Below are 57671 nucleotides of genomic sequence, written 5' to 3'. Positions count from 1 at the left end.
ACTTGCGCTTACCACCAGCGTGAGCTCACAGTTGCTATCAAGAGAGCAAGACACATCGCTCTGCTTCCTTACATCAGCGACTAATCATAAAATTCAAGGGAGGCATTATGCCTCCCTTTTTGCATATTCATATGTAACGCTCCTTACGGCATCGGCAAAGGAGCGGTCAAACGGGGTTACCGGTCGATATTCTGAACAGCAAGCTCCTCATCTCTGCGGAAGAGAAGAGAGATGCACCATACTGCTGAGATAGCTACAAGTATGAAAACTGCACGGCTTATGACACTGTCAGCACCGCCGAAAAGCCATGCTACAATGTCAAATTCAAAAATACCGACTAATCCCCAGTTTATTCCTCCGATAATCAGAAGAATAAGAGCAAGTTTGTCCCACATATTGAGAACACCTCTTTATTCGGGATTTTAAACCACTGACGGCGGATAAATACCGCTCTTCACTGGTACAAATGTATTATCGCCGCAAAATTCAGGATTATTCATTTTTAAGGAGAAAAATTATGTTTCTGTATAATATGTCACTTTTATCCTTTGATAAAAAAACATGGATAATGATAGCCGTGATCGCTGCCGCAGTGCTTCTGCTCATTCTTTATGTATCCGTACACTTCAGCAAAGGCAAGCGCAAGGGCAGAGCTGCCGAGCGCAAGGTAGGAAAATATCTGAAAAAACTGGGCAAAAAGGACAAGATAAGGATAATCAACAACGCTTATCTCCCTCTTTACAACAAAGCCTGTGAAGTCGATCACCTTGTTTTCGGACGTTTCGGCGTACTCGTTGTCGAAACAAAGGGTATCTCAGGCACTGTAACAGGCAGCGGCAAAAATCTGACTCATAACATAGGCAGCAAGACTCATAAATTCTACAACCCACAGCTCCAGAACAAGACACACATGGATAACGTTATCCACCACCTGAAAAAGGGCGGTTTCGAGAAAACTCCCGTAAACGGCGCGGTAGTATTCTCCGCAAAGGATATTGATTTCCCGTCAGAAATAGGCATGGACTTAAAGGGACTTGAAAAGTTCTACAATTCACTTCCTGATGCAGGCTGCAATCAGGATATACTCTACCACTACTTTGAAAAAATGCAGGTACGAAACCCATTCAAGAAGATGTGGATAAGAACACGCAAAAAGAACGACTGATAATAAAGCCGTTAGCCGTTAGCCCTTAGCTATTAAGCCAATGTGTCGCCTTCGGCGAATAATATAAATAATGTGAGCGTTAGCAAACTCTTTCGGCTAACGACTAATGGCTCATTACCGTATTATCTTCCCTATTTCAATTACCGGAAAAAAGGAGTTTATTATGAAATTCAAAGGTTTTATCGCACTGGCATCAGCTGCGCTGATAGCCTTTCCCTCTGCATTATGCACCGACATCAGAACAAAAACATCTGCTGTAAACATAAACTCAGTTACATTCACAAACTTTGACAGCCGCATAAACGGCGGCGAGCCCATACGCGGTGTGGACATATCCTCTGTCATTTCTCTTGAAGAAGCAGGCGTTAAATTCTTCGACGATAACGGAAAAGAGAAGGATATATTCAAAACACTTGCCGACCACGGTGTAAACTATATCAGAGTAAGGATATGGAACGAGCCTAACGACGGCAACGGTCACACTTACGGAGGCGGTCACTCCGACCTTGAAACAGCGGCTAAAATAGGCAAACGTGCCGCACAGTACGGCATGAAGCTCCTTGTCGATATCCATTATTCCGACTTCTGGGCAGACCCTGCAAAGCAGACCCGCCCCAAATACTGGCAGCCCCACAGCCATGAGAAGCTCAAGACCGAGATATACAACTGGACATCATGGGTAGTGAAGTATCTCACCGAAAACGGCAGTGACATCGGCATGGTACAGGTCGGCAACGAGACAGAGTGCTTCTTCTGCGATGAAAAGGATATGTACAAGATATGCGACCTGTTTTCAAGCGGTGAAAAGGCTATACGTGATTTTGACAAGAACATCCTTATCGCCCATCACTTCGCAAACGCAGGAAACGGTCACTTTGGCTGGTACGCTCAGGTAATGAACGAATGCAACCTTGATTATGATATATTCGCCTGCTCATATTATTCATACTGGCACGGCTCACTGGATAATCTGCGTAAGACTCTCACCGATATCGGCAACAAGTACAACAAGTACGTAATGGTAGTCGAGACAGCCTATCCTTACACCGATCAGGACGGAGACAGCTTCGGAAACACCGTAAGCTCAGGCTTAACAGGTGTAGACCTAAGATACCCCATATCCGTTGAAGGACAGGCAAAGGCTCTTACCGATGTATTCCAGACTGTTGCCAACTGCAACGGCCACGGAATCGGCGTATTCTACTGGGAGCCTGCATGGCTTGGAGTTCCCGATATCTCCCGTCAGCAGCAGCAACAGCTCTGGGACAAATACGGCACAGGCTGGGCAACATACTACGCAAAAGAATACAACAAGGACGTGACTGAATCAGGCGGTTCTTCCTTTGATAATCAGGCACTTTTCGATTTTCACGGCAAGCCTCTGGAGTCCCTTGACGTATTCCTCAACATCTACCCACAGAATAAGCCCGCAGTGACAACAACAACAACAACTACTACTACCACTACAACTACGACAACAACATCGACTACTACCACCACAACTACTACAGAGCCTGTACAGACAAAGGATATCATACTGGGCGATATCAACAACGACGAAGTTATCGACGTATATGACGTTGTGGCACTGAGAAAGGCGATCGTTGCAGGAAATAAGTCCGCAGAGCTTGACCTCAACGGCGATAATGAGGTGGGCGTTGCAGACCTTGTGAAGCTACAGCGTTATATCTTAGGATATGCCGACAGTGATCTCACATACAAGACAATTATCGTAAAATAATGGCAAAGCCGCTGCAATTGCAGCGGCTTTTTTTACCCTATTATAATAAGTAGGGGGCGGATAACCCCCCCGAAAAATGATCGTAACAATACACAAAAACAGCTGTCACGATTTGTACAAAACATAAAACTCAAAAAACATTTTTTCAATATTCAATGGTTTTGCATTGAAAAAGTACTGATTTCAGCCCTCTTACAAAAGCTGATTTTTATCCAAGGATAATATCCGCGATATCCTCAGGCTTTTCTGCGATAAATTCCGCACCCTCTGCTTCAAGCTCAGCGCGTCCGCGAAATCCCCAGACACAGCCTATACAGGGGATCCCTGCATTCTTTGCGGTGCGAACATCAACATTGCTGTCACCTATCATGTATACCTCGTTCTCCTCATCGGGAAGAACTGAAAATATCTCGATAAGTATGGCACTGTCGGGCTTTACGGGACGATATTCAACTCCGCCCAGCACCTTCACGAAATCAATATCGGGAAGAAGCTCCCATACTATCTCTCTTGCCACGTCCTCAGGCTTATTCGTAGCCACAGCAAGTATGACTCCGCTGCTCTGGAGCTTCTCCATAGTCTCTTTCATGCCGTCATACAGCCTTGTCTTATCAAGATAATGCTGAGAATAGTACTCACCGAAAAGCTTATGCAGCTCCCCAGCCTTATCCTTTTTTTCCTCGGGAAGCGCACGTTCACAGAGCTTCTTCGCACCGTTCCCAACCATTTTCTTATACGCCTTGTAGTCATGTGCAGAGCAGCCAAGCTTTTCAAGACCGTGATTTACCGCGTCGCCCAGGTCGTAAATAGTATCGGCAATAGTGCCGTCAAGATCAAACACAGCCGTTTTCATACGTTTATTCCCCTATCAGTCCGCGTATCTCATCGGGAGTAAACACGTACTCCTTACCGCAGAAATGACAGCTTACAGAGGTATCCTTTCCCTCGTCCGCAATTGACTTCAGCTCGTCCTTTCCGATACTGATGAGAACTTTTTCTGTGCGCTCACGGCTGCAATCACATTTATAAACAGGTGACGCAGTATCGAGCACATTAGGCTCAAGTCCGTCAAGAAGCATATTTGCTATCTCCTCGGGAGTTATGCCATCGTCCAGCATCTGTGAAATTGGGCGCATATTCGCCACATTCTTCTCAATTGTATCAATACACTTCTCATCTGCAAAAGGCAGGAGCTGAACAAGGAAACCGCCTGCTGCCTTTACAGTAAGGTCGGGATTTACAAGCACACCAAGACTGCAAACAGTAGGTATCTGCTCGCTTGTAGCGTAATAGCTTGCGATATCCTCGGCTATCTCTCCCGAAACAAGGGGGATAACGCCCACATACGGCTCTTTCAGCCCCATATCCTTGACTACGGACAGAGTACCGTCCCTGCCAACTGCGCCGCCTACGTCAAGCTTTCCCTGCGCATTGAGCGGAAGCTCCACAACAGGATTATTCACGCAGCTCTTTACGTTTCCCCAGCTGTCAGCAACTGCGACCAGCTGTCCCGAAGGACCGCCGCCGTCCACACGGAGAGTAACGCTGTCGTTATCGCCTTTTAGCATATAGCCCATAAGGGAAGCTGCTATTGAAAGTCTGCCAAGACCTGCCGTGATAACAGCCGATGTCTTGTGTATGCGTTCTATCTCCGAAACTATATCCTTAGCATCAAGTACCTCTGCGAAAGCCGAACCGTCAGCAGAGATAGCTCTGTATAAATTTCCCATTTTACTTATCCTTTCAATATTTCTGACCGCTTCTGATACATCTTGCGGCATAGACTATACGCTGTGAAGTCTCACAGGGCGGTTCAAGGGTATCATCGCCGTACTTTGCCAGCACTTCAAACCCGCACTCTTTAAGCAGAGCCTCGATATCCTCTTCACTGTAAGCCTTTTCCGAGAAGCCGTCGGAGCTTCGTGAATAAAGCCCGTTCTCCTCGCGCTCGAAGAATTCAAGCTCCATTTTAACTTCAAGGGTATCGGGGACAAGGGTATTCTCCCACACGCAGTAAACGTGTTCCGTCTCATATGTAAAGGTATTGTTTGCCAGTATCTCGCGGTGTTTGTAGGGAGTATTCACATCGAATATGAAAAGTCCGTCCTGCTCCGAGAAGAAAGCCACATTCTCGAACACCTTTTTCACATCGCCGATACTTGCAAGGTGATTGATACTGTCAAGGGCGCATATGGTAATATCCACAGTCCCGAACATATCAAGCTTACGCATATCCTGACATAGATACTGTATATTCAGTCCGCTGTCGAACTTCTTATCAAGAGCTATGCCCAGCATCTCATCGGAGTTATCAACTCCGATAACATCGTACCCCAGACCTGCCATTACCTCGGAGATACTTCCCGTACCGCAGGCAAGATCAAGGAGGATATTCTCCTTTGTGGTCTTGAACTTCTGAATTATGCCGTGGAAAAACTCACCTCGGTGTTTATAGTCTATATTTGCCGTAAGCTCGTCATAGTAACGTGCAAACGCACTGTATCCGCTCATATTTAATCACTCTTCCGTTTTGATTACAGCAAAGGACTGCACCATATAAGGTACAGTCCATGAAAGCATTTTCCTTTGCGCAAAGGCTTATTCGCCCTGCGACTGATCGCCTGTATTTCCGCCTACGAGATTTCCGTTTTCATCGCGTGTCTCTCTGAATGTCTCGGCACCGCTATTATCATAACCCACATATTCTATGAGGATAGTATCTCCTGCCTTGTACTTATGAGTATAGCTTCTCAGTGAGAGCTGATTTTGCTCGTTCCAGTAATAAGCCTTTTCCTCATATTCGATATCGTCTTTTTTCTCAACGGTAATAAGCAGATCCTCAGCGGCATTTCTTGCAAACTCCAGATGTATGCTGTTAAGCTCTGCCCACGCCTGATAGTTGCCGCTTTCCGGGTCATAGTGGTAATACTTACCTGTTTTGTTAAGGTCATCTGGCTTTTCAATTATGAAGATATCAGGATAACCGTCAAAGTCATAATCGTTCTTTATAACAAAATCATTTATGGTCTTTGAAGAGTCCTTCTCTATAGCCTTCTGTATCTCGGCAGTATCTGCACTCAGCACCTGATATGAACGTGCTTGTCCGTCATTGTATTGTCTTGATACATCTATTTTGTTAGGTGTGCTGTTAGAATATCCGAATGAGATAGAGCTGCAATCCTTAGGATCGAATTTCGGAGACTGTGTAGCAGGCTGAGTTGTTGCAGGAGCTGCTGTAGTTGTTGTTTTCTTGGTATTATTGCTCTTCGGAGCAACAGGTACAGCTCTTGTAGTTCCGTAAACTCCGCCGCTGCCGCCGTTTGCACGGGTAACAGCAGACTTCTTTGAACCTGCACTTGTAGTAGTCGTAGTGCCTGATACCTTATTTCCTGCCTTATCTGTAGTAGTTCCCGAAACGATATCGTCATCGGCTTCTGTATCTGTAGTTGAGATATCCTTTGTAGTTCCCTCAACAGTACCCGAAACAATATTTATAGGACGGTCTGTATCCTTTACCTCGCTTACCTTGCCGCAGCCCGTAAGGAGAGCCAGTGCAAGAACAGGTAAGATATATTTCTTCATAATGTCACCTCATAATACCTTTCTTTCAAAAAGCCTTAGTATACTGTAAATTGAAATAGGAAAGGAAAAATGTAGCCGTTAGCCATTAGGCATTAGCCGAAAGAGTTCGCTTACGCTCACATTATTTTAATTATTCGCCGAAGGCGACACATTTGCTAATAGCTAAAGCCTAAAAGCTAAAGGCTGAGATAATACTTCCCTAATTCAATCATTATTTTCTTTCTATCCTGCATCAACGCAGAAAAGGGGCGGAGAAAACCGCCCCTCTGTATTACTTGTTTGCTGCGTCCTTAGCCTTGCAGCACTTCTTATACTTCTTGCCGCTTCCGCAGGGGCACGGATCGTTATCGCCTATTTTCTTTACACGAACAGGCTCATCACTAAAGCTTCCGTCGCCTGCACCTGCATTAGGAGCATCAGGCTTAGCTACTTGCTCACGCTCGGGAGCTTCGTTCTTCTGGAGCTTTACTGTAAGGAGCATACGGATAGTATCCTCACGGATAGACTCTACCATAGCATCGAACATCTCGAAGCCTTCGTAACGATACTCGATAACAGGGTTCTTCTGACCGTATGAACGGAGACCGATACCCTTCTTGAGCTCTTCCATATCATCGATATGAGCCATCCACTTTGTATCAACTACCTTCAGGAGGATAACACGTTCGAGCTCACGCATGATCTCTGCGCCGTATTCCTCTTCCTTAGCCTGATAGATCTCTCCTGCCTTAGTGCTGAGAGCATTAACGATATCTTCCTTGGATACATCTTCGATCTCGCCTTCCTCGAAAGTAAGATCCTCAGGACCGATGAGCCAGCCAAGGAAGTGATCCTTGAGTCCGACAATATTCCAGTCGTCCTTTACCTCGTCATCAACAAGGTATGTATCAACAGTAGACTTGATAAGATCTTCCATCATCTTGAGAATGCTCTCGTGGAGATCCTCACCGTCAAGAACCTGTGATCTCTGCTTGTAGATGATCTCACGCTGAGTATTCATAACGTCGTCGTAGTTGAGGACGTTCTTTCTTACGCTGAAGTTCTGTCCCTCGACCTTCTTCTGTGAGGACTCGATAATTCTTGTGAGCATCTTGCTCTCGATAGGAGTATTCTCGTCAACGTTAAGAGTTCTCATCATATTTTCAAGACGGTCACCTGCGAAGATACGCATGAGGTCGTCCTCAACAGAGAGGAAGAAGCAGCTTTCGCCCTCGTCGCCCTGACGGCCCGAACGTCCGCGGAGCTGGTTGTCGATACGTCTTGATTCGTGTCTTTCTGTACCGAGGATATAGAGACCGCCTGCTTCCTTAACAGCAACAGCCTTCTCCTTAACCTCAGCATTGTACTTATCATAAAGCTCACGGTAGAGCTTTCTTGCTTCGATAACTTCCTGATTATCAGTATCAGCAAAGCCGATAGCCTCTGTGATGATCTCCTCAGGTATCTCGCGCTTTCTCAGTTCAGCTCTTGCAAGGAATTCAGCATTACCGCCGAGCATGATATCGGTACCACGTCCAGCCATGTTGGTAGCGATGGTAACTGCACCGTACTTACCTGCCTGAGCAACGATCTCAGCTTCCTTAGCGTGCTGCTTAGCGTTGAGTACCTCGTGCTTTACGCCCTTTCTCTTGAGCATAGCAGAGAGGAGCTCTGACTTCTCGATAGAAACAGTACCAACGAGGATAGGCTGTCCTTTATCGTGACATTCGATGATCTTCTCGATGATAGCAGCATATTTGCCCTTTTCAGTAGTATAAACAAGGTCGTTGTAATCTATACGGATAACAGGCTTGTTTGTAGGTATAGCGATAACATCGAGCTTGTAGATCTCCTTGAACTCGTCCTCTTCTGTCATAGCAGTACCTGTCATACCTGACAGCTTTGTGTAAAGACGGAAGAAGTTCTGGAAAGTGATAGTAGCAAGAGTCTTTGACTCGCTCTTGATCTTAACGCCTTCCTTAGCCTCGATAGCCTGGTGGAGACCGTCGTTGAAACGACGTCCCATCATAAGACGGCCTGTGAACTCATCAACGATGATGATCTCGCCGTCCTTGACAACGTAGTCTATATCGTTCTTCATAACACCGTTAGCCTTGATAGCCTGATTGATGTGGTGAAGAAGTGTCATATTCTCTGAATCCATAAGGTTCTCGATTCTGAATGCCTGCTCAGCCTTCTTAACACCGCGCTGTGTGATAGTAGCTGTCTTAGCCTTTTCGTCGATGATATAGTCAGCAGTATCATTGATAGACTCCTGATCTACCTTATCGTCCATTTCAACAACAGTAGTTGAAGTAAGTGTCTTTGCAAAGCGGTCAACAATAGCATAGAGATCAGTGGACTTATCACCGCGTCCCGAAATGATAAGAGGAGTACGTGCCTCGTCGATGAGGATAGAGTCGACCTCGTCCACGATAGCAAAGTTAGGAGCACGCTGAACACGCTCTTCCTTGTGAGTTACCATGTTATCACGGAGATAGTCGAAACCGAGCTCGTTATTTGTAGCATAGGTTACATCGCAGTTATATGCAGCACGACGCTGATCGTTGTTGAGACCGTGAAGGATACAGCCTACTGTAAGTCCCAGCCAGCGGAGTACCTTACCCATTTCCTCAGCCTGAGTCTTTGCAAGGTAATCGTTAACGGTAACGACATGAACGCCGAGACCTGAAAGCGCATTGAGGTATGAAGCAACACAGGCAACGAGAGTTTTACCTTCACCTGTCTTCATTTCAGCGATACGTCCCTGGTGAAGAACGATAGCACCGATGATCTGAACAGGATAAGGCTTTTTCTCAAGAACACGCCATGCAGCTTCTCTTACAGTAGCAAGAGCCTCGGGGAGTATATCATCGAGAGTTTCGCCGTCCTCAAGTCTTTCCTTAAATTCGGCTGTTTTAGCCTTGAGCTCTGCATCTGAGAGCTCCTGATACTCTTCATCCAGTTCAAGAACTTTATTTTTAATAGGTTCGATACGCTTTAATTCACGGTTGGAATAAGCGTTCGCGCCAAAAACGTTTTTGAATAAACCCATTTTTGTTTTCCGCCTTTACATTATAATAGTGTAGGTCTTGATAGTATAAATACACATAATATATTTTACAACAAATGGCTCTGTTTGTCAATACCCACGTAGCATTTGGTTAACAACGTCTGATTTCGGCAGATTTTCGGCATTTATCCCATCTTCTCCACTTCCGAACAGCAGGAATTGAACATATCCCCCAATTCGTTAATGGCCTGTATAAAAACAAATATCCCTAAAATAAGGACTATCAGCAGGATCATCAATACGATCTTAAAGATACGTATGCCTTTATTATCTTTGCCGGGGCTCGTTTCAGAGGTATCTTTAAAAGCTAAAAATACCCATATACCAATCACCGCTAAAGTTACTGCCCCAATATAAATGATCTCCATATTCCACCTCTGCTTATCCGTGCTTCTGAGTTTCGTGCAGCGCATCAACAAAGGGATCGAACAACACAAACATTGCATCTGCAATAAAACTCCAAACCATATAACCGACTAAAAAGAGCGAAGCAATAATAAGTCCTATAATGATAAATGCTTTTATTTCACTCCTGAATTCTTCCTTTAATCTGCTTTTTTCGTCAGTTTCTTCATTTTCGCTGATTTTGTCATCATAGCCATTACCTGACAAAGCAATAATTCCTATTATCGAAATAATTATGATAAGCAAAAACAATAACATTTTCCATACCTCCTGTCTTACATATAAACCAAATCAGTGCCTTCTGCTTACAAATGGCTTACATGAGTCAAGGTCTGATATGAAGAACTTTCCGATGATGTAGTATATAAATATAACACCTGCCGCAATGATGATGAAAAGCACAGCTCTTTTCAGCCTTTCATGGTCAATATTCAGGCTTTCCAGCACAAATGCGATAAATACAAACACAACAACAACTGCCACGGTTATCAAAAATGCAACAAACATAAATATATCCTTTCCTTAACCTATTCTTCCGACACCCTCGGCTGTTTCGCAGCCAAGATCAAAGCACTGACCGAATGCTTCAGCCATTGCCCGAAGTGCCAGATATATACTGCCCAAAGCCAAAGCAATAACTATCAGCATTATTGCTCCCACCAATTTAGCTTTCTGAGTTTTATCATCGCTGTAATCAACAGCCAGACGTATTCCAAGTATCATCAGAATTAACGCAAAAAACATGATCATATAAAAGCTCCTTTCACTTTGACCTAATTTTACTGTCACAGACAGAAATACCAGCCATGCACCAATAATAATTGCCGCTATACCTATCAGGATTATCGCTCCCACCAATTCAGCCTTATTATTTTTATCATTTGAGTAATCAGCAGCCAGCCATATTCCAACTATCAATAAAATTATCACGAATAATGCGGTCATAAATATTCTCCTTTCGCATTACCCTATTTTTCCAATGCCTACAATACAATCATCACAGGATTTAAGCCAGCCAAACACTATACACCCCAGTATCAGCAAAAACACACTGCCTATTATCCACCCTATCCGCAGCAGGTCCCAAAAACTGAACCATGCGCAGTACTCTTTATCCACAGGTAAATTATACTAACACAAATTATCAGCGAAACAGCAAATATGACCTTTCCTTTGATCTTTTTCTTCGGATCTTCCGAATACCAGCCCCAGTCTATGCCAAATATCAGCATTATCATACCGCCTAAAAAGATCATTACCGTAAACATATCAATACAATTATCCATATCTTTTCCTTTCTCATCTTAAACCATGCTCATATGAGCTCCCTGTGTGATTATAATACCATTTTGTCAACACTTCCACAAGATATCGTTTGTCACTATCTCAGTGACATTTGTCATTTGTTATTGCAAATATACTGTAAAATGTGGTATAATAATGTTTGAATCTGGGAAGTATTATCATCCAGCCCTTGCACTTAGCCATTAGCCTTTAGGCATTAGCTATTAGCCAATGCGTCTCCTTCGGCGAATAATTTAAATATCATGAGCGTAAGCGAACACTTTCGGCTAAGGGCTCATGGCTAACGGCTTTATTACGCAGTAATTATCTTCCCTATTTCAATTTACAGTAATGATACGGTGATCAATATGCTTATGATATCAATGACAAATACCGAAAAAAAACAGCTCCACGGCTACGCTCACAAAATGCTGAGAGAAGCCCTGAAGCTCAGAAATATAAACTACACCGAAGATACTCCCATAACCAAAAACAAAATGGGCAAGCCCTCCCTTGCAGAGCGTCCCGATATACATTACAACCTTTCCCACGCAGAGGGCATCGCCGCTTGTATGATATCAGACTATGAGTGCGGAATTGACTGCGAAAAGGTCAGGGACTTCCGTCCGAATGTGGTAAAACGGGTATTTTCAGAGAATGAGAAAGCAATGTTCGAGAATACTCCCGACAGCGAAAAGGCTCTGCTCTTTTTCAAGCTATGGACTCTCAAGGAAGCCTATGTAAAGGCTATCGGCATCGGTATCTCCTACCCTATGAACGAAGTTGAATTCAGCTTTTTGGGAACTGATATAGTCACAAACATCGAAAACTGCCGTTTCAGACAGTATATCATCGGCGAAAAACGATTTGTAGTATCCGTATGCGAAATAATAAAACAAAATTAACGCTAAGCCATGTCATTTCGGCAGGATTTCTGTGGAAAATGTCGTTTTCAAACTGTCTCAGATGTGCAAAATCCATAAAATAAAGAGTGAAATTCGGTCAAATCGGGAAAAATTCCTTTATACCCTTGCATTGCCGCCGATTTTAGGTTATAATAGTAGTAAGCTTCTTGTTTGATCCATTCGCGTTTCACCAGAAGTATTCCACAAATCGGGAGGCTGATACTATGTTCGATAAAACCATGACGTTCTCAGTTAATGAAGACAGGGAAGCAGAGCTGAAAAAAAATCTCACTATTATCTACGACGCTCTCACTCAAAAGGGATATAATCCTGTCAATCAGATAGTAGGCTATATCCTTTCAGAGGATCCTACATACATCACAACATACAACAATGCAAGAAGCCTTATTCGTCACATCGACCGTGACGAGCTTTTACAGGTGCTTGTAAGATCATATCTGAATGCATAATTAATCAGTGATTAGTTAAGGGACGACCTATGGTCGTCCCTGTTGTTTTATATGTGCAAAAAGGCGGATCAATGATCCGCCTTTTTCATTCTGCTTTTTCCGATTTGTCTGCTTTATCTGCTTTTTTACCGCCGTATGGCTCAAAGCATATGTTAAGGTCAACATTGCCCTCGATACCGGGAACATTTCCCGAATTCGAGTACTGCCAGATCTTAAAGTCATAGTAATAGGACGGCTTGTCACTGTATTCTGCAAGCCAGAAGTCGTAGTCCTTGACTCTCGGTATATCAAGCTTGTGCATTGCTGTTGTCTTGTTCTGGTATACCATAGGAGTATATCCCGAATCCTTTATTCTTTCGCAGAACGATACGCAGCAATCCGCAAGTGCTTCCACGCTCACATCGTCTGTACGTGCAGCATCTCCCGATACAAGCTCCCAGTCATAAACTACAGGGTATGTGATATCATAACCGCTGAGTGCATCTATGATAGCATCAGCCTCATCAACTGCTTCATCTGCTGTAGTTGCCTGCGAGTAGAAATACGCTCCGACCTTTATGCCCTGTGCAAGAGCTCCCTCGATATTGTTTCTGAACTGTTCATCATATGTAACAACACCGCCGCCGTATGTACGATAGCCAACACGTATTATGGCAAAGTCGATACCAGCCTGCTTTACCTGCTCCCAGTCGATCTCGCCCTGGAATTCCGAAACATCTATGCCGTTTTCGGAATTAACTTCGCCGTTTTCCGTATAATAAGCATATCCGTTCCTCATAGAAATATTATTGACATCGACAGTACTTGCAGGAACATCTGCATAAACAGGTACGAATACTTCTCCAAGCGAGCTGTCATGCATAAGCAGCTTCTTGCCGTCAAGCTGGTAAAAAGTCTCTTCCTTCTCAATTACCGCTCTTCTGCGCACATCAGTTCCTTTTGATTTGGAATTTGCAGCAACTGCATCATCTCTGCCGCGTATAAACGCTATCCATATCAGCGCGATCGTTAGTATAAGTATAATTACCGCTTCAAGTATAGCAATGCTCTTGAAACGTATCCTTCTTCTGGGTTCTGACATTGTTTCCTCCATTTTTATGTTCGTTTTTTGTCTGTAAGTATATAATATCATATTTTTCTCTGTTTGTAAACATTATTTCACTCTTAAAAAATAACAGTTTTGTCATATAACGTTTTTTCACAGAATTTTCAGCAACTGTCTGTTGACAAAAATGCTTTTTTAGTATAAAATCAAAACAAGATAAATTATTTTTACCATATCATTATCAATAAGGAGGATATTATGGATTACACTTACAAAACAAATATGGTCTGTTCACAGGAAATAAGCTTTCACATAGAAGGCGATGTTATCACCAATATATCGTTCGTGGGCGGCTGCAACGGAAACCTAAAGGCTATCTCAAAAATACTTGACGGCTGGACCGTTGAACAGATAGAGGCTAAGCTCAAAGGTAATACCTGCGGCAGGAGACCTACTTCCTGCGCAGATCAGCTCTGTCTCGCTGTCCGCGAAGCATATGAAAAGCAGAAAAACGCATAAGCTCAAAACCTGATAGTATCAGTAAAGCTGCTTCTCATACCGAATGATATCGTTTTGATATATGTACTATCGTTCAGAACAATAAAAATGTAACAACAACGGGAGCTAAAAAAGCTCCCGTTGTTTTATTTCTTCTGATCCAGATAATCATTTATCCCCGAAAAAAGCGTAAATGCCACCTTTGAACGGTACTCCTCCGTATTCAGAAGCGAAGCCTCATCGGGATTGGACAAAAAGCCGCATTCCGCCATAACTGTAGGATTATTGCTGTAATAACAGAGAAAAAGCTCCTTTCCGCACAGCTTTATCTCCCTGTCATTATCAGGCTGCAAAAACTCCCTGAACTTCCCTTGCAAAGCCCTTGCAAGGGCTTCGCTGGTACTGTTGCTGCCCGAGTAAAACATCTGTGCTCCGCTGTATTTCGGATCTGTGAACTGATTCTGATGTATTGATATACACACAGCATTATCGCTCTCGTTGAATATGGCAAGTCTGTTATCCATATCCGAGCTTTTCTGCGCTGCTATACCCTCCACTCCTTCGTTGTGTATCGATCTGTCAGTGTCTCTTGTTACCCTGACCTCAAATCCGTTTACTTCAAGCAAATCCCTAAGCTTCAACAATATATCGAGGTTTATCCCTTTCTCAGGAACTCCTTCGGCAGAGGTACAGCCGCCGTCTATTCCGCCATGTGGTGGATATGTCTTAACTACAGTCATAAGATCTATCCGCTAAGCAGCTTCGATTTTCCAAAATAACAGCATACCTCTACAGCTTCCAGTGTATATGTATTTCTCGCGCGCCGCTCTCGCAGGTCTCCCCTATCTCGATATATTCGATGAACTCGTCAGCAATAATACGGTCAAGCTTATCGAAGTGGGTAAACTGCCCAATCAGAGCCTTCTGCACCTCGGCATTTTCCTGACGTTTTCGGCAGTCCGCTATCTGTTGCCCGAGCTCTGCTATCTGCTCCGTGAGATCATTCTCCTCATCGCTTAGGCTCTGTCTGAACACAGAGTAGTCCCCGTCTGACAGCATTCCGTCAAGCTTGTCCTTGTACATTTTCAAAAGGCGATCATTAGCTGTTTTCTGCCTTGCTTCAAGTGTACAGAGCCTGCGTTCAAGCTCCCTTAGCTGCTCGGAGTGGATATCCGTGAGCTGTATCTCATCAGCTTGGCAGAACTGCTCAACGACAGCGTTAAGTTCAACGAGAATATGCCTTTCAAGGACAAGACCGCTGATACTTGATCTGTTGGGACAGTTCATTGCACCTGTCTTGTAAGTTGCGCATTGCAGTCCGTAGTACTTTATAGTCTTAGCCTTGTTATAATAAATATTACGCTTCATAGGTCGTCCGCAGCAAGCACATCTGACCTTTCCTGACAGCGGAGAGAGCTCCTGCGAACACTTTTCTGCTCTAACATTGCCGTTAATACGTTCCTGTGTACGTGACCATGTTTCAGTGTCTATTATAGCCTCGTGTGCATCGGGAATACGGACCCATTCAGACTGCTCCACTTTCTTTCGCTTCTTGTTTTTGTAGCTGATGTGGTGGGACTTTCCTTGCACAAGCGTACCCGTGTACATTTCATTACGCAAGATCCTTGCAACAGTAGACTGCGTCCAAAGTCCCTTGGCATTACTCGTATCGGCATTGAGATTAACATACTTTGAACCCTTCTGACGCTTGTACTCTGACGGACTTACGATGCCGTCGGCGTTCAGCCGCTGAACTATTCTGCGGTAGCCCTCACCGCTGACGTACATATCGAATATAAGCCGCACAACAGGTGCAGTTTCTTCGTCTATAACAAGATGATGTTTTTCTTTTGGGTCAATAGTATAGCCATATGGAGCAAAAGAGCCTATGAACTGTCCCTGCTCACGTTTATATGCGAGAGTACGCCGAATTTTCGAGGAAATATCCTTTACGTACATCTCGTTGTAGGCACTGGTGAACAGCCGCATTGTGGAATAGCTTTCGCTGTCTGTATCTGCATTGTCGGCGACTCCGATGAAGCGTATCCCCCACTCTAAAAACCTGTCGTTGATAAACTGCTCGATAACCACTGTATCGCGTGAGAAGCGGGACTGGTCTTTGCACAGAACAATGTCGATTTTTCCGTTCTCGCAGTCCCTGAGCATACGGTTGAACTCGGGACGGGTGCGGTCAATGCCGCTGCAGCCGTCGTCAACGTAGATGTCAAAGATCTCCCAATCACGCTCGTGACAGTAGTCACGGAGCATTGCCTTTTGATTTTGTATGCTTGCGCTTGAGCCGTTCTTCGCTTTGTCCTTGTCTTCTATGGACAATCGGCAATATATAGCCACTTTAGGCGTTGACCTCACCTCCTTCAATGTGCTGCACTTATTATCAGCAAGCTTTACTGAGCTGACGATTTATAAGCTTTTCGATCTTTTCAGTGACAGCTTTCCGCAAGTGTTCAACATTTGGTGATTTATAGCTGTTTTTAATATATATTCTCTCCTTCATGGTACTCCCCCTTTCCTTGAATTATATGCGGTCAGACAACGCTATATTACCGCTTGATCTGTGTCTGCGTTTATCGTAAACATAATTGCAGAACAATTAATATCAATGGAACAGCAGTTGGCTACGTACCGCCTTTTTTAGCAAAAAATGATTTGACATTTCAGAATAAAAATGATAGCATGAAAAGAGGATATGTTATTTCTGAATTTGATTTGTTTTTCAGTGAGGAGGAATTATTATGCATAAATCGTTTGCCAGAACAGCGGCTGTCCTGACAGCTGGATTTTGTCTGTTGGGTACAGTAAATCTGCCGTCGGTCATATCTTCATCAAATGTATACGCAGCTGATTATTTCGAGGACGGAGATATAGACGGCTATCATTATGAGGTATGGCGGCAGAACGGCACCGGAGAACTCAATTACGAAAACACTGAAAATAACGGCTATTCTGTCAGCTGGAGCAATATCGAGAACTCTTTTGTAATGAAAGGTGAAGCCTTTGAAAGAAAAGAGATATTTGCATCCCAGCTTAAGGAATACAATGTGACATATGATGCAGATATCGACTATATGGGGCAGAACAATTACTGCGGCATTTATGGCTGTATGGATGAGCCTGATAAATATTTCTATATCATAGACAGCTGGGGAAGCTGGCGTCCCCGGGGAAATGATGACAAAGATTATGGCTCATTTGAATCAAATGGCATTACATATGACATTTACAGGAGCGTCATAGCTCAGATAGCCTGCTTTAGCGATAATAACTCGCCTAAGTATATTTACTATAGCGTTGCAAGGGAAAATCAAGCCGAAAAGATAGACGGTACCTGCAATATCAAAAATACTGTCAATGTTGCTGACCATTTTAAAGCATGGTCCGAAGCAGGCTTTGAGCTTGGATATATATATAATATTGGATTCGACTCCGAAGGCTACCGAAGCAGCGGCAGCGTCAAACTGAACTCGCTCGACATCACAAAGGAGATCACTCCTGAGTTGAATTACGGACCTGTTTTTGCATATAAAAAGCATGAACCTGGTGAACCTGACGAAGAAGGAAGAACAGTATATACCGACTTTGAAACCGATAATGACAAGTTCGGTACACTCAGCGAAGAATGTCAGGCTTCATACAGTGATGAACGTTCTGTCAGCGGCGAGCGTTCAGTGCTCATATCAGCTGAGGGCGATAACAAACGTACATTTATGTACGAGATAGATCCGTATGACTTCAGAAGCAGTGATCTTGTAAGTGGAATAAAGCTGTTCCAGAATTCGGACAAGGCTGTAACCTTTGATTTTGAGGTCATGTTCGAGAACAATACCAGAGGCATTTTTTTCGCTGACAAATACAGCAGGACCGTTCCCGCAGGACGCTGGGTATCTGTAGAGCCGTTCCATTTTTCAGTATCCGCTGATTGCTTCACAAAAGCCTATCTCACCGTAACAGCTAACGAAGCTGTGGATTTCTACGCAGATAATCTCTATATCTGCGAAGCGGATAAATATAATGAGATGATAAATCCATCAGATGATCGTGTACGCGGAGATATCAACCATGATAATTCAGTTGATATGTTCGATATTATCGCATTGAGAAAAGAACTCATTGATGCAAGTGATTTTTCCATTGACGCTGTTCACGATGTCAACGGAGACTGCAAGCTCAATATAAGTGATCTGGTACTTCTTACACGTTTCGTTCTCGGTCAGGCAAAGTCTATCCCCGAACCTGAGATCGGTACGGAATTATACCTTGGAAGTTTTAATAAAGAAGTTAACGGTACAACTCATATAGTAAGTGCTTACGGAGGCAATTCCAAATCTGTAAAAACGGCTCTCCGTGAAAACGGTACATTTATGGCAGAATGGGAAAATGTCAGAAATTATGAGGCATCATCTTCAAGGGTGCTTCACGGCTATGACGAGCTGAGCGTAAAATATTCGGGAAAAGCAGTAACTGATGATCAGGTATTTAAAAACGACAGCAGTTACCATGATATTACTGTTACACTGACTGCAGGATTCATAAAAGACGGCAAAACTTTCAATGTGTTTGTTGTAGACGGTGCAGATGAAAAAGATAGGCTCAGGTGGTTATCGGGAGCTGACGATATGGAGCGCGTGACTATTGGCGGAACAGAGTATTACGTTGATAAGGAAACTGAGGGAAATGACATATTTGAACCTGTGTACTGGCTCTATCCCACAGAAAATATCATTGAATGCGGCGTACCATGCAGCTTTGAAAGAGAAATTGACTTTTCAGAGATACTGAAGTATTATGGTATGGAAAATGCCAAACCAAGCGAAATAAAATTTGAATTAAGTGCTGACAATACATCGGGACATATTGATATCGAGGAATTATCATTCTTTGACAAGACCAAAACAGAATAAAAATAACGCTCGCGTATTCGCGAGCGTTTTCTTTTGCCGCTGCATATCTATTTAAAAAATGTATGCGAACTTCTTCGGCTAATAGCTTACGGCTAACAGCTAATGGCTGCATTGCAAAATTTTCATATACCGATTTTTACAAAAACTTGACTATTTTTTCATAAACATATATAATAGTTATACAATGCATATTTATAAGGGAGGGTTTAAAATGCATAATAAAACACAAAAATTTATCTCGGGCATCTTGTCACTGGCAATGTTAGCAGCATCAACATCTGCTTATATTGCTCCCATGTCTGCTTCGGCGGTGCAGGTACTTGGAGAAACTTCGTTTGAAAACAAGTCGCTTCCATGGCACATCTGTTCATCAAATCCCGCAAAGCAAGCCTTTAATATCGAGGACGGGACGTTCCATATCCAGATCCGTGTCCCCGAAGGTTCAGAACATGAAAAGTGGGATCTTCAGTTCAGACACAGAGGTCTCAATTTCAAAAAAGGTCATGAGTACAAAGTCAGCTTTAAAGTCAAAAGCAAAAGAGATAAAATGGAGCTTTGCTCGTTCATCGGTACTTTAAACGACCTTGAAGAATACTTCGTGCTTGACGGTCAATCATCGGATATGCATATGGGACCTCATATGGATGGTCGGTGGCCGGCAAAGGCGTTGGAACTCACAACCGAATGGCAGACCATTGAGGGAATATTCAAACCTACCGAAGATATTGAAGGATGTCAGTGGACATTTCAGTATGCAAAAGGTACTAAGTATCAGGGTAATGCTAAGGCTGGTGATGAAATATGGTTCGATGATATGTCTATCGAATGCCTTACCTGTGATGAAGATCCCATTTCTGCTACCTGCGGCTGGACAGGAGACAGTAATTTGGGCTTAACTATACCCAAAAACGATGTACGCCTTAATCAGCTCGGATATTACACAACAGCTGATAAAAAAGCTACATATGTTACCGAAAAGGATAAAGAAGCTGTTGATTTCAAGCTGGTCGACAAGGACGGAAATACTGTATATACAGGCAAGAGCGAGCCAGCAGGATATGATGAGATGGCAGGAGAATACTGCCATATAGTTGATTTCTCGAAGTTCGATACTCCCGGTGTATATACCATAGTTATGGACGATGAAAAGGACGGCAATAAACACATCAGTCATGAGTTCAGCATAGGTGATGATATCTATAAAAACGTACTCAGAAACGCGCTTAATTATTACTATCAGAAACGCTCGGGTTCTGATGTTGAAGCGAAGTATGTGACATCTGGTGACAAAAATAAGATCGCCCATAAAGATTTTATAAACACTGACTTAGCCTATGTTCAGCCGATATGGTATGATGAATATTTTGGTCGTGATTTTGATATTGATATAAATAAAAAAGTCTCTCTGGACGTTTCGGGCGGTTGGTACGATCCCGAAAACCATTGCAAGAGTATTTCAAGCGGCGGTAATGCTGTATGGCTTCTCCAGAATATGTACGAAAGGTCAAAGAAAAACGGGACCGACGGCAAATGGGCTGACGGCAAGACTATGACTATTCCAAGCGAATACAGTATATCAAACGGAACTGTAAACTGTACTGATACTCCTGATATTCTTGACGAGGCCAGATATGAACTTGAATTCATGTTCAGAATGATAGTTGACTCTGAAAAGGACAGCATATGGGGCGAAGAATATGAGGATTTTGTTTACGACAGGGTAAGGAACCTCTGGAGTGAGCCTGTACCGTATGCTCCCCTTGATTACATCGGCGAAAAAATGTCGCCGCGTCTAATCTGTCCGCCTACATACAGTGCTACATTCAATATGATAGCCTGCGCAGCACAGGCAGCCCGTCTGTGGAATGGCATTGATGATGACTTTGCACAGGAATGTCTTGACCATGCAAAGAGATCATGGGAAGCTGTCATAAAATATAAAGCTGATTTTGAATACAAAGAAGGTATATTTAGTGACTCTGCATGGGAGACAGATGTTCATTTTGTTCCGTTTTCTTCATATCATGATACTGATTCATATAATTCCGATGTTGAAGATGATGCTTACTGGGCAGCCTGTGAGCTGTTTGCAACTACAGGTGACGAAACATACTATGATTATCTGAAGGAGTTCAAGAGCAAGGAAATTACAAATGATGCTATGCAGTGTTATGCTTTTGGTTTCCCGACTTATCTTCCTATGCTCGAATCCTACGGAGTATTCTCTTCATTTGACCGAAACAATAAGATTGGCTGCGGAACCCTGTCTCTTTATCTCAGCGATAAGACAACAGATGCTGACAAGGAAACAATAAAGAAAAACCTTACAACTACTGCAAATAAATATCTTGATCTTGAAAGCGATACGAAAACCAATGGCATGGGTGTTCCGTATGAGAAGATGCATTGGTATGATCCATTAGTCCATCCGTCTGATTCATATGGCTACGGTCTTGGCTCTAACAGTACAATTACAAATAATGCTCTGATAATGGCTTATGCTTACGATGCAACAGCCGACAAAAAGTACCTGAACGGAGCTTTGCAGGCTTTGGATTATATTTTCGGAAGAAACGGTCTTGGTATATCATATGTTACAGGAAGCGGTTCATATTATACTCAAAATCCTGTGGACGAATACTGGGGATATGAGATCGACAAGAACTTCCCCAAAGCTCCTGACGGAATAATGGCAGGCGGACCTTATACATGGGTGCCTGATATGTATGTACACGCTCTCGGTCTTAATCCCCAAAAGACATCTCCGCAGAAATGCTATGCCGATTCCATTGAGGCATGGTCGGTAAACAGTCCTGCTCTTGACTGGCAGGCAGGCTTGGTTTGGAATCTGTCTTTCTTTGAGGATATTTTAGGAAAAGCTCCCGAGGAAACAACTACCACAACTACTACGAATACAAGCACTGTCACTACCACAACGACAACTACCACAACAACTGTATCCACAACTTCTGTCGTAACAGTTGACACGCCTATCCCAATGATCGTTAAGTTTGATGCCAACTGTGATGGTCAGGTCGATATGAGCGATGCAGTTCTCATTATGCAGGCTCTTGCAAATCCGAATAAATACGGAATAAACGGCACAGCTGAAAATCATCTTACAAAGCAGGGCGAAATAAACGGCGATATGAACGGTGACGGTCTGACTGTTGGTGATGCGCTGAACATACAGAAATTATTACTTGGACTTAGTATAGACTGATTTATATTCAAAAAACGGCTAATGTAAGCTTTAAAGCCTTCATTAGCCGTCTTTTTATACTTTTTTCGGTATTATCGCTTTACAGCAATATGCCGATCATTTTTTGAGTGCTTCGCGTATTATCTCAAATCTCTTGATAAGGAAGTCAACAACTGAGGTCTGACCGCCGCCGAACATTCCGCCGCCGAAGTCCATGTTGCCCCAGTCCATATCACCGAAGTCCATGTCGCCCCAGTCCATGTTGCTCCAATCTACGTTAGCCCAGTCGAAGCTTGCATCGCCGAAGCCTGGCCAACCGCCGTTTCCTCCGTTAGCATCGCCGCCAAAGCCTTGCCAGCCGCCGTTTTCTCCGTTAGCGTCACCGCCGCCGAAGCCCTGCCAGCCGCCGTTTCCTCCGTTGGCATCACCGCCGCCGAAGCCCTGCCAGCCGCCGCCTTCGCCGTTGCCGTTCCAGTTGCCCCAGCCCATGCCTGTATCTTCTTCGCTGTACTGGAGACCCTCGGCACTCTTTGAGGTGTTGACATCAAACTCATCAAGTGTAAATGACGCACGGGGATCAGCCTCTACGTGTGAGCGTATCTTCTTTGCATAATCAGCAACATATGACTCTGGATCGCTGTAGTAATCCAAAATTTCGTTTACTATGTCCACATACATATCATAGTATTCGGGTACCTGAAGAAGCTTTGCCAGCGGACGGTCTTCAACAGTTGACTGATAAAGACTTGTTGTGATATCAGATGTTACTGAGCTTGCGCCGCCTGTGAAGTTGCCGAGGCAGAGGTTGTAGTCCCAGCCTACGAAATATGCCTTTCCGCCTGAGTACATAAGATAGTAGTTATGTGCAAGAGAGCCGTTATAGCTGTCGTAGTTGCAGAAGATAGAGTTTACTGCAAAGCCCTTGAGGAAGCTCGGTACGTCGATAACATCTTCAATGAACTTGTAGTCGGTAGGAGTGAGCTTGTTGATGGCTTTCTGTATATCAACGATGTGCTTGTACTCATCGTCCTGTCCGAATTTAACGTCAAATCTGTCAGGAGTCATATTCTCTGTGAATGAGCAGTAGCTGTCGCCGCCGAAGCCCCAGCCGCCGCCGTTGCCTGCTCTTTCTGTAGCCTTGTAGAGTACAGAATCATCATCTACAGCATAACGCTCTGCAACTGTAGTACCGGGCTGCTCAGCCAGCAGATAGAAGCTGTAAAGCTCACCGTTGAGGTACATATCTGTATGTGCAGCATGAGGAGCAACACCGCCTATCTCATACATTGCATTGTAACAGATTATATCTCTGAGGCAGGAAGCGTCCATGAGCATATTGTTCATGCAAAGCTCGGTCAGACCGTGGTAGTTTGTCTCCTTATCGTACTTGTCCATCTTGATACGGAAGCTGTATTTGCCGTTCTGAGCCATCATAAGCGAGCTGTTGCCCTTTGTTCTGATACCAACATTCTTGTATTCCTCGCCGTCGATAATAACGTCACAGGGGTTCCACTCCTCCTTGCTTGCGTTTTTGAGAAGCTCTTCCCACTTTGCTTCGTCCATTTTGACGTCGATCTTGTGTATCTTTTTCTGGCTGAAGAGCTCGCTGTAGAGCTGCTCCTCGTTCTCCATATCGTTATTTACTTCCTTGTATGAAGCAGGCTTGCCTGCCTTGAAGGTGCTGCCTGTGCTGTGCTTCATCTTTATTCCGCCTGTGAAGAGCTTATACTCGTCACTGCCGATCTTTGATGATGAAACTATTGCATATCTGAACTTCTTGCCCGTATTCCTGTCAAAGAGCTCCTTATTGGAGGAATCTGTTATAGTAACAGGATTGTTCTTTGACCACTCCTTGACAAAGTCGAACATAAGAGTATTCTGCTCTGTTGACGTGAGGTTCTCGCACTGGCAGTCTGTAGCTGTTGCAAGAAGCTCGCCGCCTGTGATGCTGATAGTGCCTGCACTTGTAAGTCCCTTATCACCGAAGGCAGAAATATCACCGCCGCTGATGTTGATAGCTGTCTCAGCCTGTACAGCGTCGCTTCCGCACTTGATTACAACCTCGCCGCCTGCAAGATCAACATTTCCCTTTGTTGATTTGATACCGTCGCCCTTGGAGTCGATATAAAGCTTGCCGCCCTTGACTGTAACTGAGGACTTGCCCTTTACCGCATCGTTTGGCTCTGTTTCGTTGAGAGTATCAATGTTTGTGATACCGCCTGTGAACTTTATATCGTTGTTACATTCGATAGCAGGCTGAATGTTAGCGGTTATGGTAAGTGTTCCTGTGCCCTTGTCTCCGCCCTTTATTGTAAGATCGTCCTTAGCTTCGAGAACTGCGGATTTCTCATTATCGCCCGTATATGCAGCAGTACCGTCAGAGAGAGTATTCTCGGTGCCGTCAGCGATCGTGATAGAGGTCTTGTCCGCATTCTTTATGTATACGGCAGGAGCGTTCTTGCCTGTGATATTGACTCCGCTGAATATGAGCTTGACCGTATCCTTATCAGCCTTAGTATCAGGAACTTCAACATAGATCTGACCGTCAGAGAGAGTTCCGTCGATAGTATAGCTTCCCGAATGAGAGATAGTTACCTTCGAGCCGTCTGCTACAGCGTACTGTCCTTCAACAGTGATAGCATTATCCTTGAGGTGGATCTTGGTGCTTGCCTCGTCATTTGAGGAACTGTCGCCATTGCCTCCTTCTGCGAAGCTCTCGGGCAGGCTCTTTATAGTGCCGAGAAGGTAACGCTGGATAGAGAGGGCGTCATTTGCGGTGATACCGTTGCCGCGGTCCGCAACGTCGCCAAGGTCTGCACCATCAAGGGTAAGGTGCTTTTCATCTGTACCTGTAGTGCCGAACTTTGAGGGGTTAGCCAGAGACTGCATTATAAGAACGCAGTCAGACATATCAACCGAGCCGTCTAAGTTGGCATCGCCGTACACCTTGTCGGCAGCTGAGCCTGTGAGAGTCAGGACTGATGCCGAGCCGACAATGCAGGCAGATAATATGCCTGCAAGAACGTTTTTCTTTTTCATTTTTTTCATCCTCCTAAAAACAAAAAAACAATAAATGTATTTACATAATAAACTGCCAATCTTAAAATAGTCTTAAACTTTATACACAAAAGGCTTAAAATAGCGAAACAGTATGTATAAAAAGTGCAATTTTTAAACTTGTGCAGTGATAATTTGATTAGATATATTACAACCACAGAGAAGATATTGGTTACATGGGATAGATATGTATTTTTTCCTGATCAAAGCCAACTTGAACGGGTGGTAAAAAAAGCTCTAAAAGGCTTGATTTTGAAACAAAAAAGCACCCTCTTGGAAAAGAGAGTGCTTGCAGGAGCAATGTGTGCCGTTAATGAGATATGTCATAATGCTGATTTGGATTTTACGGGCGGCTCATCGGTGCTCCAATAGGCTGCGGTAAAGTGATATATATTCCGCAATCGTTATTGTTTCGCAGGCAGTATGACCTCTGCCGTAAAGAAATATCCCGAGGTCGTTTCTTTACAGGACAGCTCCAGAGTTCCGCCGCACTTTTCAGTCTCTTTTCTGACGCTTTTCAGCCCCAGACCATGTCCGCCGCTGTCGGGTTTGCTTGTGGGGATATCCGATGATATATCAACATAATTTGCAGTCGGGTTTGTGATACGAATGTAGTAAAAGCTGCCTGATTTCTTCGCTGAAAGTGTTACAATACGCTCGGAATCGGTCTGCACAGCAGCTTCGATGGCATTATCAAGCAGATTTGACAGGACTGTACAAAGCGTAACTGCGCTGATCTCAAGCCCTTTCAGACTGCCTTCGGTCACAAGACTTGCGCCTTTCATTTCGGCATATTTCTTTTTCTCGTAAATGATTGCATCGGCGATCTCGTTTCCCGTGATATTGACAGACTGCGCATCTGCAAATGTATCACCGAGCGCCTTGAGATATTCGCTCAGTTCATCGGTTTTGCCCGAATCAAAAAGTCCGTTCATCACCGTGATATGATTTTTCATATCGTGACGCAACATTCTCATTTCGGTATCGGCAGCTCTGCTTTGCTCGAAATGTTTCGCCTGTACATCCATATATTTTTCGTTCAGTTCATTCATCTCACGGAAACGCTTTGCCTGTTCTGCTTTTACCGAGAGCAGGAGAAGTACGCTTACTGACATCAGCATAAGCACCGAGGGTATTGCCGCTTCGGGAGAAACATCGGGAACGTAGTCGGACATGGTAAAGCTTCTGCTCACAAGCGGTGTGACAGCGCAGGAAATACCCGTCAACAATAAAATTTGCAGTAGTCCGAGAGGTTCTCTGTCCTCGCTGCGGACAAGTCTTTTCAAAAGAAATACGAACAGAGCAGCTGCAAGATAGCCTGTCAGATAAAGCAAAGTCACCTGGATAAATGATCTCTCTGCACCGTTTGTGACCGAAAACACCGCCGTCTGTAAACTATTTATCATACAGCCCGAAAACAGCTCCGCACAGATAAGCGAAATAATACTTTCTTTATTCTTGTCAGCAAGAAGAAAAACGGCTGCGACCGTATGCAGCAGGTACAGCGGCAGTATATTGATACCGCCTAAAAAAGAGTTCTGCAAAAATTCCGCAATGCCGAAGATCACTCCTGCAATTATCGGAAACAATATCACACGTTTGACTTTTCTGTAAAACAGGTCGCCCAGCGTGACGACTGTGCAGAAGCTGAACGCCGTTCCGTATATCAGTCCGAGCAGTATAATTGAAGAATGTGCAATCGTTTTCATCAGCACCACCTACCTTTCGTTCAGCCTTATGTGATCCATCAGCCGTTTTTTCAGTTCGTCACCGTAGCTTTTGCTTACAGGCAGAACGATACCGTTGTCAAGCCTTACCTCTCTGTCGCTGCGGCTGATGATGTGTGCGAGGTTTACGATGACCGAGCGGTGTACCCTGCAAAAGCTGTCGGAAGCCGTATCAAGCATAGTGAGTGCTTCGGTTATCTTCATTCTCATTTGATATTCACGCTCCGCCGTGATGAACCGCACCGAATTATTGTCAGCCTCGGCGTATATGATATCATCGGGAGAAATATAATGCTCCTCGCCGTTTTCCTTGATACAGACAGTCTTTTTTCTGTCGCAGAGCTGCCCGATATCTTTGAGTGCCTGTGTCAGCTTTTCACTGACAACGGGCTTTTGCAAAAATCTGAAAGCTCCCACCTCGTAGCCGTCCATAGCAAGCTCAGTATGGCTCGTAAGGAATATCACAGGCAGTTCGGCTGAAAACTCATGCAGCCGCCTTGCCGTTTCCATACCGTCAGGTGGCGGCATTTCTATGTCAAGAAATACAGCATCGAACCGCTGCCCCTTTTCAAAAGCTGCGATCAGCTCCGCACCGCTTGCAAAGGGCAGACACAGCACATCAAGACTTTGATAAAAAGCATTTATCTCCTCAAAGATCGTATCACGGAAGTATTTCTCATCGTCGCAGACGGCTATTCGCATAATTATCACCCTATTTCAGTATAACACATCCGCCGCCTGTTTTCAAGGCAGTATCTTTCCGTCTGACAGTGTTATTATCCTGTCGGAGTACGCCGCACATTCCGCCGAATGTGTTACCATAAGTATCGTTATCTCCTTTTCTTTGTTGATACGGCTGAACAGTTCCATAATTTCCGTGCCGCTTTTGCTGTCGAGGTTTCCTGTAGGTTCGTCGGCAAGGAGTATTTTCGGCTCATAGATCACTGCTCTTGCAATAGCGCACCGCTGCTGCTGACCGCCCGAAAGCTGGTTCGGGTAGCTGCGCCGCTTATCCGAAAGTCCAACCGTTTCAAGGATACTGTCCAGCCTGTCACGGTATTTTTTCGGGCTTTTGCCGTCCATGATAAGGGGCAGCAGGATATTGTCCTCAACTGTGAGATTTTGCACCAGATTGAAAAACTGAAACACAAAGCCCATTCCCTCACGCCGCAGCTTTGAAAGCTCCTTGTCGCGCATTTTGGAAATGTCTCTGCCGTCAAGAAATATCTCTCCGCTGTCGGGGGTATCAAGTCCGCCAATGAGATACAGGAGCGTGGATTTTCCGCTGCCTGATGCGCCCATAAGCGAGATAAACTCGCCCTTGCCGACTGTCAGTGACACTTTGTTCAGTACCTGTGTGCAGCTGTCTTTCTCACCGAAGCTCTTGCATATCGCTTTTATTTTGATGATATTTTCCATTCTGCTCCCCCTATTCCTGTTTCAGCTCGGCGGCAACGTTCATTTTTTTGAGTGAATTGATCGGTATCAGTACGGTCAAAACGACTGCTGCCGACATGACTGCGATAAATCCGACAAGCCCTGTTATCTTATAGCTTATCGGTATATTCATATCAAGGCTGCCCAGCGTTTTCGTGATGAACAGCATCACAGCCTGTCCTGCGGTCACGAAGAGCAATATCGGGACGATCACTGTCAGTATAGTTTCTATGAGCAGCATTTTTGAGAGCTGCCCGATGCTCATTCCCTGAGAACGCAGCACCGCAAGTTCATGTTTGCGCTGCGTGAAACCTATCATTTGCTCGCTCGAAACTGATATCACCGCAAGCAGTACGCCCATGACCGCAAGCACTTTCAGCAGTCCCGTAACGCTTTTTGACTCCTCATCAGATGATGCATAGTATTCCTCCGTCAGCTGGAATTCCGCGCTGTTGTCGATAAGCTGCCTGCGCATAAGCTCGGTATCCCCCTTTACAAGCAGAGTTGACGGGTAATCATGGTAGACGTTTATGTAGGTTTCAAGGCTTACGACCGCCGCATTGCACCGCTGATCGAAATAAATGCTGTCGATGCCTGATACTGCCGTCAAGGTAAGCGTTACGGGACGAAGGGTATTGCTTTTCAGCGTGAGTGTAACACTATCCCCCACATTGATGCCGAGCCGCTTCATCATAAGCCTGTCAAATGCTATCTCGTTTTCGGCAAGTTTATCGGGCAGATCACAAAGTCCCGAAAACATCTCGAAGCCCTCATATCCGAATAGGTTTATCGTCACGGTTTTACCGTTTATCTGTGCCGTTTCTTCGGTGTTATAGATAAATTCCCTGCTGTCGGCGGTGATGATATCATAACGCTCTGCACGTTCGGAAAGATCGGTCACGATAGCATCGCAGCCGTAATTTCTCACCGAATACAGCTTTTCCACCGAGCACGAGAGTATATACAAGGACGAGGTAAGCAGCATAGTCGCCACGCAGATGACTGTGCCCGTGACGGCTGTCTTTTTCGTTCCCGACTGAATAACAGCAAGCCTTAATACGGGCAGAATGCCGCCGTCCGTGTGCAATGCCGTGATCGCCGATACTGCGGACAGCAGCTTCGGAACAATAAGGCACAGACCGATCACAAACGCCGCAAGTCCAACGATAAAAGAGATAGACCCTGTCTGCGAAAAGTACAGTATAAGTGCGCAAACGAAAAGTGCCACGCCTATAACTGCCGTAGCATTTTTGGGGCGGTATACGCTGTCCTTACCGCCGAAAATGATGTCCCTTATGGGCGTTTTTGATGTATTTATAACAGTTGAAAGCGAGACTGTACAGCTAATCGCCGCCGAGAGCAGGAGTCCCGTCAGCGGTATGTAATAAGGCACGGAAACGCTGCCGCCCAAGCCGTTCACAGAGGGTATCGTATTCCCGACAAGCATATCCTTGATTGCGTAAAACAGCACTGTTCCAAGAATTCCGCCAAGCAGTCCATACACTGCACATTCCGCAAGAAGCGTGAACGCCGCGGTCTTTTTCTCTGCGCCTATACTTCTGAGCGTTCCGATGACGGACAGCCTTTCGGCAGCGATATTCTTTGAAAAAGCCGTGATGATGAACAGTATCATAAGAAATGTCACGATGAAAAGAATGAAAAATGTTCTTGTCAGACTTTCGATCATATCTTCAGTTTCGGCTGTTCCCGTGAGCTGCTGAACGGTAAGTTCGGGGTACATTTCCGACAGCTGATCTGCAATTTCAGAGGTCATGCCGTCGGGAGCGTCTATGTAGAGCATTGTCGCTTTTAATTCGGGTTCGGACAGAAAGCTTCTTGCTGTGTCCTCCGTAACTATCACCGTCTGCGGCATAATTGAAAGCAAGCCCTTGTTCAGCACGATCTCCGAGACCGTGAGAGTAACTTCTGTTTTGTCTGCACAGGGCAGTGTCATCGTATCTCCAACCTCATAGCCGTATCGCTGTGCCACCGAATAGCTGATGACTGCTTCACCGTCTTTCGGTGCGGTACACTCGGGAAGCATACCGAAGTCCTTTGCCTTGGCAGTATCAATCCCGAGGACTATGATGTTTTTCTTCTGAACATATTTGTAATTTTTGATATCGTGTATCTGAAAATACGAGCTTGCAAGCAGAACAGGCAGGCTGTCACATTCATCGGGAAGAACAGGCAGTTCCATAAAGCCCTTGCTGCTGTTAAGTACAATGTCAGCTCTGCCGTTTCCGCTGCGCACCTGTTCCTCAACAGCCATCTTTGAAGAAACACTGATGGTCAGGCATAGCGAAAAAGTCAGCGACACTGCCGCAAGACACAGCACGATGACAGCTGTCCGCAGGGGCTTTACTGTGATATTGCGGAGTATCATTTTCAATATAAAGCGCATATCACCACACCCTTACACGTTTTTCGGGCGGCACATACATACCGTCCGTTTCTGTAATACCGTAAGCTTCATAGAATTTGTCCACACTCGACAGCACCCCGTTCGCACGTATCTCCGCAGGGCTGTGAACATCATCTGCGATATGCTCCGCTGTATCGGTATCAAAGCTGAGGGTTGCCCAGATATTCGCATAGCTCCCGAAGATACGTTTCAGCTCGTCCTTATTGTCGGTCATTGAGGCTATCACCTGCATACCGCCGAGATCAGCGACGTTTTCCGTCTTTGTGCGTTCGCCGTCGATATAGAATGTTCCCATGATCTGCCTGCTGCCGAAATACTCCGCAACTTCATCTGACAATAGCTTAGCGCGGTCACTGCCGATACGTTCGGGACGGTAATTTCCGTACTCATCGTAAAGGATACCATCCGCATCGAAATCGTGACCTATCTCATGCGCTATGACAGAACCGAGTCCGCCCAGATTTGTGAAATAGTCCGCGTTAATGTCAAAATACGGCACATTGAACATAGCCATTGGAATTGTGATACTGTTGCTCTGCTGACGACAGACTGCATTGACTGTCTGCGGCGGCATATACCAGTCTGTCGGCTGAGGACTTTTATCAAGCTTTGAAAAGTTGTCTTTTACTGCCCCACTTTTGATACTTATAACGCTTTCAAGCAGACTGCCCGAGACCTCAGAGCTGCTGTGATATTTCTCATCGGGACAGCCGATATTTACTGTCATATGGTCTATCTTCGCAAGGCATTCCGCACGTTCACTTTCGGACAACAGCTCCGATGTTTCGATGACTTTTTTGTATGCCGCGATGATATCCTCAGTCATCTGCTTTACAGCAGAAAGTATTTTTTCATCAAGATATTTTTTCGCATATATATTTCCTACCTCGTCCGAAAGCAGCTTTTTCACAGCATTCAGAACCTTTTCCTCATCGGAGATTATGTCCGAGTTCAGAGACTTTGAGATTTTCGGCGGAAGATAGTCCTTGTATCCGTATATCAGCACACATTCCGCAAGTGCTTTCCACTGAGGGAGATTTTCAGCGATCAGCAAAGAGCATATTTTATCGAGCTGTTCGGTGTCGTACACGATCACATCACGTCCGTCCAGTCCGAGCGTTTCGATATAAGACGCGAGCAGAGAATCAAGCTCATCGGGCTTACGGATATTGTGCATTTCCTCAATTGTCATATTGCTTGTATCGGCGGTGCTTTCGGCAATATCCAGCAGCATCGTGACCGTATCGTAAGCGAGAGCATCGGCGTTATCTGTTCCGAGAGCTTCAAGAAGCTCTGTCATCTGCCGCTGCAATTCCTCTGCGCTGTCCCTGCCGTTAAGAAGCTCATCGGTCGTATAGAAAAGCTCCATTTGTCTGAGCACAACGCTGTATCTGCTGCTGTCGAAATGATCCTGGGACACATACACCGCAGGCAGCGCAGCTACTCCATATTCGGTGTAAAGCATACCGCAGGCACGGACAAATTCGTACGTTGTCTGAGAGCTTTCTATCGCCGCAAAGCCCTCTTCAAGCGGTGCAAATCCGACATTGTCTCTTGCTTCGTCATCAAGATACTGCTCATACATGTCGTGTATTTTCTGTTCATCGCTGCCGATACTATAGCCTTTACCATTGGCTATCGTCAGTATTTCATCTGAGAGGATATCTTCGACCTGTTTGTTCACAAGCTGCCCCGCGCTCAATTCGTTCATATCTGCAGGTATATCGCTGCCGTACAGTAAATCGAAATTCATATAACCGTAAAAATCGTCCTGCAAACGTATCCCTGCGCTTTCACGAGTATAGACAGTGTTGTCAATGGGCTTGGGTTCATTCTGCACTATCCTGGAAGAACAGCCCGTCAACAACAGCTCCGCCGCCAGCATTGCGGAAACACATCTGCGCATAGTATCACCCCTGTGCGATATACAAATGCCAGCCGTTGGTCGTCAGCGGTACAGTGACCTTTCCTTTGACCTGATTCTCACCGTTATAGATCACCGAGCCGTACAGCTTTCTGAACCTGCCGCCCGTACTATGATACACGAACTCCACATTTTTCCCGTCAGAGATTATCGCATCGTGATCTTCCTCCATGATTACATAAATGGCTTCCATAAATGCACGGTACTCATCAGTATCCTCATACACGACACCGTCATACTGTTTTCCTGCCATGGGGATATCCTTGATCTCAGTTGTTATGTCCTTTTTTGTGAGGTAGTACGCAATGTCCTCGTAAGCCTGACGGTGCTCTTCAAAGTCCTGCGTCAGAGTTTCCTGTGAGATAGTTTCGGGACGAAGCAGGAAGAACCAAGTCACGCCGCCCACAACAGCCAAAATAATAAATGCAATGAGAAATTTTTTCATAGATACCGGTCCTTTCATTTTTTCTGATTATAACACAGAAAAAATGAGCATGGTAAATAATGTGGTGAAATATGCTCTTTTTGTGGTGAAATGACAAATCTCTTTGTTTCCGGCGTTTAATGCGTAAAAAAATATGCCCTCAAAACGCAGAGGACATATCCTTTTCATTCTTATTGTAAAACCTACAGTCCGAAATAGACAAGTCTATTTACGCCGCCTGTTGCTGCGTCTGATTTGTTACGGAACAGCATAACACTTACTTTCATCAACTTGTGACTACTTCACCTGTCCAGTCGATTATTCCACCGAATTCATAGATATTCGTATAGCCCATATCAGCAAGTTTCTGAGCTGCTTCTTTGCTGCGTCGACCGCTTCGGCAGTATACAAGAATCACCTGATCAAGGTCGGGCAGCTCTTCAGGCTGCTCTGTATCTATAGACTCATTCGGTATAAGTATCGCATGGGGTATATGACCGCTGTCATACTCGTCCTGCCGCCGCACATCTACAATGATATGACCGTCATCAACCTGCATCATTTCCTTTGCTTCTTCCTGAGTGATATTTTTATAGCTTGCTGTTGAATTCTCAGTAGTAGTTGTTGCAGCAGAAGTGGTATAAGTTGATGAGGTAGTAGTCAAAGTAGTAGTTGTTGTTGTTTCAGCAACGACAGATCTCTCAATGCCGAGAATAAACCTTTGCAGACATACAAGATCTGAAATATTAACTATCCCGTCACAGTTAACATCTGCGTTAAAACGATAATACTCTTCGCCTTCAAAAACATCAAGAATGATCCTTCTTAAAGGTAAAATGTCGAATACGTCAACGATACCGTCTGAGTTTATATCACCTTTTTGGCCTTCAGTTTCTTTTTCTTCGGTCAGTTTATTCATATAGGAGGGAACTCCCGCTTCTGATACATAAGCGTTGTCAATATAAAAATCCGTATTGCTTTTCTTTGTTTCAATACGTATTGTTGTATTATTTGCATTCTCGGGAATGGTATATGATGTGGTGGAAAGATCGGTCCATTCACCCTTTTTGGCAGTAACAACGGCTGCTTCATCAAACTGCGGTATACCTTCCTCATCTTCGTACATTACTGTCAGTACAAAATCCACCGCTTCTTCTGTGTCCTGCATTACTGATGCACCGAAACCGAGTGATTCGCCTGAGAAGAAATTATTTGAGATAGGCAGAACAACTCCGTCCCATTCTTCAATACGATCTGATACAAGTATACTGTTATCACCGTATACATCATTGTAACCTTTTTCGGATACAGACAGAATACATTCGTCATAAGGTGCCCAATCAAGTATTTTATCGGAGTCAAAAGAATATATATAATAATAGCCATTGGTGTCCACAAATCTTAATCGCGGATTTGTCATGTAACTGCCATATCTGAGTATCGATGCATGAGTAGAACAAATTGGGGAGATACATACACCCTTAACGTTTGCAGAACCGCTTGATCTGTAATTTTCGATATACAGATCAGCTTCATAAAGAGTTCCTGACATATCAACTCCAAGCATTTCCCATGTTTCAAAATGTCTTTCTATATCGACATAGTCTTTAATGTAGTTGGTATGATTTGTGTTTAATCTGTTTCCGTTGCGTACACTCCAGTATCTCGGGAATGTAGCAGTACCGTCAAGGCTGGGGTGATTATACATCATCTGCCTGTACAGATCATAAGTCTTGTTATCGATCATATAAGTGCCGCGATCTTCAAGGTTTGGCGGCAGCACCCAGTCTCCGTAACCTTCTACGATATAATACTCTAAAAGCGGATTTCTTGTCCAGCCGTAGACACCTATGAATGAATTGCCTTTTGGACAATATTCCACTTCAAAGCTTAATGAACGGTAAAATGTCAGAATTTGCTTGTAATTCTGCTTTTTGTTGTCATAGTTTCTGCCCATAGCGAACAAGCAATTTTCAACATCTTCCCACGAACAAGTAAATGAGGCAGAATCAGGCTCAATAGAAACTTTACCGATAGAATCCTGATTCCACATTTCATAGTTGTATCCATCTATGCAGCCTCTTTGATGCTGGTCAACAGCAGAAACCGAAAACGGAACAGATGCAGCGATAAACACCGCGGAAGCAATAATGCTGACGATTTTTTTGATATTGGTCAAATCCATAATGATCACATCCTTCTAAAATAATAAATAAAAAACGAACATATATATTTTTATAATAACTTTTTTCAATAAGAAATACAAGTCGTTTTTTGTTGATAATAAAACAGAGCCGATATTTAGTAAAAAGGCTAAATACCGACTCTATCCTATATATAAATACATAAGTTATCACTTATATTCTGACAATACTTTCGTCAAAGTTTTCAATAATACATCTACATCTATAGGCTTTGCAATATGTCCCTGCATTCCTGCTCTGAGTGCAGCCTTTTCATCTTCCTTAAAAGCATTGGCTGTCATTGCTATTATAGGTATTCCTGCAAGGTCTTTGTTGTCAAGCTCACGTATCATCTTTGCGGCAGTGTAACCGTCCATAACAGGCATCTGAACGTCCATAAGCACAGCAGAATAAAAGCCCTTTTCGGAAGCAGATATTTTTTCTACAGCTATCTTGCCGTTTTCTGCTGTATCTACAGTAAATCCTGCCTGTGAAAGTATCATGCAGGCTATCTCCATGTTGATCATATTATCCTCAACAAGCAGCAGCCTTTTGCCTTCAAAAAGTATCTCATCATCATGTGAACTTTCACTGTTTTCTTCCTGAACAATATCATCTTCATCGGCAAATTTCAGTTTCAGATCCAATATGATCTTCGTGCCGTTACCTGTAGAAGTTATAACGTTGATAGTTCCCCCCATAAGGTCTACTATGCTTTTGGTTATGGAAAGCCCAAGTCCTGTACCTTCGATACCGCTTACCGTTGAAGTACGTTCGCGTTCAAACGGCGAAAACATCTTTTCGGCAAATTCTTCCGACATACCTATGCCGTTGTCGCAAACGCTTATCTCATATGAGCCGAAACCAGCTTCTTCACCGATGTTTTCAGATACTGAAACATATACCTTTCCGCCTTCTGATGTGAACTTGTATGCATTGCTCAGAAGATTAAGGATCACACGGTTAAGATTTTTTTCATCACATAAAACAAATCTGTTTTTAACTCCCGAAGTATCGATCTTAAAATCCATTTTCTTCTGCTTCATCTGCTCTTCAAACAGGTCATGGATATCATCGAATATCCTGCAAATATCGGTAGGGATACATTCTATCTCCATTTTACCGTTTTCAATACGGCTCATTTCAAGGATATCATTTATCAGTGTAAGCAGATGTTTATTGGAACGGTCTATTTTGACAAGGTAGTTATGAAGCACGGGAGATGCCGCTTCCTTGAGAGCAAGTCCTGTATATCCTATGATAGCATTCATAGGAGTACGTATATCATGGGACATATTGAAAAGGAAACGGCTTTTTGCGTTGTTTCTTTCCATTGCGCGTATACTTGCAAGCTCGGCAGCTTCGTGCTTTTTTCGTATAAGGTTCTGAATGTATATCATTATGACAAGTCCCGTAAAAATGACTACCATAAGAACGATACCGCCGCATATAAGCGAAGAATGTACATCTCTGATCCTTTCCTTTGAATCAATATGCTTTGCAAGCCAGAGGAACGCCGAATATATAAGAAGCGCAAAAAGTACAACTCCCGATGTAGCTATGCCGCTGTATTCGATCAATGTGCTGCGCGTGATCGTCCTCCAGTAAAAAACAAAGCCTATCAGACACCAGCACGAAAGAAGCAGAAAAGCTTCGCTGCCCATTGCTTCCATAGCCGTTATCCTCGGAACAAGCTGAACTATTACAAATATTATCGAAATAACAGTACCTGCCAATCCTGTTGCCTTGACTTTTTTTATATTTTCATTTTTGGCGATCTTATATGCGGCAGCAGAGGTATAACCAAAGCCTACTATAGCTCCGAATGAAGTGAGATCAACGAACCAGCTCAGGGTGTTTCTGCCGAAAAGTGCAAGGGAGATCGAAATGATCATGATGAACAAGGTGCTATATAATGTTTTTGAGAAAACCTCGGAAAGTATCTTGTCCTCTGCCATAGTTGACAAAACACGTATGGTAGCGCGATAGCCGCCTATTATTCCCGTAAGGACACCTGCAAGAGCGGTAATGCCTATCAATATGAGTCCGGGTGTTCCCATTATTGACCTTGCAGCATAGAAAGTCGGTACTGCTTTTTCATTTGAGAGGCTGCTCAGATCGGTAATATATTCAGTCCAGTCGGCATATCCGTCGGGAACAGAAGAGATACTTACTATTGCCAATGCAGTGTATGCAATTCCTGCGGCTATTATAGCAGTAAAAATAATTCCTTTGGATCTTTTTACCTTGAATTTGAAATTAAACGTATCGAATGAAATAACATCAAAGCCGACAAATGCCCATGGAGCAAGAAAAATTATACTATAGATGCCATATGAGATATTGGTATCCTTTAACCCGATTATGCTCAGCGACCTGCTTGAAATAGCATGGGGAATACATATTACAGCGACCGATAGTATCCCGACTATCATTATTACAGAAAGAAACGAATGTATCTTATGGAGTATCTTTTTCGCTGTAATAAACAAAACGCCAACACCTGCAAGGGCACTGACGGAAACGAGTATTTCTCCAAGATATATCCTGTTTCCCGAGACAGTGTAGTGAAAGCCTGTATGGATAGCATCTCCGAACATCGTTCGCAATACGACAAACAGCGCAGTACCGTTCAGAAATACTATAGTAAGATAAGATAAACACAGGAACCATGAACTTAAAAATGCATGGTCTCTTCCGAAAACTTCTTTTGTATAAGAATATACTCCTCCTGCACCGGGTTTAAGATTCATCAGAAACGAGAAATTATTGCCTATTGCCAGCATTATAAGCGTACTTACGAACATAGCTATTATTGTACCGAGAGGACCTGCTATGGGAAGGAACGTTGTTCCGGGCATTACAAAAGCTCCCCAGCCTACCATGCAGCCGAAAGCCATTGACCATACATCAATTCCCGACAAGTAGGGCTTAGGAGTTTCGGTCACTGTTTTTTTATCCATTTTTCTTTACCACCTTTCAATACATTCTCATATCACAATAAAACAATAAAACGGGAGCAACTCAAAGAACTGTTCCCGTTTTTACATTACAAATTACACAACTTATGAAACTGAGCTTTTGCTTCTTCCAACAGAACAGTATAATCCGTATCTGTCCCGTTACGAAGGAGTTCGGTCATTTTGCTGATTGGAACTGTCAAAGGAGTTAAAGAAAGATTTGAATACATACCTTTCAACGTATGAGCAGTTTCAAATGCTGAATAATAATCCTTGGTGTTTATCTGATGCTCAAGCAGGGATAATCTGTTATCACTGAGAGACTTGTTGACCAGCATAAGATAAAAATCTTCTTTGTTCATGCAGCGCATAAGTCCGTCTTTCACATCTGCACCAAAGTCAATGAGTTTATTTAGCGTCAGCACGATCTACACACTCCTAACTTCAGCTTTCATAAGAGCGGTAAGCTCTTCCGCAGACAGAGGCTTGGAAAAATAATATCCTTGTATTATATCGCAGCCAAGTTCCTCCAGCAGATCAAGCTGTTCCTTGGTTTCCACGCCCTCAGCTATAACAGGTACTTCAAGAAGTCTTGCGATCTCGATCATTATTCCGACCAAACGCAGATGTTTTTTGTTTTCGCATATATTCCTTATGAATTCCATATCCAGTTTAAGCGCGTCTATCGGTAATGAACAGAGCATATTGAGCGAGGAATATCCGCTGCCGAAATCGTCCATTTCTATCTTGAAGCCGTTTTCACGAAGGCGCATAACGGTATTGATTATCTGCTGTGCATTATCAGAATATGCTGATTCCGTTATTTCAAGAAGCAGACTTTCACTGCCTATACCGCTTGTTTTTATTATATCGCTTAATATGTCTAGCAATCGCGGATTAAAAACATCTACTCTTGAAACGTTCACAGATACGGGAAGATCAAATCCTTCATCGTTCCATTGTTTTATCTGAGCAGCAGCTTCATTCCAGACATATTTGTCAAGCTGTCTGATAAGGCCGTTATCCTCAAACAGAGTTATGAACTCACTGGGAGGTATCACGCCATATTCAGGGTGAAACCAGCGCACGAGAGCTTCAACACTTATCAGTGCAGGCTTACCGTCACATATATTGTATTTGGGCTGATAAAAAACCTTGAACTGCTTCTCTGCAAGGGCAGTATCCATATCATTTATAAGCCGTTCCGAATGAAGCTCTTTGCTGTGCAATTCGGCATTATAAATATCAAAGCAGGTCGTATAGTTGTTTTTTATCTTTTGGCAGACAAGCTGAGCACGTTCAAAACGCTGTTCCATATCAAGATTAACATCATCATCGGAATATATTCCTATCCTGATGCTTACCTTGCTGTCGCCAAGAGCATCTTCGATCATTGATATAAACCGAGTGATACTCTCCCTCGGATTATCCATATGAGGGATATATATTCCAAAACTGTTGCTGTTGCTGCGGCAGGCAAGACCGCCTGTCTGGCAAACAAGCTCATGTATGATGCTGCCGAGCCGTTTTAAGAGCATATCACCATATGCTCTTCCGTAAAGCTCATTGATGATATGAAAACGGTTTATATCAAGAACAATAGCGTCCATAGGCATATTCCCGTTCTGAATGTCGAGCCTTCTGCCGTACGCAAAGAAAAATTCTTTATTAAAAAGTCCGGTAAGCGCATCTCTTTCCGTACCGTGAATAATAATTCTGTCCTCGGAAAGCTCGATAGAATGATTTACTCTTGCCAGTATGATCTCAGGAGCATCATATGGCTTTGAAATAAAATCCGACGCACCGAGTTGCAGACTTTTTACTTCGGCATCTTTTTCAGAAGTGAGTACAATGACCGGAATACGCCACAGTTCACTGTCCGAACGCAATATCTTCAGTAAACTGTATCCGTCAAGTTCAGGCATATGCAGATCAAGCATGATAAGAGAAAGAGTCATTTTTTCCTTCCTGATAATTTCAAGTGCAGTCAAGCCGTTTGACGCATAAATGACCTCATATATTCCGCTTAGCATAGCTCCAAGCATTTCCCTTTCAATTAATTCATCATCAACAATAAGCACAGTCCTATGAAGACCTTGCTTCCGCTCAAGCAATTCCTGCATATTTATTCCCCCCAGATTGATGATTTGGTTCTATTATACTATAATTTTAATATATATTCAATTATTCTGTGTAAATAAGCTAAATATGTAGACTAATAATCTGTTTTCAAATCAAAAACCACCTCTTAACCATGATACTAATACAGAGGCTTTTATAACTATTATTGAGGAGAACTTTTCCTCAGAAAGGTTTTCCCCGAGTAATAACTATAAACTTCTATATGAGCACCAAGGTTAAGTGGTGGTTTTGATCACGAACCTGTGCCGCTGTAATTTTTAGCACCGTGCATCCATATCTTATAGCTGAGCCAGAAGAATGCGATGCCGATAAAAGGTGAAAGCCACGACAGTATCGGCACTTTATCCGGACGCAGTATCACAAGGCTCGGATAGTACGCGATAAATGCGATAGGCATGAGAAATGTGAAAATAAACCTGAATACGGGACTGAATATCGTAATTGGATATTTAGCGTAATCCTTGAAGCGGAATGCAAGGTCGAGAACGTAGAACGAGTTCTGTATCCAGAAGCAGGTAGCTGCCGCAGCGTTCTGCATGGCTATCATAATAAGTGAAGCCGTTATCAGGAACACTATTATTTTCAGCAGCATCAGAGGCGTGAAGCCCAGACCTATCTTTATCCATGAATAGATGAGCATTACCAGTCCGAATGCAAGTTGTCCAAGACCTTTGATATCAAACACCTCTGACTGATAATAGAAGAACGTATTGATAGGACGGAAACAGTATTTGATGAAGTCGCCTGTGTAGACGTTCTGGCGCAGACTCCAGTTGTTGTCGAAGAAGCACTGCACGGGAGTCAGTGATATCAGTGAGAAGCCGTAAAGGAACAGCATTTCGTAGTAGCCCCAGCCGTTTATTGAGGGAAAGTTTCTGAACAATATCCAGAAGCTGATAAAGCCTGCTATATTGGTGCATATCATTCCGATAGTTGAGATGATGAAGTCTGCACGGTAGCTCATTTTGCTTTTCAGATCCTGTGCAAGTATCTTGCAGTATATTTTTGCGTAGAAGCCCAAACTTTTTCTTTTCATATGCTGTCAGCCTCCGTTCACAGTTATCTGTTTCAGTGACGTTTTCCAGAACACCTTGCTTATTGTCATCATCACTATGCACCATATAAGCTGAGTTCCGAGAGTTGTTAGAACAGTCTCAGTCTTTGGTTCACCGTCCAGCAGAAGCGAAAGCGGCGCATTGTATATGGACTGAAACGGCAGGAAGTTCACCACTGTTTTAAGTGTATCGGGAAAAAATGCGATAGGTATCGTTGCACCAGACAGCAGGAGCACGATGACCTGCTTCATTATGTTTATTCCCCATATGGACTCGGTATAGAGACATATAGTGCCTACGATGAAGTCTATGCTGTAGTTGATAGATACTGCCATAACTACGGAAGCAACGAAATACAGTAAATTTATCCCCATAGGTATAGCTCCGTGAGTTACAACAGCCACAGCTATGAATGTAGGCAGAAATGTCAGGAAGAACTGAGTAACGAATGAGCCAGAGTACGACCAGAACAGGTATTTTCGGTATTCTATCGGCTTCAGCAGGTCAAGTACTATCTTGCCCGACTGGATATTTCGTCCTATCTCCCAGACTGTGTACATCTCCATGAAGTTGAAGAGCGCAGTTGCCAGTACAAGGTATATCAGGGTATCAGTAAATGTCATGCCGTTTACTGTGTCTGTTCCTGCGGAAGCATATATGGCTTTCCAAAGAAAGTATACTACGATAAGATACAGCAGATTTCCGATGACCATTACAACGAATGACAATCGGAACTGCAAAGCTTCGATTATGCCTGCGCGTGTGAGGGTAAGGTATTTTTTCAGTTTCATTGCACACCCTCCTCGTATATCTTCTTGATGACCTCTTCGGTGGATATTTCTTCAAGCTGCATATCTCGGATATTATAAGAGTGCTGCAGCTTGCTCAGTACGTCTATGACCTTAGCTTTTTCCTCATCAACGAGAACTGATATCCACTCATCATCGGCTGATACGGAAAACTCGGGGAGCTCCTTCTGTAACAGCTTTGCCTGCTCTTTCAGGTCGCCGTCGATGCGGAGCTTCAATGTTCTGTATGAACCGAAGAAGCCCTTGAGGTGGTTGATATCGTTATCGTAGAGCATTTTGCCCTTGTCGATAATGACTATCCTCTTACATAGGGCATCAACGTCGCCCATATCATGGGTAGTCAGGATAACAGTGGTATTTTTCTCCTTATTAAGGGCGTGGATAAGAGTTCTTATCCTTGATTTCATAGCAACGTCAAGTCCGATAGTAGGCTCGTCAAGGAACACTATCTTTGGATCGTGCAGAAAAGCAGCTAGGATATCACTGAGAGTACGCTGTCCCAGAGACATCTGACGAACCGGCTTGTGCAGCAGCGGCTCGATGTCCACAAGTGAACGATAAAGCTTCATTATGCCGTCGTATTTTTCATCAGGTATCTGATAGATATCTTTTAGTATCTTAAAGGACTCTACAAGCGGCAGTGCCCACCACAGCTGTGAACGCTGACCGAATACTACGCCTATATGCTGCGCGTTTCTTGTGCGGTTCTGATAAGGGACATTGCCGCTTACAAGTATTTCTCCCGAAGTAGGCTCAAGAACACCTGTCATCATTTTTATAGTAGTGGATTTTCCTGCACCGTTAGGTCCGAGATAGCCTACTATCTCGCCCTGCTGAATGTCCATTGAGATGTTGTCCACTGCGCGTACGATCTTGTAATCCCGTGAAAACAGATCCTTGAGACTGCCTTTGAGTCCCTCGCGCCGATTGAGTACTTTAAACTCCTTACTTACATTTTTGATCTCGATTATAGCTGACATATTTACCTCTCTTTTCTTTCCTCCTGCAATAAAAAAGCACCCCTACACAATGCAGGAGCGCAGAACGTACACCGTTATATAATGCTAAAAAAAGCTGTTATACGGCTATGCAGGCAAACTCCTTGCTTTGTGACATTTTGTTTTTTGCTGGTCTATAATATGGCATATAAGTGTATGCTGTTCTCATGAAGTTCACCTTCCTTTCATTTAATATAAAAACATTATACAGTACGATCTTTGATTTGTCAAGGGATTTTTTCATTAATATGTCCCGTATTTTACATATTAAAGCACAAAAGCTCCGACCTCTCGATCGGAGCTTTTTAACGTCAATCAACTTAAAGATTTACTAACTATGTTTAAGTTGATGCGCCATGACCTGCATCAAGCACTATTACGGGAGTTTCATTTTCCATATCTGTAATTGATACGGGCAATGCACCGTTTTCCGCTCTTTCGGCTATGCGTGATGCTCCGTAAAGTGTAAATAATGCGCAGCCGCATAAAAGTGCTCCGCTTACTATCTTTCTGTGTACTTTTCTCATTTCAGTTTCTCCTTCCGCTTTTGCGATATTTAGTCACTGAATTATATTCGCAGGTTCGACGTTGTATGACAAAGCAGTATATCTGCTTGACCTTTAATTTGATATAAGATATAATGTATATAAGAAATGCCATTTTCCCCATAACGGCGATCCTTACACAAAATAATCAAAGGAGAGATCATAATGAAAGTATTAATAATTACAGGAAGTGCTCACAAGAACGGAACTACAGCTTATCTTGCCGAGCAGTTTATTAAAGGCGCGGAAGAAGCAGGTCATGAGGTCTGTCGTTTTGATGCAGCATTTAAAGATGTTCACCCATGTATAGCCTGTGAAAAATGCCATAACGGCACACTCGGCTGTGTGTTCAAGGACGATATGCAGGAGCTTAATCCACACCTCATAGAAGCAGATGCCATAGTATTGGTTTCGCCTATATACTATTATGATATAAATGCACAGCTCAAGGCAGTGATCGATCGCTTCTATGCAAATGATGCTGTCCTGCACGGAAATAAAAAAGCTGTTCTTATGGTAGCAATGGCTGATGATAACCTTGAAACTGCCAACGGCGCACTGGAGACTTTTAAGGGCATGACGAAATATCTTGAATGGGATATTGCAGGCACAGTAATAGGAGTCAACTGTATGACTCCCGATATGCTGAAGAATACCGATTATCCAAAGCAGGCTTATGAACTCGGAAAAGCTCTTTGAGTATTGAGATATGGATATTAAAATTTCTAAAGCTTTGGCTTGCATGATAATAACGGCTTTTACATTTGCAGATCATGTACCGCTTATTACAATTGGTGCAGATAATGAAAAAGCCGTAGTTATCAATGAGATTTGCACAAAAAATACCACTGTTGCTGCACCTGACGGCAATTTCTATGACTTTGTGGAACTGTATAATCCCACCGATAAAGCAGTGTCTTTGAGCGGATATTCACTCTCCGATGATGTGGATACGCCTGATAAATACGTTTTCCCTGAGAATGCTGTAATTGCGGCAGGCGGTTTTTATGTGGTATACTGCGATGTGAAAGATGACAATGCAATAGAAGGAACAACGTTCGGACTTTCAAAAAACGGCGACACCATGCTGCTTTCAGATGCAAACGGCAACATGGTCGAATATATCGAGATACCTGCACTTGCGGATAATACCTCATATGGCAGGCTTCCTGACGGAAGTGACAGCTTCGGAGTGATGAAGGTGCTTTCTCCCGATAGTTCAAATCCTGAAAGTGCATTTTTGATAAGTGTTCCCATGCCCATTTTTTCACAGGAGAGCGGCTTCTATGACTCCGATTTCAAGCTTTCTCTTTCCGCGCCCGAAGGATATAACATCTATTATACACTTGACGGCAGTGATCCGACTGTAAATTCAAAGCATTATGAGTCTCCCATATCTGTATATGACAAGTCATCGGAAGAAAATGTATATTCCGCAATAACCGACATAAATTACAGTGATTATACTGCTCCCGAAAAGCCTGTGGACAAGGCAATGATAGTCAGAGCCATAGCGGAAGATACAAACGGTAATATAAGTCCTATCGTTTCAAATACATATTTCGTAGGGTATTCCGAAAACGATTACACAAGAAATATGCGCGTTATATCTCTTGTGACCGATCCCGACAATCTTTTTGATTACGAAAAAGGAATATATGTAAATGGAAAAGGAGCCGATTCTGAATTTGGTCTTTCCAATTTTATAATGAGGGGCAAAGAATGGGAGCGTCCTGCAAGTATAACTGTATTTGAGAACGGCGAGGCTTCGTACAGTGCGAATATCGGTATACGTATACGCGGAGGTACGTCGCGTATTGAGTCTCAGAAGAGCTTCACTTTCAATGCGCGAAGTGAATACGGTCCGCGAAAAATGGAATATGACTTCTTCAACGATAAGCTGAAAAATGTCAAAGGAAAAGTTATTGATTCATTTGACAGCATATCGCTCCGAAACGGAGGCAATGATACCAAAACCAAACTTCATGACCGTCTTAATCAGGAATTGGCAGCAGACAGGAACTTCGGAACACTGATGCAGACAGAATGTATTTTATTCATTGACGGTGAATTCTGGGGACTTTATAATATTACAGAAAAAATTGACGAGGACTTCATCGCCGACCATTACAAAGTCAAAAGCAATGATGTAATATGTGTCAAAAGTGATACACCGCATGATACCGAGATAATGGATATTTACCAACAGATCAGCGATATTGAATACAATACGGACAGCGGTGATATCTACGACAACTTCGCCGAGATCATAGACATGAAAGGCTTTTTGAACTATATGGCTGTGGAATTGATCATAGGCAATGTGGACTCGGGATTCAATAATACTGCTTTCTGGAAAACAAGAAATGTTGACAGTTCTAATCCCTATGCTGACGGTAAGCTGCGCCTTGTATTGTATGATACTGAATCAGGTCAGGGAATTTATGGAGGCACTGCCGAAGCGGATAACCTCTTCAAGACAAAGACCTTGTCGGGAGGCTGGAACTACGATATTCTTTTTGATATGATCAACAAAAGCGAGAAAGCCCGTACCGAATTCATGCGAATATATTTCGACCTTTGCAACGAAAATTACAGAGCCGACAACGTTCTGCGCAGGCTCGAAGAACTGTATTCAGTGTATAAAGCTCCAATGACAGATACCTTTGATCGCTTTTCTTATGAATGTTATACAAGCGAAGGTGAACTGGATACCGATGCGGAAGGAAAGTTAGAATTTGAGACCAATAGACTGCGCGATTACTGGAAAGTACGTGCCAAATATGCCAAATCTCAGCTTATTGAGTACCTTGGCGACAAGGTAAGCAGTGAAACATATCAGGTAACTCTGGATAATAATGCCGATCAGGGCAGTGTACAGTTCAATACGCTTACTCTTGACTGTGCTGAAGGCAAATGGCAGGGTGATTATCCTCAGGGCTTGCCCATAACGCTTAAAGCTGTTCCAAAATCGGGATATAAGTTTCTGCGCTGGGATATAAGCGGTGCTGATTTTGCATCGGGAAGCGCGGCAAGTGCTGAGGCTGTTCTTGAACCTGTCGACAGCAATGTTGTCATAAAGGCGGTATACGCTCGTGATACTCAGATCACGGAATCGCTATGGGGCGATGCCAACTGTGACGGTGAAGTCGATCTTTCGGATGCTGTACTGATAATGCAGTCGATCGCTAATCCTAATAAGTATGACGTGGGTGGAACATCGCCAAGTGCTATAACCGAAAAAGGCAAGATACAGGCAGATGTTGATACTACTACAAAAGGACTTACAGGAAATGACGCATTAAAAATACAGAAATATCTGCTCAGGATAATAAACAGTCTCGAACCGACCGAATGATCCTTATTTAAAAGTCTGCTATGTGCAATACAGGAGGTCCAATATGAAAAAGAAGAGCTTTGATCGCTTTATATCAGCAATTACAAGTTTTGCGTTTGTATTTTCGCTTTTACATTGTTTCCCTGATCGTATCATAAAAACAAATTCAATATTGACCTCAGCTGCTGCAGCAAGTGAGTCTGTCACAGAAAATCCCTTTAACTACCAGAACGATGAGGAAGTGCCCTATGACCGTAAAAGCTGGGTACAACCCAGAGAATGGAATTCACCGAAAATAGATCCAAAGGATTATAATGGCGGTATAATGCTTTTTTTCGACAAGATCGGACTTGAGCCCGAATACGCAAAGGGTACTGTCCAGCGAGTATATTTTAGTATAACAGGTGCAACAGAACCTGTCAGCCGCATTAAGCTCCACTTCTTTTATGATACCCGTCTGACTGTCAAGGGGAACTCCAATGGCGAGGTAATGAACGCAGGAAAGGCAGTACAGGACTTCACAACAGGTTCTGCAATGGTGGAAGAAGGACAGCTTGTATTCTATGCGTATTCAGATGAGAACAAACTGACTAAAGGCAGCTTATTCACCATTGATTTTATCGTTCCCGAAAGTGCCGAACAAGGCGAACTCTATCCATTTGGCATTTCATATACAAATGACGGCATAGCCGCTGATACGTTTATTAATACTGAGCAGGATGACGCAGGCAGACTACAGATGACCTACGTATTCACAAAAGGTATCTACAACGGCTATATTAAGGTCAAAGGCGAGAAAATAATCAAGACCAAATATGATCTTGGCGATGTAAACAACGACGGACTCATAAATGCAATTGATGCCTCATCAGTCCTTGCGTATTATGCACTTGTTTCCACAAATAAAAACGGAGGATATACCGCTGAGCAAAAGCTTGCTGCTGATGTTGACAGCGACGGAGCGATAAATGCAATTGATGCTTCAAATATTCTTGCCTATTATGCATATGCTTCAACCACAAAAGAAGATGTATTACCCTTGGAAGAATATATGGAATACAAATAAGTGCAAAAGCACCGACCATATGGTCGGTGCTTTGTTGAATATTGAACTTAAAGGCTGAGCTCGCCTAAGAGATATTTCTGTATATGAAGTGCGTCATTTACAGTGAGTCCGTCACCGTCAACATCTGCATTTTTAACGCCTGCTGCGGTGATATGCTCGGCAGCTGTTCCCTCTGTGCCGTACTTGTTTGGATTGGATAATGCCTGCATGATAAGCACTACGTCTGACATATCTGTATTGCCGTCGCAATTTGCATCGCCGTTGCCCTTAACCTTTGCAGCCGCAGCGGACTCCTTAACAAATCGCATCATACCGCCGTTGCCGATGTGAAGCTCATCAGGTCTTTCCGACAGGTAAGTAGCTGAAAATTTCTGATCAGAACCGTTATAAAATCTGAGTACAGTTAAAACGGTGCCGCCTATAGTTTCATCGCCAAGATAAACCTTGCCTTTTTCTGAGACGCCGTCATTTTTTGTGAACTTATATGTGCCGTCTGCATTTATTTCCATGTTACCTGCATCTTTTGCAGAAACATCAACAGTGCAGTTTCCGTTCGATTCCTGATACTTCCAGCTTCCTACGAAATCAGACATTTTTGCTTCAGATGCTTCTTTGCGGATTATACGTGAGAAGTGGTTGTTTCCGTGATAGATGATGTCGGGATCATCGCTGTGATAATAACCGCCGAACATTCTCTCCTGACCTTCATACAGGCTTATGCACTGGAAAGGTGTTCCGCCGATAGTTTCAATGCTGAATTTAACTGTTCCTGATGTTTTCTTTCCGTTATTGTCTGTAAAAGTGTATGTTCCGTCTTTATTTATATCAAATGTACCATAATCTGTAGGGCTTATACTTACATAAAGATCTGTATCTGATGCCTGATATTTCCACTGACCTGCAAGATGCTCGATGTCTGTTGTTGCAGGTGAAGCTTCCGATACTACGGAAGTCTGAGCAGAATCTGCTGCATAAGCAGTGCTAACGGGTACTGATGTAAACATAATGCCAAGGGCAGCCATAATAGTAACAAAATTTTTCATTTTTATTTCCTCCGAATTCTTTTCATAAAATCTATAAGATCGACCTTTCATGAATAACATTCGGAACACCAATATCAAATGTTACAGTTTTCCAAAAATTTTTTGAAAAAAATTCCAAATCACAAAAAATGCAGATATATCTGCAAATGCCGTGATTCATTAATATGTTTAAATCTGCTTTTCAGTAAGTTTTACTGCAAAACGAACTGATTTTTTGTGTTACGATGTTCATATCTGTAAATGATACAATAACAGTTCACAACTCAAGGCGGAATACTTCGGCTATAGTTTTACGTGTGGAGATAATGCTTTTCTGCAACTTACACTATTGAAAAGTATAAATAATGCTTACATTTTTATGATATTTACTGCGCCGCCTTGTGCGGCGTTTTCTTTTATCTGAATTATAATAAGTATTTATTGCTGTTTTGTAAGGGTTCTAAACATTTATTGCTGAATTTTCACCTTATAACACGTTTTTCTCTTGTAATAGGAACTGTATTAGGTTATAATTGAACTATACCTTTTTTATAGTGATGAATAGACAAACTGTAAACATCACGTTATTATTTGAATTCAATGAAGGAGCAGATCTATTATGGAACAAAACAAACGTATCTCTGAATTACTAAAAAACACTATCGGTCAACGCTATGACGCAATTGCACTTAAAATGATAAGTGATGAAGCTGATATCCCCGAAAACGCCGTTTATCCCCTGCGCGATCTTGGTCAGCATCTGACGCTTTGTCAGGCATTTGCGCTTTCAAGAAGAGAAGGAAAAACCGTTTATATGCAGAAGCAGGACCACTGGTGCTGGGCACCGCTTATTGCTTACGGTCATGTGAAGTTAGAAGAAGGCACTCCTGCATTTAATGAACTTCTTCCTGTTATCGGCATAAAAGATCCCGATGCAGCTGCTGCGTTTATCGAGTCAATGCCTCACCTTCCAAGCGGAAAATACAAGGGCATACTTACCGCACCTCTCGGTACGGCAGAATTCAAGCCCGATGTAATGGTGATAAACTGTAATAATTCCGAGCTCCGTACTATAATAATGGGAATAAAAACACAGACAGGCACTGCTATGAAAACAGAGTTTGACGCAATAGATTCATGTGTATGGGGAATAGTCCCTTCTCTTACCAAAGGAGAATACCGCGTTTCATTTCCTGATCCTGGTGACTATATCAACGCCAATACAAATGAAAATGATGTGATATTATCTGTCCCGTTCTGCAAGCTGGAAGAATTTGAAAGAGGTCTGAATGCACTTAACTTTATGGGAATGAAGCATTCCTTCTTCCAGATGAATATGGAATACGATTTCGCTCGTCCCGTCTTTTATAATAACTTATTCAAGGCATGGGGACTTGATGAGGGAAAGAGCTATATGATCCCGAATATGAATTGATTATCGCTGCGCCGCCTTGTGCGGCGTTTTCTTTTATCCTGAGTCCTTAATTCACCGAACTATCACAAAGCACGACCGAAATTCCACATTACACAACTGATATTCCACTTTAAATCCATTTATCCTACAAACTGCTCCTGTATAATACAGACATAGAAACAAAAACCACCAACGATGTATTAAAAAGGAGAGTTATTATGAAAAAAATATATATGTATTCATTTATGGCAGCAATGTTCGCAGCAGCAGTAACAGGCTGCGGAAACAATAACAACGCAGAGACAAGCGTTTCATCTGGTATTAAGACAAAAACAGCTATCGTATCAGAGGAAAAAGATACAGCCGCTGCACAGCAGCTTTCAAACATCGAGGAAGTAACTTATACTGAGCGTGAGCTTGAGCAGACTGCCGATACAAGCGAAGCAAAGAGCATCAGCGTTTCTGACGATACGACCATTGACATAACAGAAGAGGGCATATATACCATAAGCGGAACTGCCGAGAACTGCACTGTAAGAGTTGAAGCTGATGAAAACGCAAAGGTACAGCTCGTTCTTGACGGAGTCAGCATTACAAACGATGATTTTCCTGCAATATATGTAGTTTCAGCTGATAAGGTTTTCATCACAACTACAGACAGCGAGAATACACTTACAGTCAGCGGTCAGTTCACCTCTGACGGCGAAACAAATACAGATGCTGTTATATACTCAAAGGACGACCTCGTTCTCAACGGAACAGGTACACTTAATGTTACTTCATATTACGGCAACGGTATCACTTCAAAGGACGATATGAAAATAACAGGCGGTACATACAATGTCAAGTCTGCCCTTGACGCTTTTGAAGCAAACGACTCTATCTCGGTAAGCGACGGTACATTTGATATCTCCACAAACAAGGACGGCTTCCACTGCGAAAATGACGAAACTGAGGGTACTATCACAATATCAGGCGGCACATTCAGCATCAACGGCAAGAGTGACGGTATTCAGGCTTGCGCACTTCTACAGATAGACGGCGGTACATTCGATATCACAGCTTCCGAGGGACTCGAAGCTACATACGTACTCATCAACGACGGCGATATAAATATATATGCAACTGATGACGGCATAAACGCTTCCGCAAATACAACTGCATACGAAACTGCTATCGAAATAAACGGCGGCTACATCACTGTTGAAGTCGGTCAGGGCGATACGGACGCTATCGACGCAAACGGCTCTATCTACGTAAACGGCGGCACGATAAACGTAACGGCTCAGATGTCATCATTCGACTACGACAAAACAGCCGAATTCAACGGCGGAACCATAATCATCAACGGCGAAGAAGTGTCCGAGATACCTCAGAGCATGATGGGCGGCGGTATGCACGGCGGAATTGACGGTGACATGGGCGGCAATATGAACGGCTTCGGCGGAGGCAGAGGCGGCAGATTCTGAAAACTATCACCAAATACAAACTGAAGCAGCATTGCCAAAAAAGTATTTCCGAACTGCAAGACAACTTGATGAAATAGGTTATGGCGGCAGGCATAACAACTAAGCAAAAATGCTCCTGCGTTATTTACAAAGGAGCATTTTTCGTGTATAATATTAACAATAATACTGCGGAGGTGCGCTATGCCGAAGATACTTATTGCCGATGATGAGCCTAATATAGTTACACTCATAAGCCGTTACGCTCAGCGCGAGGGCTACGATGTAATAACCGTTTCTGACGGAAGGCAGGCTATCGAAGCCTGTCATAATGAAGATTTCGACCTTATTGTAATGGACGTTATGATGCCTGATACCGACGGTTTTACCGCCTGCAAGAAGATAAAGGAATTCAAGGATATCCCTGTTATCATGCTTTCTGCAAGAGGTACTGAGTTCGATAAGCTCTTCGGCTTTGAGGTAGGTGTGGACGATTACGTTACAAAGCCTTTCTCGCCTATGGAGCTCATGGCACGTATCAAGGTCATCCTGAGCCATAAGAAAAAGCCTGAAATAAAAGAAGAAGCACGAAATATCAGTATCGGCGGCATTGTAATAGATACCTTCGGCATGACTGTTAAAGTTGACGGTGAAAAAGCTGATCTTACTGCGAAGGAGTATTCGCTTCTTTTGCTTCTTGTCAGGAACAAGGGCATTGTACTCTCCCGTGACAGGATACTGAATGAAGTGTGGGGATACGACAGCTTCGGTGTTGACAGGACTGTTGACTGGCAGATAAAGCTTCTGCGCAGCAAATTAGGTCAGTACCGTGACTGTATCAAGACCATACGAGGGGTGGGATATAAATTTGAGCTCTAAAACAAGAACTTTCCAGCGAAAACTGCTGGGCTACTTTATATTCTTCACTGCCGTTATCTTTGCTGTCCTGTGGCTTTTGCAGACCGTATTCTTGCAGCGTTTCTACAATAGCATGGTCATAAACAATACCGTCAGGGCTGCCGATAAAATAGCTTCTCAAAGCAATTCAAGCGATATAACCGAATATATAGACGAGCTTTCCCGTGATAACTCGGTACTTGTTTTCGTGACGGACACTAATGGGAATATACTTTATTCCTCAGACGAATACAAGAAGATGCACCGAAACCGTGACATTGAACTCAACGGTATGAAAGCAGACTTTAAAGGTGAACGTGGACATTACAGAGAGCTTCCCGAAAACTACGGCGAGTTTCTGGGTAAACTCATCTCCTCTGACAGCGGCAAAGCCGAATTGCAGACCTATGATCTGTATGTTTACGGAAGATATATAGATTTCTGCGGCAGCGATGAAAAAGCTGTGCTTTATATCGGTACGACACTTAACGCAGTGGGTTCAACGGCAAGGATAATCCGTATACAGCTTTTATGGGTGACTCTTTTGTCTGTTGTCATTGGCTTTGTGCTTGCATGGTTCATGTCAAGGAGCTTTTCGCGCCCTGTTGCTCAGCTCACAGAAAAAGCACATAAGCTTGGCGACAAAGGCAGTGATATTCCTTTCCGCGAGGGCTTCTGTTCGGAGCTTGACGAGCTTAACGATACTCTCGACAAAACAGCGGATAAGCTGAAAAGATCGCAGGAGTTCCAGAATGAACTCCTTGCAAATGTCTCACACGATCTGCGTACTCCCCTCACTATGATAAAGGGTTACGCTGAAATGATAAGGGATATCTCCCGTGAGGACGAAAAGCAATGCGCAGAGGACGTAGCTGTAATAGTTGAGGAGACAGACAGGCTTACGGCTCTCGTTAACGAGATACTGGAGTATTCCGAATTGCAGATGACCGATACACAACTTGCAATGACCGATGCTGACCTCAGCGAGATCGTGGATTCAGTCACCGACAGCTTTGAAAATCTACATTCAAAGAACGGATATGTCTTTGAGCGGAATATCGCTGAGAATGTACATATCCGCGGAAATGTCTCACGCCTGCAAAGAGCTGTATATAACCTTATGGACAATGCCGTCCGTCACGCAGGTGAGGATAAATGGGTAGGAGTTGCTCTGAAGATCGCAGACGATGATGCTGTTATCGAGATCGCCGATCACGGCAAGGGTATTGCTCCCGAAGAGCTTGAACGCATATGGGATAAATACTACACAAAGCGTCAGCGTCAGGGCAAGGGCGTTTCAGGACTCGGTCTGGCTATCGTAAAGCAGACAGTTACTCTCCATAACGGCAAGTGCGAAGCTGAATCCGAAAAAGGAAAAGGAAGCTTATTCAGGATATCACTGCATCTTACCAAGTAAGCTGTCACTGCACTTCATGAACGTTATGCGCAGGCACTATAACAGTAAAAAAATATCATTTATTCGCTCGGGCAATGCCCGAGCTTTTGTTTTACCTAAAAATTTTTTATTGGAATATCCGCTGAATATCGGGATCATTTGCGTATCAAAAAAAATTGATGAAAAAATTTTTCTCAAATATGTAACATTTCATCTTTTTGCTACGATTGTATTATATGTACGATCGATCTAATATGCAATTATCCACTTTATAATAACTAATTATTGCAGAATAAATTTGAAGGAGAATATTAAGTATGAAAATGAAGAAAACTATCGCACTTCTGTCAGGTCTTGTAATGACACTTCCATACACACCATGTGCTGCTTTTGCTGCTGAAGAAAATACGGAAAACGAAGTATCCGATACTGCTGAGATAACGGAAGAAGCAAATGAGGATACAGAAGTTAAGCACCTGCACCCTTCCCCTACTTCGATACAGGCTGATATCGCTGTGTCAACAGAGGCAGAAAACGATGATTATGAACTTCCGTCGAAATTCGACCTGCGTACAAAGGGACTTGTCTCATCTGTAAAAAATCAGGGCGGTTACGGTACCTGCTGGGCACACGCTATGCTCGGCAGTCTCGAAACTGACAGAATGGCAGAAGATCCGCATATAGATCTTTCGGAACGCTATCTCGGAACATATATGGTATCTGAAGAATACGGTGACGGTTCCATCGAATTCGGCAGCGGAGCAAATGCAGGAGATGCTCTTGGTCTGCTAACAAACTGGATAGGTGCGGTTTCCGAAGCTGTTGCGCCATACGATGAGGAATACACATCTGACCTTTCCAGAAAGGAATTGCAGAAGCAGTCAGAGCTTCATGTGACAGATGCTCATTGCATTGATTTTTACGATCATACGACCTATGAAAGGATAACAGGCTCTGATCTTTTCTATGCAAACCTCAATACAGTCAAACGTGCGATATGTGAAGGTCATGCGATATACCTTTCAATGCATTTTTCCGAGGACGAATCATATAACTATTTCAACTCCGCGATCTATAACGAATCAAACTACGGTTCTGACCATGCTGTTATAATCGTTGGCTATGATGACGATTATTCTGCCGACAACTTTAATACTTCCCCGGGAAAGAACGGTGCATGGCTGGTAAAAAACAGCTGGGGCGTTGACAGAGGCGATAACGGCTTTTACTGGGTATCCTACTATGATAACTCTATTGATGAGATGCAGTTCTTTGAAGAAGAAAGAGCCGAGATGCACGATCATCTGTATTCATACGACGACTGCGGTATAAGCGGTCAGTTCGGTATATCCGAGGACGGCGATACCTGTACATATATCTCAAATGAGTATACAGCAGAAGAAAACGGCTTCATAACAGATGTTATGCTGAACTGCTGTGTGCCTGATGATGAATACGAAATAACTGTTTATACAGGCGTTACAGATGCTGATGTGCCTACATCGGGCGAAGCTCATACTGCCACAACAGGAACACTTGACCACATAGGTTATCAGACCATAACACTTGACGAGCCTGTTCATATCAGCGAAGGTGAGACATTTGCCGTTGTTGCAAAGATAAACGGTGCTCAGGGATATCATATTGCCTGTGAATTCTCGAACAATAACCACGGAGAACCTTTATGTAATTCCGATTTTAACAATAACCTCACTAATTCATCTATGCTTGTAAATGAAGAGAGGATAATGAAAACATTTGGCGATAATCAAAGCTTTTTCAGCTCAGACGGACAGAACTGGACCGATCTGTATGAAAGCTATGACTATGATTCCGAATATCTCACAGGCAATCTTTGTCTCAGAGCTATGACCTGTGATGAGGGTGCTGTGCATTTCTCAACATACAGCGATGCACTTGCCCCCGGAACTGAGATATCACTCAGCTGTGCTGACGGCAAGGATATTTATTATTCTGTAGATAACGGAGATTATCAGCTCTATACTGCGCCCGTTAGTTTTCAGAAGGATATGACTATCTCCGCATATGCAGAGGGCGATGAGGACATTGTTTTCTCAAAGCACTATTCCGAAAAACACGCTGAGATAATCAATATGCTCGCTATCTCAGGATCAGATAAATTCTATGTGGATATCGACAATGGAGCAGATATCATTATCCCTGCTGAAGCAGATGAGCTCACTCTGCTCCCCACTATGACAGGTACACTTACTGACGGCGAAAATGTTACAGGTTCTTATGAAGAGCGTACATATAAGTGCGGAGCATATCCGTTCTCAATAAAACTTACTGCACAGCAGGAAGGTCTTAAACCAACTGAATATACATTCAACGTAAAAAGAGAATGTGCAGACTCATTCACAAACGGTACATGGGTGCTCAGAAATGCAGCCGCATGGTACTATTTCAATGAGGACGGCAGGACAGGCTATTGTATCGACAGAATAACAGGCAAAAGAACCGACTTTTCTTACACAATGGCAGATAACGAACTCACTGTCACAAGTGAAGGCTCTGTCCGCAAGGGCATGGTAACTTCAAACCATTATACTGCATCTATAATCTGGGACGACAAGGAAACAGATACATTAGACTTATGGTACGAAGGCGAAGAAAAAGCACCTTTTTACTCAAATCCCCAGCTTTGCGAATTCGCCAAGAAATACATAACAAAAGCAACAGGAAAAGAACCCATATCTGTTAAAGCTTCATACGAGCGATATGAAGTTATCGTTAATGTGAAGCTCGAAAACGGAAAAGAAATAAACTATCATTCATATAACGGAGGACTGCTCTGTATTGATGATAACAATAATCTGATCGACCTTGAAAACGTTCCGCAGGATACAGGTGTAACTTCTTTCAGGCAGGGTATATGGAGCGTCTCCAATCAGTCAGGCTTTTTGTACTACATCTATTTCGATGCCAACGGAAAGGACTGCACTGTTATTGATCCGTATTCAGATAAAAAACGCCCTGCACAGTTCAGCCTTGTAAAAGATCAGTTACAGATCACTTATGACTACGGCTATACTGAAAAGAAACTCGTTACTATCTGGGAGGACAGGGCAGTTACGAAGGATATCCACAACATGACGACCGAGCTTGAATACATCTCC

General features: G+C 43.4%; 46 protein-coding genes (2 of these 46 cut by a window edge). 16 read left to right on the top strand and 30 right to left on the bottom strand.

What is annotated here, in order from left to right:
* On the top strand, window positions 1-84 hold the final stretch of the coding sequence (gene rpsR, locus QZZ41_RS05705) for a 30S ribosomal protein S18 (protein ID WP_028516774.1). 159 nt of this gene lie to the left of the window's left edge; only the last 84 of its 243 coding nucleotides appear in the window; the start codon falls outside the window, past its left edge; its stop codon occupies window positions 82-84.
* Window positions 85-176: 92 nt separating this feature from the next.
* Here rpsR and QZZ41_RS05700 read toward each other — a convergent pair whose 3' ends face one another.
* Window positions 177-395, bottom strand: coding sequence for a DUF378 domain-containing protein (locus QZZ41_RS05700; RefSeq protein WP_074717349.1), 219 nt, complete (start codon window positions 393-395; stop codon window positions 177-179).
* A gap of 122 nt (window positions 396-517) precedes the next feature.
* Here QZZ41_RS05700 and QZZ41_RS05695 point away from each other — a divergent pair, with 122 nt between their 5' ends.
* Both QZZ41_RS05695 and QZZ41_RS05690 read left to right on the top strand, forming a co-directional pair.
* Complete coding sequence (locus QZZ41_RS05695; RefSeq protein ID WP_295069378.1) at window positions 518-1165, top strand: nuclease-related domain-containing protein; 648 nt, start codon at window positions 518-520, stop codon at window positions 1163-1165.
* Between the two features lie 163 nt (window positions 1166-1328).
* Window positions 1329-2906 carry a glycosyl hydrolase 53 family protein gene (locus QZZ41_RS05690; protein WP_295069375.1) on the top strand — a complete coding sequence of 526 codons (1578 nt, stop codon included), beginning with the start codon at window positions 1329-1331 and terminating at the stop codon, window positions 2904-2906.
* 208 nt (window positions 2907-3114) lie between these two features.
* On the opposite strand, the gene QZZ41_RS05685 is transcribed toward QZZ41_RS05690, so the two are convergent.
* From QZZ41_RS05685 to QZZ41_RS05640, 10 genes are all read right to left on the bottom strand, one after another.
* A complete protein-coding gene (locus tag QZZ41_RS05685) occupies window positions 3115-3759 on the bottom strand; it encodes an HAD family hydrolase (protein ID WP_295069373.1) in 645 nt (214 codons plus the stop codon).
* Window positions 3760-3763: 4 nt separating this feature from the next.
* Window positions 3764-4636, bottom strand: coding sequence for an Hsp33 family molecular chaperone HslO (gene hslO / locus QZZ41_RS05680; RefSeq protein WP_295069370.1), 873 nt, complete (start codon window positions 4634-4636; stop codon window positions 3764-3766).
* A gap of 13 nt (window positions 4637-4649) precedes the next feature.
* On the bottom strand, window positions 4650-5417 hold the full coding sequence (locus tag QZZ41_RS05675; protein ID WP_295069367.1) for a class I SAM-dependent methyltransferase: 768 nt from the start codon (window positions 5415-5417) through the stop codon (window positions 4650-4652).
* Between the two features lie 87 nt (window positions 5418-5504).
* Window positions 5505-6488: a hypothetical protein gene (locus QZZ41_RS05670; RefSeq protein WP_295069365.1), complete on the bottom strand. Its 984-nt coding sequence runs from the start codon at window positions 6486-6488 to the stop codon at window positions 5505-5507.
* Window positions 6489-6759: 271 nt separating this feature from the next.
* Window positions 6760-9522 carry a preprotein translocase subunit SecA gene (secA, locus tag QZZ41_RS05665; RefSeq protein ID WP_295069362.1) on the bottom strand — a complete coding sequence of 921 codons (2763 nt, stop codon included), beginning with the start codon at window positions 9520-9522 and terminating at the stop codon, window positions 6760-6762.
* Between the two features lie 143 nt (window positions 9523-9665).
* The gene (locus QZZ41_RS05660) at window positions 9666-9908 is read right to left on the bottom strand and encodes a hypothetical protein (RefSeq protein ID WP_295069358.1); all 243 of its coding nucleotides are present in this window, start codon (window positions 9906-9908) and stop codon (window positions 9666-9668) included.
* 13 nt (window positions 9909-9921) lie between these two features.
* On the bottom strand, window positions 9922-10203 hold the full coding sequence (locus QZZ41_RS05655; RefSeq protein ID WP_295069355.1) for a hypothetical protein: 282 nt from the start codon (window positions 10201-10203) through the stop codon (window positions 9922-9924).
* 33 nt (window positions 10204-10236) lie between these two features.
* Window positions 10237-10452, bottom strand: a complete 216-nt coding sequence (locus QZZ41_RS05650; protein WP_295069353.1) for a hypothetical protein — start codon at window positions 10450-10452, stop codon at window positions 10237-10239.
* Between the two features lie 15 nt (window positions 10453-10467).
* Entirely contained in the window at window positions 10468-10890 is a 423-nt protein-coding gene (locus QZZ41_RS05645; protein WP_295069350.1) for a hypothetical protein, read from the bottom strand.
* Between the two features lie 122 nt (window positions 10891-11012).
* Window positions 11013-11231: a hypothetical protein gene (locus QZZ41_RS05640; protein ID WP_295069349.1), complete on the bottom strand. Its 219-nt coding sequence runs from the start codon at window positions 11229-11231 to the stop codon at window positions 11013-11015.
* Between the two features lie 366 nt (window positions 11232-11597).
* On the opposite strand from QZZ41_RS05640, the gene QZZ41_RS05635 reads away from it, so the two are divergent.
* Together QZZ41_RS05635 and QZZ41_RS05630 are read left to right on the top strand one after the other, a co-directional pair.
* The gene (locus QZZ41_RS05635; RefSeq protein ID WP_295069346.1) at window positions 11598-12134 is read left to right on the top strand and encodes a 4'-phosphopantetheinyl transferase superfamily protein; all 537 of its coding nucleotides are present in this window, start codon (window positions 11598-11600) and stop codon (window positions 12132-12134) included.
* Window positions 12135-12358: 224 nt separating this feature from the next.
* Complete coding sequence (locus tag QZZ41_RS05630; RefSeq protein WP_028516792.1) at window positions 12359-12604, top strand: IreB family regulatory phosphoprotein; 246 nt, start codon at window positions 12359-12361, stop codon at window positions 12602-12604.
* A gap of 85 nt (window positions 12605-12689) precedes the next feature.
* Here QZZ41_RS05630 and QZZ41_RS05625 read toward each other — a convergent pair whose 3' ends face one another.
* Entirely contained in the window at window positions 12690-13685 is a 996-nt protein-coding gene (locus QZZ41_RS05625) for a glycoside hydrolase family 25 protein (protein ID WP_295069342.1), read from the bottom strand.
* A gap of 222 nt (window positions 13686-13907) precedes the next feature.
* Between QZZ41_RS05625 and QZZ41_RS05620 the strand changes: the two genes are divergently transcribed.
* Window positions 13908-14168, top strand: coding sequence for a TIGR03905 family TSCPD domain-containing protein (locus tag QZZ41_RS05620; protein WP_074717319.1), 261 nt, complete (start codon window positions 13908-13910; stop codon window positions 14166-14168).
* A gap of 125 nt (window positions 14169-14293) precedes the next feature.
* Here the strand turns inward: QZZ41_RS05620 and QZZ41_RS05615 are convergent, their stop codons facing one another.
* Both QZZ41_RS05615 and QZZ41_RS05610 read right to left on the bottom strand, forming a co-directional pair.
* Window positions 14294-14887, bottom strand: a complete 594-nt coding sequence (locus QZZ41_RS05615; RefSeq protein WP_295069339.1) for an N-acetylmuramoyl-L-alanine amidase — start codon at window positions 14885-14887, stop codon at window positions 14294-14296.
* 49 nt (window positions 14888-14936) lie between these two features.
* Complete coding sequence (locus tag QZZ41_RS05610) at window positions 14937-16499, bottom strand: recombinase family protein (protein ID WP_295069336.1); 1563 nt, start codon at window positions 16497-16499, stop codon at window positions 14937-14939.
* A 401-nt stretch (window positions 16500-16900) separates the two neighbouring features.
* On the opposite strand from QZZ41_RS05610, the gene QZZ41_RS05605 reads away from it, so the two are divergent.
* Together QZZ41_RS05605 and QZZ41_RS05600 are read left to right on the top strand one after the other, a co-directional pair.
* A complete protein-coding gene (locus QZZ41_RS05605; RefSeq protein WP_295069333.1) occupies window positions 16901-19066 on the top strand; it encodes a glycoside hydrolase family 11 protein in 2166 nt (721 codons plus the stop codon).
* Window positions 19067-19277: 211 nt separating this feature from the next.
* The gene (locus tag QZZ41_RS05600; protein ID WP_295069330.1) at window positions 19278-22289 is read left to right on the top strand and encodes a glycoside hydrolase family 9 protein; all 3012 of its coding nucleotides are present in this window, start codon (window positions 19278-19280) and stop codon (window positions 22287-22289) included.
* Window positions 22290-22385: 96 nt separating this feature from the next.
* Here the strand turns inward: QZZ41_RS05600 and QZZ41_RS05595 are convergent, their stop codons facing one another.
* From QZZ41_RS05595 to QZZ41_RS05525, 15 genes are all read right to left on the bottom strand, one after another.
* Window positions 22386-25307, bottom strand: a complete 2922-nt coding sequence (locus QZZ41_RS05595) for a carbohydrate-binding domain-containing protein (RefSeq protein ID WP_295069327.1) — start codon at window positions 25305-25307, stop codon at window positions 22386-22388.
* A 422-nt stretch (window positions 25308-25729) separates the two neighbouring features.
* Window positions 25730-27034 carry a GHKL domain-containing protein gene (locus QZZ41_RS05590; protein ID WP_295069324.1) on the bottom strand — a complete coding sequence of 435 codons (1305 nt, stop codon included), beginning with the start codon at window positions 27032-27034 and terminating at the stop codon, window positions 25730-25732.
* A gap of 9 nt (window positions 27035-27043) precedes the next feature.
* Window positions 27044-27754 (bottom strand): LytTR family DNA-binding domain-containing protein, encoded by a 711-nt coding sequence (locus tag QZZ41_RS05585; protein WP_295069321.1) that lies wholly within the window; start codon window positions 27752-27754, stop codon window positions 27044-27046.
* Window positions 27755-27796: 42 nt separating this feature from the next.
* Window positions 27797-28471, bottom strand: coding sequence for an ABC transporter ATP-binding protein (locus QZZ41_RS05580; protein ID WP_295069318.1), 675 nt, complete (start codon window positions 28469-28471; stop codon window positions 27797-27799).
* 10 nt (window positions 28472-28481) lie between these two features.
* Window positions 28482-30893 (bottom strand): ABC transporter permease, encoded by a 2412-nt coding sequence (locus tag QZZ41_RS05575; RefSeq protein ID WP_295069315.1) that lies wholly within the window; start codon window positions 30891-30893, stop codon window positions 28482-28484.
* A gap of 1 nt (window position 30894) precedes the next feature.
* Window positions 30895-32820: a M13 family metallopeptidase gene (locus tag QZZ41_RS05570; RefSeq protein ID WP_295069312.1), complete on the bottom strand. Its 1926-nt coding sequence runs from the start codon at window positions 32818-32820 to the stop codon at window positions 30895-30897.
* 4 nt (window positions 32821-32824) lie between these two features.
* Window positions 32825-33283: a hypothetical protein gene (locus QZZ41_RS05565; RefSeq protein WP_295069309.1), complete on the bottom strand. Its 459-nt coding sequence runs from the start codon at window positions 33281-33283 to the stop codon at window positions 32825-32827.
* Window positions 33284-33548: 265 nt separating this feature from the next.
* Window positions 33549-35447, bottom strand: coding sequence for a glycoside hydrolase family 11 protein (locus QZZ41_RS05560; RefSeq protein WP_295069306.1), 1899 nt, complete (start codon window positions 35445-35447; stop codon window positions 33549-33551).
* 168 nt (window positions 35448-35615) lie between these two features.
* A complete protein-coding gene (locus QZZ41_RS05555) occupies window positions 35616-38408 on the bottom strand; it encodes an amino acid permease (RefSeq protein WP_295069303.1) in 2793 nt (930 codons plus the stop codon).
* Window positions 38409-38494: 86 nt separating this feature from the next.
* Window positions 38495-38830 (bottom strand): Hpt domain-containing protein, encoded by a 336-nt coding sequence (locus QZZ41_RS05550; protein ID WP_295069300.1) that lies wholly within the window; start codon window positions 38828-38830, stop codon window positions 38495-38497.
* Window positions 38831-38833: 3 nt separating this feature from the next.
* Window positions 38834-40528: a bifunctional diguanylate cyclase/phosphodiesterase gene (locus QZZ41_RS05545; protein WP_295069297.1), complete on the bottom strand. Its 1695-nt coding sequence runs from the start codon at window positions 40526-40528 to the stop codon at window positions 38834-38836.
* A gap of 251 nt (window positions 40529-40779) precedes the next feature.
* Window positions 40780-41583, bottom strand: a complete 804-nt coding sequence (locus QZZ41_RS05540; protein WP_295069294.1) for an ABC-2 family transporter protein — start codon at window positions 41581-41583, stop codon at window positions 40780-40782.
* Window positions 41584-41589: 6 nt separating this feature from the next.
* The gene (locus tag QZZ41_RS05535) at window positions 41590-42393 is read right to left on the bottom strand and encodes an ABC-2 family transporter protein (RefSeq protein ID WP_295069291.1); all 804 of its coding nucleotides are present in this window, start codon (window positions 42391-42393) and stop codon (window positions 41590-41592) included.
* Complete coding sequence (locus tag QZZ41_RS05530; RefSeq protein WP_295069289.1) at window positions 42390-43391, bottom strand: ATP-binding cassette domain-containing protein; 1002 nt, start codon at window positions 43389-43391, stop codon at window positions 42390-42392. The genes QZZ41_RS05535 and QZZ41_RS05530 overlap by 4 nt, the downstream gene beginning before the upstream one ends.
* A 359-nt stretch (window positions 43392-43750) precedes the next feature.
* Entirely contained in the window at window positions 43751-43936 is a 186-nt protein-coding gene (locus tag QZZ41_RS05525) for a hypothetical protein (protein ID WP_295069286.1), read from the bottom strand.
* Window positions 43937-44119: 183 nt separating this feature from the next.
* Here QZZ41_RS05525 and QZZ41_RS05520 point away from each other — a divergent pair, with 183 nt between their 5' ends.
* The 3 genes from QZZ41_RS05520 to QZZ41_RS05510 are packed head-to-tail and all read left to right on the top strand — an operon-like array spanning window position 44120 to window position 48357.
* Entirely contained in the window at window positions 44120-44653 is a 534-nt protein-coding gene (locus QZZ41_RS05520) for a flavodoxin family protein (RefSeq protein ID WP_295069284.1), read from the top strand.
* A 10-nt stretch (window positions 44654-44663) separates the two neighbouring features.
* Window positions 44664-47312 (top strand): CotH kinase family protein, encoded by a 2649-nt coding sequence (locus QZZ41_RS05515; protein ID WP_295069282.1) that lies wholly within the window; start codon window positions 44664-44666, stop codon window positions 47310-47312.
* A 43-nt stretch (window positions 47313-47355) separates the two neighbouring features.
* Window positions 47356-48357 carry a dockerin type I domain-containing protein gene (locus tag QZZ41_RS05510; protein ID WP_295069279.1) on the top strand — a complete coding sequence of 334 codons (1002 nt, stop codon included), beginning with the start codon at window positions 47356-47358 and terminating at the stop codon, window positions 48355-48357.
* A gap of 47 nt (window positions 48358-48404) precedes the next feature.
* Here QZZ41_RS05510 and QZZ41_RS15425 read toward each other — a convergent pair whose 3' ends face one another.
* The gene (locus tag QZZ41_RS15425) at window positions 48405-49400 is read right to left on the bottom strand and encodes a dockerin type I repeat-containing protein (RefSeq protein ID WP_367267448.1); all 996 of its coding nucleotides are present in this window, start codon (window positions 49398-49400) and stop codon (window positions 48405-48407) included.
* Window positions 49401-49998: 598 nt separating this feature from the next.
* On the opposite strand from QZZ41_RS15425, the gene QZZ41_RS05500 reads away from it, so the two are divergent.
* The 5 genes from QZZ41_RS05500 to QZZ41_RS05480 all read left to right on the top strand — a co-directional run.
* Complete coding sequence (locus tag QZZ41_RS05500) at window positions 49999-50814, top strand: DUF169 domain-containing protein (protein WP_295069277.1); 816 nt, start codon at window positions 49999-50001, stop codon at window positions 50812-50814.
* Window positions 50815-51011: 197 nt separating this feature from the next.
* The gene (locus tag QZZ41_RS05495; RefSeq protein ID WP_295069275.1) at window positions 51012-52262 is read left to right on the top strand and encodes a carbohydrate-binding domain-containing protein; all 1251 of its coding nucleotides are present in this window, start codon (window positions 51012-51014) and stop codon (window positions 52260-52262) included.
* A gap of 180 nt (window positions 52263-52442) precedes the next feature.
* Window positions 52443-53117, top strand: a complete 675-nt coding sequence (locus QZZ41_RS05490) for a response regulator transcription factor (protein ID WP_295069274.1) — start codon at window positions 52443-52445, stop codon at window positions 53115-53117.
* The gene (locus tag QZZ41_RS05485; protein WP_295069272.1) at window positions 53107-54552 is read left to right on the top strand and encodes a HAMP domain-containing sensor histidine kinase; all 1446 of its coding nucleotides are present in this window, start codon (window positions 53107-53109) and stop codon (window positions 54550-54552) included. Before QZZ41_RS05490 ends, QZZ41_RS05485 begins: the two co-directional genes overlap by 11 nt.
* A 296-nt stretch (window positions 54553-54848) precedes the next feature.
* On the top strand, window positions 54849-57671 hold the 5' portion of the coding sequence (locus QZZ41_RS05480; protein ID WP_295069269.1) for a lectin like domain-containing protein. 885 nt of this gene lie beyond the right edge of the window; only the first 2823 of its 3708 coding nucleotides appear in the window; the start codon lies at window positions 54849-54851; its stop codon lies beyond the right edge, outside the window.

Source organism: Ruminococcus sp., assembly GCF_016283395.1.
The sequence above is the reverse complement of the archived record's forward strand: the minus strand, read 5'-3'. Positions and strand labels throughout refer to the sequence as shown.

Excerpts from the sequence above, each read along its gene's own strand:
- QZZ41_RS05630 (WP_028516792.1), top strand. The coding sequence starts at position 12,359 with ATGTTCGATAAAACCATGACGTTCTCAGTTAATGAAGACAGGGAAGCA.
- QZZ41_RS05695 (WP_295069378.1), top strand. The coding sequence starts at position 518 with ATGTTTCTGTATAATATGTCACTTTTATCCTTTGATAAAAAAACATGG.
- QZZ41_RS05700 (WP_074717349.1), bottom strand. The coding sequence starts at position 395 with ATGTGGGACAAACTTGCTCTTATTCTTCTGATTATCGGAGGAATAAAC.
- QZZ41_RS05525 (WP_295069286.1), bottom strand. The coding sequence starts at position 43,936 with ATGAGAAAAGTACACAGAAAGATAGTAAGCGGAGCACTTTTATGCGGC.
- QZZ41_RS05675 (WP_295069367.1), bottom strand. The coding sequence starts at position 5,417 with ATGAGCGGATACAGTGCGTTTGCACGTTACTATGACGAGCTTACGGCA.
- QZZ41_RS05655 (WP_295069355.1), bottom strand. The coding sequence starts at position 10,203 with ATGTTATTGTTTTTGCTTATCATAATTATTTCGATAATAGGAATTATT.
- QZZ41_RS05565 (WP_295069309.1), bottom strand. The coding sequence starts at position 33,283 with ATGAAAAAATTTCTCATTGCATTTATTATTTTGGCTGTTGTGGGCGGC.
- QZZ41_RS05685 (WP_295069373.1), bottom strand. The coding sequence starts at position 3,759 with ATGAAAACGGCTGTGTTTGATCTTGACGGCACTATTGCCGATACTATT.
- QZZ41_RS05555 (WP_295069303.1), bottom strand. The coding sequence starts at position 38,408 with ATGGATAAAAAAACAGTGACCGAAACTCCTAAGCCCTACTTGTCGGGA.
- QZZ41_RS05605 (WP_295069333.1), top strand. The coding sequence starts at position 16,901 with ATGCATAAATCGTTTGCCAGAACAGCGGCTGTCCTGACAGCTGGATTT.
- secA (WP_295069362.1), bottom strand. The coding sequence starts at position 9,522 with ATGGGTTTATTCAAAAACGTTTTTGGCGCGAACGCTTATTCCAACCGT.
- QZZ41_RS05590 (WP_295069324.1), bottom strand. The coding sequence starts at position 27,034 with ATGAAAACGATTGCACATTCTTCAATTATACTGCTCGGACTGATATAC.
- QZZ41_RS05600 (WP_295069330.1), top strand. The coding sequence starts at position 19,278 with ATGCATAATAAAACACAAAAATTTATCTCGGGCATCTTGTCACTGGCA.
- QZZ41_RS05545 (WP_295069297.1), bottom strand. The coding sequence starts at position 40,528 with ATGCAGGAATTGCTTGAGCGGAAGCAAGGTCTTCATAGGACTGTGCTT.
- QZZ41_RS05650 (WP_295069353.1), bottom strand. The coding sequence starts at position 10,452 with ATGTTTGTTGCATTTTTGATAACCGTGGCAGTTGTTGTTGTGTTTGTA.
- QZZ41_RS05495 (WP_295069275.1), top strand. The coding sequence starts at position 51,012 with ATGAAAAAAATATATATGTATTCATTTATGGCAGCAATGTTCGCAGCA.
- QZZ41_RS05615 (WP_295069339.1), bottom strand. The coding sequence starts at position 14,887 with ATGACTGTAGTTAAGACATATCCACCACATGGCGGAATAGACGGCGGC.
- QZZ41_RS05670 (WP_295069365.1), bottom strand. The coding sequence starts at position 6,488 with ATGAAGAAATATATCTTACCTGTTCTTGCACTGGCTCTCCTTACGGGC.
- hslO (WP_295069370.1), bottom strand. The coding sequence starts at position 4,636 with ATGGGAAATTTATACAGAGCTATCTCTGCTGACGGTTCGGCTTTCGCA.
- QZZ41_RS05595 (WP_295069327.1), bottom strand. The coding sequence starts at position 25,307 with ATGAAAAAGAAAAACGTTCTTGCAGGCATATTATCTGCCTGCATTGTC.
- QZZ41_RS15425 (WP_367267448.1), bottom strand. The coding sequence starts at position 49,400 with ATGAAAAATTTTGTTACTATTATGGCTGCCCTTGGCATTATGTTTACA.
- QZZ41_RS05660 (WP_295069358.1), bottom strand. The coding sequence starts at position 9,908 with ATGGAGATCATTTATATTGGGGCAGTAACTTTAGCGGTGATTGGTATA.
- QZZ41_RS05515 (WP_295069282.1), top strand. The coding sequence starts at position 44,664 with ATGGATATTAAAATTTCTAAAGCTTTGGCTTGCATGATAATAACGGCT.
- QZZ41_RS05540 (WP_295069294.1), bottom strand. The coding sequence starts at position 41,583 with ATGAAAAGAAAAAGTTTGGGCTTCTACGCAAAAATATACTGCAAGATA.
- QZZ41_RS05575 (WP_295069315.1), bottom strand. The coding sequence starts at position 30,893 with ATGCGCTTTATATTGAAAATGATACTCCGCAATATCACAGTAAAGCCC.
- QZZ41_RS05690 (WP_295069375.1), top strand. The coding sequence starts at position 1,329 with ATGAAATTCAAAGGTTTTATCGCACTGGCATCAGCTGCGCTGATAGCC.
- QZZ41_RS05510 (WP_295069279.1), top strand. The coding sequence starts at position 47,356 with ATGAAAAAGAAGAGCTTTGATCGCTTTATATCAGCAATTACAAGTTTT.
- QZZ41_RS05560 (WP_295069306.1), bottom strand. The coding sequence starts at position 35,447 with ATGGATTTGACCAATATCAAAAAAATCGTCAGCATTATTGCTTCCGCG.
- QZZ41_RS05585 (WP_295069321.1), bottom strand. The coding sequence starts at position 27,754 with ATGCGAATAGCCGTCTGCGACGATGAGAAATACTTCCGTGATACGATC.
- QZZ41_RS05530 (WP_295069289.1), bottom strand. The coding sequence starts at position 43,391 with ATGTCAGCTATAATCGAGATCAAAAATGTAAGTAAGGAGTTTAAAGTA.
- QZZ41_RS05645 (WP_295069350.1), bottom strand. The coding sequence starts at position 10,890 with ATGACCGCATTATTCGTGATAATTTTATTGATAGTTGGAATATGGCTG.
- QZZ41_RS05570 (WP_295069312.1), bottom strand. The coding sequence starts at position 32,820 with ATGCGCAGATGTGTTTCCGCAATGCTGGCGGCGGAGCTGTTGTTGACG.
- QZZ41_RS05625 (WP_295069342.1), bottom strand. The coding sequence starts at position 13,685 with ATGTCAGAACCCAGAAGAAGGATACGTTTCAAGAGCATTGCTATACTT.
- QZZ41_RS05640 (WP_295069349.1), bottom strand. The coding sequence starts at position 11,231 with ATGGATAATTGTATTGATATGTTTACGGTAATGATCTTTTTAGGCGGT.
- QZZ41_RS05635 (WP_295069346.1), top strand. The coding sequence starts at position 11,598 with ATGCTTATGATATCAATGACAAATACCGAAAAAAAACAGCTCCACGGC.
- QZZ41_RS05535 (WP_295069291.1), bottom strand. The coding sequence starts at position 42,393 with ATGAAACTGAAAAAATACCTTACCCTCACACGCGCAGGCATAATCGAA.
- QZZ41_RS05520 (WP_295069284.1), top strand. The coding sequence starts at position 44,120 with ATGAAAGTATTAATAATTACAGGAAGTGCTCACAAGAACGGAACTACA.
- QZZ41_RS05490 (WP_295069274.1), top strand. The coding sequence starts at position 52,443 with ATGCCGAAGATACTTATTGCCGATGATGAGCCTAATATAGTTACACTC.
- QZZ41_RS05580 (WP_295069318.1), bottom strand. The coding sequence starts at position 28,471 with ATGGAAAATATCATCAAAATAAAAGCGATATGCAAGAGCTTCGGTGAG.
- QZZ41_RS05620 (WP_074717319.1), top strand. The coding sequence starts at position 13,908 with ATGGATTACACTTACAAAACAAATATGGTCTGTTCACAGGAAATAAGC.
- QZZ41_RS05500 (WP_295069277.1), top strand. The coding sequence starts at position 49,999 with ATGGAACAAAACAAACGTATCTCTGAATTACTAAAAAACACTATCGGT.